This is a genomic window from Streptomyces sp. NPDC008086 (genome assembly GCF_042957325.1).
In the GTDB taxonomy this organism is placed as follows: domain Bacteria; phylum Actinomycetota; class Actinomycetes; order Streptomycetales; family Streptomycetaceae; genus Streptomyces.
Genome location: NZ_JBIBIA010000002.1, coordinates 1 through 55,658, shown reverse-complemented (window position 1 = coordinate 55,658; position 55,658 = coordinate 1). Strand labels below are relative to the sequence as shown.

The following is a 55,658-nucleotide window of genomic DNA, read 5'->3' as shown; positions in this document are numbered from 1 at the left end:
GCCTGGATGCGTTCCAGCCGGATGTGCGCGGTGCGGCGGAACACCAGCCCGGTGCGGATCCGCAGCTCGCTGTCGGTCACCGCGAAGTGCGTGAACCACCAGGTCAAAAAGCCGTACAGGGCGGCGGCGGGGATGAGTACGGCGAGGGCGATCAGGATCGTGGTGGTGGTCAGCCGGGTCAGCTGGCGCTGCGCCTGGTCGGGGTCGTGCACCGCCCACCCGATGAGCACGGCGACCGGCGCCCACGCCCGCCTGAGCGGCGTCACCGGGTGCAACCGCCGATCCGTCACAGGTCGCCCCTCGCCCACGGCGTCGTCGACGCCCGGCGCCGTCACAGGCCCGCCGATCGGGCCTCGCCCAGCTCGGTGAGCCGGTCGCGCAGCCGTTCCGCCTCCGCCGGGTCGAGGCCGGGGATCGTGGCGTCGGTCGCGGCGGCCGCCGTGTGCAACTGCACGCTGGCCAGCCCGAAGTGCCGCTCGACGGGCCCCGAGGTGACCTCGACCAGCTGCATCCGGCCGTACGGCACCACCGTCTCCTCGCGCCACAGCACGCCCCGGCTGATCAGCAGGTCGTCGGCGCGCTCGGCGTACCGCCACGAACGCCAGTTGCGCCCGAGCATCACCCAGCCCCAGGCGATCAGCGCCAGCGGCAGCAGCGCGAAGGCGGCCCAGCCCGGGCCGACGAGCAGACCGAGCAGCAGGCCGAGCCCCACCGCCAGCAGCCCCAGCCACACCACCAGCAGCAGTCGGCGCATCCGCAGCAGCCCCGGTGGCAGCCCGGTCCACCCCGGATCGTCCGCCGTCCGCTCGTCCCCCGTCGTCCCCGTGTTCTCCGGGCTCCCCGTCTCCATGAGGCCAGCGTACGTAGGAGAGACTGTGTCCATGACTCCTACGACGGAGACCATGGTCGGTATCGGCGGCGCCGCGGAGAGCACCGACATGGTGCTCAACATCGGCCCCCAGCACCCGTCCACGCACGGCGTGCTGCGCCTCAAGCTCGTCCTGGACGGCGAGCGCATCCAGCACGCGGAGCCGGTGATCGGCTATATGCACCGCGGCGCCGAGAAGCTCTTCGAGGCCCGCGACTACCGCCAGATCATCATGCTCGCCAACCGCCACGACTGGCTGTCGGCGTTCTCCAACGAGCTGGGCGTCGTCCTCGCCGTGGAGCGCATGCTCGGCATGGAGGTGCCCGAGCGGGCGGTGTGGACGCGGACGCTGCTCGCGGAGCTCAACCGGGTGCTCAACCACCTGATGTTCCTGGGCTCGTACCCGCTGGAGCTGGGCGGGATCACGCCGATCTTCTACGCCTTCACCGAGCGCGAGGAACTCCAGCACGTCATGGAGGAGGTCTCCGGCGGCCGGATGCACTACATGTTCAACCGGGTCGGCGGCCTGAAGGAGGACCTGCCGGCCGGGTGGACCACACGCGCGCGTACCGCCGTCGCCGACGTGCGCTCCCGCATGGACCGTTTCGACGACCTGGTCCTCGGCAACGAGATCTTCCGCGGGCGTACAAGGGGCGTGGGCGCCCTCACGCCGCAGGCCGTGCACGCGTACGGCGTGAGCGGGCCGATCGCGCGCGCCTCCGGCGTCGACTTCGACCTGCGCCGGGACGAGCCCTACCTCGCGTACGGCGAGCTCGGGGACGTCCTGAAGGTGGTGACCCGCGAGGAGGGCGACTGCCTCGCCCGGTTCGAGTGCCTCCTGGAACAGACCCACAACGCCCTCGACCTCGCCGACGCCTGCCTGGACCGGCTCGCCGAGCTGCCGCCCGGGCCGATCAACCAGCGGCTGCCCAAGGTGCTGAAGGCGCCCGAGGGCCACACCTACGCGTGGACCGAGAACCCGCTCGGCATCAACGGCTACTACCTCGTCAGCAAGGGCGAGAAGACGCCGTACCGGCTGAAGCTGCGCTCGGCGTCGTACAACAACATCCAGGCGCTGGTCGAGCTGCTGCCGGGGACGCTGGTCGCGGACATGGTGGCGATCCTGGGGTCGATGTTCTTCGTGGTGGGCGACATCGACAAGTAGGAGTCCGTTCGGAATTCCAACGGGCCCGGCCGCTCAGTTTGCCAGTACGTCCGGAATTCCAACCGGCTGCATCAGCCACCCGAAGTCGCCCAGTCCGCCCGTCGCGGTCAGCTCGGCGGCCTCGCCCGCGGTCGCCAGGGCTCGTACGTACTCGGCCGGGCGGGTCGAGGCCAGTGCGAGCGGGGGGCGTGCGCCCGTGACGCCCAGGGCGGCCAGGGCTTCGCGTTGGGACAGCAGGCGTGCGCCGGGCAGGGCGCACGCGTCCAGCGCCACATGCGCCGTGATGTCGCACGAGCCGTCCGGCACGGGTACCGTCCCGCGGCCCTCGCGGAAGCCGGTGAGGGTGCCGAAGGGCGGCCGCGCCGCCGCCGTGTGGGCGTAGTCCACGGCGACGGCCAGGCCCCGGTCGAGGGCCGCCACGGCGCCGGCCCAGGCCTCGTCCCGCGGCAGCCCGATCTCGGCCCGCGTGCCCTCGGAAGCGCTCGCCGCCGGCCACCACCGCGCGAGCCACTCCGCCTCCGCGCCGGCGACCGGCTCCCCGAGGCGCTCGGTCCCGTCCCGCCGTACCAGCACCAGGCGCCACACGCCCGCGGCGTCCACCTCCGCGACCTCCAGCGGAACGTTGTCCAGCCACTCGTTGGCGAACAGCAGGCCCGTGATCCCGCGCGGCGGCCCGGGCAGCCACTCGATCCGGTGATCGAGGGTTCCCGGCCGGTCGGCGAGCTCCACGGCGTACGCACGCGTGCGTGCCGCCACCTCGGCGGGCAGAACGGCCAGGACGCCGGTCACCAGCTCGCCGCGCCCCGCCGCCATGTCGACGAAGTCGAGCGAGCCGGGCCGGCCCAGCGCCTCGTCGACCCGGCACAGCAGCCGGGCCACGGCACCGGCGAAGAGCGGCGAGGTGTGGACGGACGTACGGAAGTGGCCGGCCGGTCCCTCGGGCCGACGGTAGAAGCCGTCCGGACCGTAGAGAGCGGCTTCCGCCGCCGCACGCCACCCGCGCCACTCACCCGTCGTCTCTGCTGTCACCGGCCCAGGCTAGACAGGGCGTAGGCGCACAGGGGAACGCAGCCTCCACCTTGCGGAGTACACGCGGCCGGTGCGGATCGGCCCTCCGGTTGACCCCTGCACGCATCTCGCTTCCCTACGCTGGGTTACGTGCAGCGCCTCTATGACTTCCTCCGCAGGCACCCGACAGGGGTCGACAGCTTCTGGGCCGTCTTCCTGTTCGGGATCTCTGTGTTGACCGTGGCCGTTCAGGAGGAGGGCGGGCAGGACCTTCCGGGCATCCGTTCCGAGGCGGTCATCGTCCCGGTCGTCCTCCTGCTGTGCCTGGTGATCGCGCTGCGCCGGCGCATGCCGGAGAAGATGCTGCTGCTGGCCATCGGGGTCGGGCTGGCCCAGCTGGCGCTGGACGTGGCGACGACGGCCGCCAACTTCGCCTTCCTGGTGATCGTCTACACCGTGGCCGCGACCGGCGCCCGCTGGGCCTCCCGGCTCGCACTGGCCGTCGGCCTGTGCGCGGCGCCCGTCGCGCAGTTGCGCTGGCCGGAGCAGGATTCCAGCGTCCTGGGCACGGTCGCCCTGATGATCTTCACGTCGGTGCCCTTCGCCCTCGCCTGGGTGCTCGGCGACTCGATCCGCACCCGCCGCGCCTACTACGAGCAGCTGGAGGAGCGCGCGACCCGGCTCGAGAAGGAGCGCGAGGCGCAGGCCAAGGTCGCGGTCGCCGCCGAACGCGCCCGGATCGCGCGCGAGCTGCACGATGTCGTCGCGCACAACGTCTCCGTGATGGTGGTGCAGGCCGACGGCGCCGCCTACGTCCTCGACTCCGCCCCCGACCAGGCCAAGAAGGCCCTGGAGACCATCTCCTCCACCGGCCGCCAGGCCCTCGCCGAGATGCGCCGCCTGCTCGGCGTGCTGCGCACCGGCGAGCACCAGGAGGGCGGCGAGTACGTCCCGCAGCCCGACGTCGAGCAGATCGACGACCTCGTCCAGCAGTGCCGCAGCTCCGGGCTGCCGGTCGACTTCAAGGTCGAGGGCACCCCGCGCCCGCTGCCCAGCGGCGTCGAACTCACGGCGTACCGCATCGTGCAGGAGGCGCTCACCAACACCCGCAAGCACGGCGGGCCGAACGCGGGCGCCAGTGTGCGCCTGGTCTACTTCGACGACGGGCTCGGCCTGCTCGTCGAGGACGACGGCAAGGGCGCCCCGCACGAGCTGTACGAGGACGGCGGCGCCGACGGCGAGGGGCACGGACTGATCGGGATGCGCGAGCGCGTCGGCATGGTCGGCGGCACCCTGGACGCGGGACCGCGCCCGGGCGGAGGATTCCGCATCAGTGCGCTGCTGCCGCTCAAACCAGCACACTGACGCCTGCGCAGGCCCCTCGTTGACACCTGTCAAGGCGTGCCAACGGCCCGGTGGAACAGCAGAACGGCCCTGTGGAAGCGGCCCGGTAGACGGATACGGAAGACACGGAAGAGGACCCGATGACGATCCGCGTGATGCTCGTCGATGACCAGGTGCTGCTGCGCACCGGGTTCCGGATGGTGCTCGCCGCCCAGCCGGACATGGAGGTCGTGGCGGAGGCGGGCGACGGCGTCGAGGCCCTCCAGGTGCTGCGCGAGACCCCCGTCGACGTCGTGCTGATGGATGTGCGCATGCCGAAGCTGGACGGTGTGGAGACCACCCGCCGCATCTGCTCCGAGCCAGAGCCCCCCAAGGTGCTGATCCTCACCACCTTCGACCTCGACGAGTACGCCTTCTCCGGGCTGAAGGGGGGCGCCTCCGGCTTCATGCTCAAGGACGTGCCGCCCGGCGAACTCCTCGCCGCCATCCGCTCCGTGCACAGTGGCGACGCCGTGGTGGCCCCCTCGACGACCCGGCGGCTGCTGGACCGGTTCGCGCCCATGCTGCCCTCCACCGGCACGGAGCCCCGGCACAAGGAGCTGGAGCGGCTCACCGACCGCGAGCGCGAGGTCATGGTGCTGGTCGCCCAGGGCCTGTCCAACGGCGAGATCGCGGCCCGGCTGGTCCTGTCCGAGGCCACGGTGAAGACCCACGTCGGCCGCATCCTGACCAAGCTGGGGCTGCGCGACCGGGTCCAGGTGGTGGTCCTGGCGTACGAGACCGGGCTGGTGCGGGCCGGCGGGCACGGCTGAAGCCGCGGTCGTCACACGCGTGTGACGGGAGGCCACTAGGGTCTGCGCATGCTCCTGTGGATCAACGGCCCCTTCGGGGGCGGCAAGACACAGACCGCACACGAGATCCAGCGGCGCCTGCCCGGCAGCGTCATCTGCGATCCCGAGCACGCCGGCTTCGGCCTGCGGCGCATGCTCCCGGCGGAGCTGCGTGGGGCCCGCGGCCGGAGGCCGCTGATAGATGATTTCCAGGATCTGAGGTCCTGGCGCGAGGGCGTCGTCGAGGTCCTCGACCTCGCCCTCGCCAAGCACGACGGCGTCGTGATCGCCCCCATGACGGTCACGAACTCGGGCTACTTCGCCGAGACCGTCGGCCGGCTGCGCGAACTCGGCCATGACGTACGGCACTTCACTCTCCTCGCCGAGCGCGAGACCGTCCTGAAGCGGTTGCGGGAGCGCGGCTTCGGGCATCTCGGGCAGTTCGTCGCCGGAAAGAACGCCGGGCTACGCCGGGAGAGCTGGGCCGTCCAGCAGCTCGACCACTGCCTGGAGCGGCTGAGCGAGCCGGAGTTCGCCGAGCATCTGTGGACCGACCACTCGACCGTGCCGAAGGCCGCGGACCGGATCGCCGTCCTGGCCGGACTGAAACTCCGGCCCAACAACGAGGGCGCGCTGCGGACGCGGCTGCGGCAGGTGGGCGTCGGGATCCGGCACATCCGGTTCGACTGACGGTCACCCCGTGAGCGCCGTCATCTCAGGAGCGCTTCGAGGAAGTCGCTGCCGAGCCGCGCCACCGAGGTGACGTCCAGCTGGTACAGGACGTACCGCCCCCGGCGCCGGGTGGTGATCAGGCCCGCCTTCTTGAGGACGCTCAGGTGCCGGGATATCTCCGGGGCGGTCATGCCGTGGATCTGTACGAGCTCGCTCGTGGTGTAGGTGCTGCGGGCGAGATTGCGGCACAGCTGCATTCGCACCGGGTGGGACAGGGCGGTCATGCGCAGGGTCAGCTGCTCGACGGAGGGCGGTGACGACAGCTCGGGGGAGCTGACGGGATAGTGCAGCACGGGCTGCCAGCCGTGCCGGTGCAGCACCATCAGATGCGGCCAGCCCAGGCTCGTCGGCACCAGCAGCAGACTGCCGTTCCTGATCAGGCTGTGGCCCTGGCGGAGTTTGTCGATGGTGATCCGTCCGGCGGCCTCGTCGAGCACCACCGCCGCGGAGATCGACGTCAGCGCCTCGGCCAGCCCCTTGTGCCGCAGGAGCTCGGTCCGGTGGCGGGCGTCCGCGGCGAGCTGGTGGCGCAGCCGGGACCAGGTGTCGGCGAAGAACGCCTCGTCGCAGTCCGCCAGGAACTGCCGCAGCCAGGCACGGATCCTCGGTGGGTCGTCGAGCAGCCGCTGACTGAACCGCAACTGCTGCGGCCCGCGCGCGGCGGCCAGGTCCAGGGCGCGGCGGCGCAGCTCCGCGTCGGCCAGCACGTCCCGGCTCGGCGTGGCGTAGGGCAGGGCGCAGGTGAACTCCAGGGCCGCGTCCACGAACTGCTCGTCCGTCAGCTTGTCCAGCAGGTCCAGCTCCTCGGCGAGCGTCGCGCCGGGCAGGGCGCCGCCCGGGACGCCCGCGTAGGGCAGGAACAGATCCGAGAACGTCGTCCGCCACAGGAAGTCGGCCTCGCACATCCGGTCGGCCAGGTGCGGATCGAGCCGGGCGGTGACACTCGTGGCCCAGCCTCGCAGCCCCGGATGGTGCCCCGACTCCGCCAACGCGTGCAGCGCGGTGCCGAGCTCGGCCAGGGGCGAGGGGACCACGACGACCCTCTCCGGCCGCAGCCCCGCGATGTCGATGCTCACGCTCATGCCCTCATGGTGCACCCCGCCACAGACAACGCGGCCGTCGATTGACGCCGGCCGTCAATCCACGCGACGCGACCGCGGGCCCGGACGCAGCCTGGGACCACCGGGGCAGCCGCGGAGCCCGATCCCTACGTCATGTCTCCAACGTCCCGAGAAGGCGATCCACCATGAGCGTCACGCAGCACCACCTCCTCGACGTCTACCGCGCCCGGCAGCTCGGCGAGCCCGCCCCTCCGGCGCCGGGCGCCCACGACTGGCAGGTCGTCCGCGAGTGGCGCGACCACCGGCAGTTCAGGGCGGCCGTCGTCGCCGGGCGGCCGGCCCGGGAGCGGATCCGGACGGGCCTGGGCCGCCTGCTGCGCGGGCGGCGGCGTTCTACCGGCTGACCAGCGGGGTCAGTCGGGCCACGAACTGTGTGACCGCCGCCTTCACGTCCTCCTCGCTCCACTCCAGGCCGGGGGCCCGTACATGGATCTCGGTGAAGGACAGGCCGGGCCCGTGCGGGTCCCAGGGGGAGGTGAACAGCATGGTGCCGGTCTCCTCGGCCTGGCGCACCGCCGCCTCGGTGAGCACGTCGGCCTCGTGCGGCAGCCAGACCTGGAAGTCGTGGGTGTGCGGCACCTCCGGGTACACGCGCGCCCATGGCAGGCCGGCCGCCGCGAAGCCCTCGCGGAACGCGGCGGCCACCACGCGCGCGTGTGCCACGTACTCCGGCAGTCGGGGCAGCTGCTTCTCCAGGCCGACCAGCGCCGACAGTACGGTGGGGAACTGCTGGAAGATCTGCCCGCCGTACCTGTGGCGCCAGGTCCTGGCCTCCTCGATCAGGGTCCTCGGGCCGGCCAGGGCCGCGCCCGCGAAAGCGTCGAGCGACTTGTAGAACGACACGTACACGCTGTCCGCAAGGCCCGCGATCTCCTCCAGCGGACGGCCGAGCTGGACAGTGGACTCCCACAGGCGGGCCCCGTCGAAGTGCACCACGGCGTCCCGCTCACGCGCCGCCTCCACGACCTCGGTGAGCTCGTCCCACGTGGGCAGCACGCAACCGGCGTCCCGCAAGGGGAGTTCGAGCATGAGCGTCCCGAAGGGCTCGGCGAGGTCACGCACCTCGGCGGCGGTCGGCATCCTGGGCTCGCTCGTCACCCGCACCGGACGCAGACCGCTCACCTGGCTGAACGCGTCGCGCTCGTGCACCTCGGGGTGGCTCAGCGCGTGCAGGGCGACCGTCGGGTTGCCGGTCCGGCCCGCCCAGCAGCGCAGGGCCACCTGCTGGGCCATCGTGCCGGTCGGGAAGAAGGCGGCCGCCTCCATGCCGAGCAGTGCGGCGACCTTCTTCTCCAGCACCTCGACGACGCCGTTGCCGTAGATGTCCGACGGCTCGTCCAGGTCGTACACGTCCTTGGCGTCGTCCAGCAGGGCCAGGCGCTCGCGCAGGGACTTCTGGAAACCGTGGCGGGCGAACACGCGCCGGGCGCTGCGCTGGGCGGCTATGCGCCGCTCGCGGAGCTGCCCGCGCCGTTCCTCGTCGGACGCCTGATCCTGCTGGTGGCCGCTCTGCGGCGCCGTGTCACTCATCCCCGGATGATGCCTCGCGTGGGCGTACGCGAGCACCCGCATTTCCGTGCGCCCGCCCGCCTCTTCTCCACAGTCCGGGGCGTGCGATGACCCACAGCCTGTGGACAACCGAACCCCCCCCGAACCAATCGCGTTAACATGACGAGAAATCGTCCGGTACCCAGAGCGGACTGGAACGGGAAGGCCGCCGTCGAGTGAGTACAAGCCAACAGCCAGACCCCAGGGACCGCCCCGCGCGCCTCACCGTCGGCGTCGTCGGCGCCGGCCGCGTGGGCCCCGCGCTCGCCGCGTCCCTCCAGCTCGCCGGGCACCGTCCGGTGGCCGTCTCCGGGGTCTCCGACACCTCCCGGCGGCGAGCCGCGCAGATGCTCCCCGACGTGCCGCTCGTGCCGCCCGCCGAAGTCCTCGCGCGCGCGGAACTGGTCCTGCTGACCGTCCCCGACGACACCCTCCCCGGACTGGTCGAGGGCCTCGCCGACACCGGGGCCGTCCGGCCGGGGCAGCTCCTGGTACACACCTCCGGGCGCTACGGCACGAAGGTGCTCGACCCCGCCCTGCGCGCGGGCGCGCTGCCGCTGGCCCTGCACCCGGCGATGACCTTCACCGGCACCCCGGTGGACGTCCAGCGCCTGGCCGGCTGCTCCTTCGGCGTCACCGCGCCCGAGGAACTGCGGCTGGCCGCCGAGGCCCTCGTCATCGAGATGGGCGGCGAACCGGAATGGGTCGCCGAGGACATGCGCCCGCTGTACCACGCGGCGCTCGCGCTGGGCGCCAACCACCTGGTCACGCTCGTCGCCCAGTCCATGGAGCTGCTGCGCGAGGCGGGCGTCACGGCCCCCGACCGGATGCTCGGCCCGCTGCTCGGCGCCGCCCTCGACAACGCCCTGCGCTCGGGTGACGCCGCCCTGACCGGCCCCGTCGCGCGCGGGGACGCCGGCACCGTCGCCGCGCACGTGACGGAGCTGCGCAGGCACGCCCCGCAGACCGTCGCCGGCTATCTCGCGATGGCCCGCGCGACCGCCGACCGTGCGCTCGCCCACGGGCTGCTGAAGCCGGAGCTCGCCGAGGACCTCCTCGGGGTACTCGCCCATGGATCCGACGGCGCCGAGGGAGGGGCCCGATGACGATCATCCTGCTGCGCACGGCCGACGAACTGCGCGCACGCGCGCGTACCGGCCGCCGCGCCGTGGTGATGACCATGGGCGCCCTGCACGAGGGCCACGCCACCCTGATCCGCACCGCGCGCACCATCGCCGGACCTCAGGGCGAGGTCGTCGTCACCGTCTTCGTGAACCCCTTGCAGTTCGGCAAGGGCGAGGACCTCGACCGCTACCCGCGCACCCTGGAGGCCGACCTCAAGATCGCCGAACAGGCGGGCGCGGACGCCGTGTTCGCCCCCTCGGCCGACGAGGTCTACCCGGGCGGCGAACCCCAGGTCCGCATCAGCGCAGGCCCCATGGGTGAGCGCCTGGAAGGCGGCTCCCGCCCCGGCCACTTCGACGGCATGCTCACCGTCGTCGCCAAGCTGCTCCACCTCACCCGCCCCGACGTCGCCCTGTACGGCCAGAAGGACGCCCAGCAGCTCGCCCTGATCCGCCGCATGGTCCGCGACCTGAACTTCGGCGTCGAGATCGTCGGTGTCCCCACCGTGCGCGAGGAGGACGGCCTCGCGCTGTCCAGCCGCAACCGCTACCTCGCGCCCAAGGAGCGGCGCACGGCACTGGCCCTGTCCCAGTCGCTGTTCGCAGGCCGCGACCGGCACGCGGCACAGGAGGCGCTGCGCGCCCGGGCCCGCGAAGTGCCCGCCACGCGTGCGCGTGCCGAGGCGCTCAGCGCCATAGGGGAGTCCCGCGCGGCGGCCGACGCGCACGCCGTCGCCAAGGCCGTCCCCGGCGGCCCGGCGGCCGTCCGCGCCGCCGCCCGCCTGGTCCTCGACGAGGCCGCCCGCCTCGATCCGCCGCTCGAACTGGACTACCTCGCGCTCGTGGACCCGTCCGACTTCACCGACATCGAGGACGACTTCACCGGCGAGGCCGTCCTCGCCGTCGCCGCCCGGGTCGGCACGACCCGGCTGATCGACAACATCCCCCTCACCTTCGGAGCCGCCTCGTGACCAGCACAGGCATACGACTGCACGCTCCCGCCCCCGGGTGGTCCATCTCCGCGGACGTCGTGGTCGTCGGCTCCGGCGTGGCCGGCCTCACCGCGGCCCTGCGCTGCGAGGCCGAGGGCCTGACGACGGTCGTCGTCACCAAGGCCCGCCTCGACGACGGCTCCACCCGCTGGGCGCAGGGCGGCATCGCCGCGGCCCTCGGCGAGGGCGACACCCCCGAACAGCACCTCGACGACACCCTGGTGGCGGGCGTGGGGCTGTGCGACGAGGAAGCGGTCCGCATCCTCGTCACCGAGGGCCCCGACGCCGTACGCCGCCTCATCGAGACCGGCGCCCACTTCGACGAGTCCGAGGAAGGCGGCCTGGAGCTCACCCGCGAGGGCGGCCACCACCGCCGCCGTATCGCCCACGCCGGCGGCGACGCGACCGGCGCGGAGATCTCCCGCGCCCTTGTCGAGGCGGTACGCGCGCGTGGCCTGCGCACGATCGAGAACGCGCTCGTCCTCGACCTCCTGACGGACGCCGAGGGCCGTACCGCGGGCGTCACCCTGCACGTCATGGGCGAGGGCCAGCACGACGGCGTAGGAGCGGTCCACGCGCCCGCGGTGGTCCTCGCGACCGGCGGCATGGGCCAGGTCTTCTCGGCGACGACGAACCCGTCCGTGTCCACGGGCGACGGAGTGGCCCTGGCCCTGCGCGCCGGCGCCGAGGTCAGCGACCTCGAATTCGTCCAGTTCCACCCCACCGTCCTGTTCCTCGGCCCCGACGCGGAGGGCCAGCAGCCCCTGGTCTCCGAGGCGGTACGCGGCGAAGGCGCCCACCTGGTCGACGCCGACGGCGTCCGCTTCATGCTGGGCCGGCACGAACTGGCCGAGCTCGCCCCCCGGGACATCGTCGCCAAGGGCATCATGCGCCGCATGCAGGAGCAGGACGCCGAGCACATGTTCCTCGACGCCCGCCACTTCGGCGCCGACATGTGGGAGCACCGCTTCCCCACGATCCTGGCCGCCTGCCGCGCCCACGGCATCGACCCGGTCACCGCCCCCATCCCGATCGCCCCGGCCGCCCACTACGCCTCCGGCGGCGTCCGCACCGACTCCCACGGCCGTACGACCGTCCCCGGGCTGTACGCGTGCGGCGAGGTCGCCTGCACGGGCGTGCACGGCGCCAACCGGCTGGCCTCCAACTCACTCCTCGAAGGCCTCGTCTACGCCGAGCGCATCGTGGCCGACATCGCGGCCGCCCGCGCCGCCGACGGCCTCCACGCGCGCGTGCCGCACCCGGTGCCGTACCCCGAGACCCCCGAGCACCCCCTGCTCGCCCCCGAGGCCCGTTTCGCGATCCAGCGGATCATGGCCGACGGCGCCGGAGTCCTGCGCTCGGCGAACTCCCTCGCCAAGGCCGCCGACCAGCTCCAGCGACTGCACACCGAGGCCCGGGACGCCCTCACGGAGAACGGCAAGACGGCCGAGCCCGGCGTCGACACCTGGGAGGCCACCAACCTCCTGTGCGTGGCCCGGGCTCTGGTCACCGCGGCACAGCTCCGCGAGGAGACGCGCGGCTGCCACTGGCGCGAGGACGAGCCCGACCGCGACGACGCGACCTGGCGTCGCCACATCGTCGTACGCCTGAACCCCGACCGCACACTGGCCGTGCACACCACCGACACCGCAGACTTCCCCCCGACCCGGCAGCCACAGCAGGAGCAGTGACAGAAGTGACCACCCCCGACCTTCCCCTCGCCCCCAGCGGCGGCTGCGGCGACGACTGCGCCTGCGGTGCCGGCGAGGAGTACCTGGAGTGCGGCCTTGACCCCGCGCTCGCCCAGCTCCTGGCCGAAGCCGGTCTCGACCCGGTCGAGGTCGAGGACATCGCCAACGTGGCCATCCAGGAGGACCTCGCCCACGGCGTGGACGTCACGACGGTCGCCACCATCCCCGAGGAGTCGACCGCGACCGCCGACTTCGTCGCGCGCGAGGCGGGCGTCGTGGCGGGCCTCAGGGTCGCCGAAGCGGTCGTCTCGATCGTCTGCGAGGACGAGTTCGAGGTGGAGCGCCACGTGGAGGACGGCGACAAGGTGGAGGCGGGCCAGAAGCTCCTCTCCGTCACCACCCGCACCCGCGACCTCCTGACCGCCGAACGCAGCGCCCTGAACATCCTGTGCCGCCTCTCCGGCATCGCGACGGCCACGCGCGCGTGGGCGGACGTGCTCGACGGCACCAAGGCGCGGGTCCGCGACACCCGCAAGACGACGCCGGGCCTGCGCTCCCTGGAGAAGTACGCGGTGCGCTGCGGAGGCGGCGTGAACCACCGCATGTCCCTGTCGGACGCGGCCCTGGTGAAGGACAACCACGTGGTGGCCGCCGGCGGCGTCGCGGCGGCCTTCAAGGCGGTCCGCGAGGCCTTCCCCGACCTGCCCATCGAGGTCGAGGTGGACACCCTCCACCAGCTCCGCGAGGTGGTGGACGCGGGCGCCGACCTGATCCTCCTGGACAACTTCACGCCGGGTGAGTGCGAGGAGGCGGTGGCGATCGTGCACGGCCGGGCAGCCCTCGAGGCGTCGGGCCGCCTGACCCTGACCAACGCCAAGGCGTACGCCGACACAGGCGTCGACTACCTTGCCGTCGGCGCCCTCACCCACTCCTCACCGATCCTGGACATCGGCCTGGACCTGCGAGCGGCGGAGTAGGAACGGGCATGCTCCTCACGATCGACGTAGGCAACACGCACACCGTCCTCGGCCTGTTCGACGGCGAGGACATCGTCGAACACTGGCGCATCTCCACGGACGCCCGTCGCACCGCCGACGAGCTCGCGGTCCTCCTCCAGGGCCTGATGGGCATGCACCCGCTCCTCGGCGACGAACTCGGCGACGGCATCGACGGCATCGCCATCTGCGCGACGGTCCCCTCGGTCCTCCACGAACTCCGTGAGGTCACCCGCCGCTACTACGGCGACGTCCCCGCCGTCCTCGTCGAACCCGGCGTGAAGACGGGCGTGCCGATCCTCACCGACAACCCCAAGGAGGTCGGCGCCGACCGCATCATCAACGCGGTGGCGGCCGTCGACCTCTACGGCGGTCCGGCGATCGTCGTCGACTTCGGTACGGCGACGACGTTCGACGCGGTGAGCGCGCGCGGTGAGTACATCGGCGGCGTCATCGCACCCGGCATCGAGATCTCCGTCGAGGCGCTCGGCGTCCGGGGCGCCCAACTCCGCAAGATCGAGGTGGCCCGGCCGCGTAGCGTCATCGGCAAGAACACGGTCGAGGCGATGCAGTCCGGCATCATCTACGGCTTCGCCGGCCAGGTCGACGGCGTGGTCAACCGCATGGCCCGTGAGCTGGCCGACGATCCTGAGGAGGTCACGGTCATCGCGACGGGTGGGCTCGCGCCCATGGTCCTCGGCGAGTCCTCCGTCATCGACGAACACGAGCCCTGGCTGACCCTCATCGGCCTCCGCCTCGTCTACGAACGCAACGTCTCCCGCATGTGACTCGCCCCCGCCGCCCCTACCCGTCCCATCCCCAGGGGCTGCGCCCCTTCGACCCCCTTGGGGCTGCCGCCCCAACCCCGCCATCGGCCCTTCGGGCCTGTCCTCAAACGCCGGACGGGCTGAAAGTGCCCGTGCGGGTGGGTGGGGGCTCGGGACGGCAAGTACTCGTCCTCGAACGCCGGACGGGCTGAGAGTGCCAGGGCCGGTGAAGCTGGCTGCGTGTAGGTGGGGCGTCGTGGACGCGGACGTGGTTTCGGGCAGGGGGACGTAGTCCCGGCAGGTCCCTGGCTGGCGTACCCCCACCGAGGCCGCGGTCGCCCGCGGCGGCAAGGGGACGTGTCGGGGGGTGTCCGCCCGCAGAGTCCGGTGTCAAGACACGGCACCTCTCGCGCAAGTCCGGCCACCGGACCGAGGACGGACACCCCCCGGCACGGCCCCGACCCAGCCACCCACCGAACCGCGCTACACGCACCCCCACCGGACACCAACAGGCCGCCGCAGGCATCCCGCCCCCACCCGAGTGGCTCCCCGCGCCACACCCACCCCCCTATGCCGCGTTTGTCTGATTAGCGCGTATCGTCGCCGCATGCCCACGCCCTACGGATCCCGCGGCGGCATGGCGTTCGGCGCGGAGGAGCTGCGTGTGCTCCGCCGCGCTCTCGCCCTCGCCCTCAACCCCAGCCCCGCCTCCCCCGAGGAGCTCCAGGCCTGTCTCCGTCTCGCCGAGTCCCTCGACGAGGCAATGCGCGAGGGCGCCCGGCTGCGTGCCTTCCTGGTGGCCGACCTCGCCCGCTACCGCGCCGCCCTCCCCGGCACCGCAGTCGGCTACCTCACCCTCCTCGAGGAGGCCCTCGGCGCCGGCTACCACCCCGACCCCGCCGACCTGACCGCCCTCCACGCCCTGCGCGGCAACCCCACCGCGGCCAGCCTCCTCGAGGACGTACGAGCCCGCCTCGCGCCAGTCGGCACCCGCCCGGCCATCCCCGCGTCCCGTGCGCACCTCCTGGCCCTCCCCGGAGGCCTCTCCGAACCGACCGCCGCCCCCCACCCCCCGGTCGACCTCCCCGCCCAGGCCGCAGGCAGTAGCCAGGACCCCGCCAAGGAGCCCCGCAAGAAGCCCGCCGAGCGCCCGGCCGCCCCCAAACCCGCACCCGCACCCGCACCCGCGCCGGGCCGCCAGCCCACCCCCAAGCCTCCCCGCCCCATCCCCACCCCCGGCGAGGTCTTCCCCCGCCGTAAACCGACCCCACCCTCCGAAACCCCGCCCCAGCAGCTGGCCGCAGGCTGAGCCCTGGCTACCCTGGACGCATGGACTACGTCTCCGCACTCCTCCCTCCGGTCGTCATGGCCGTGTTCTTCATCGGTGTGATCAGGGTGATCGTGAAGACCCAGGGCGGAGCCAACAAGGCCAAGGAGGACGCGGCCGTGGACGCCGCCCTCGCGCGCGTGGAGGCCCCCCGCCAGGCCGCCTCGCCGAACCCGGACGCCTGACGAGGGCGCGCCCGGCCCAGGGTGCCAGCCCGGCAACAGCCCAGGGCACCCAAACCCGGCGTACGACTCCAAGCCGCAACGCTTTCCGAGTCGTACGCCCTTTTTGTTCCTGTTTTCCAGAGAAAGTGCCCGTCCGGCACGCCAACACCCAGATCTCCCACTATTGTGCTGAGTTGTGCCTCGCCCATTGGGAGAACTCGAAGACGCGGTCATGACGCGGGTGTGGAAGTGGAACCGCCCGGTGACCGTTCGAGAAGTCCTGGAAGATCTCCAGCAGGAACGGTCCATCGCGTACACCACGGTGATGACCGTTTTGGACAATCTCCATCAGAAGGGCTGGGTACGCCGCGAAGCGGAAGGCCGGGCCTATCGATATGAGGCGGTCTCCACCCGAGCCGCCTACGCCGCGGCCCTGATGAACGACGCCTGGTCGCAGAGCGACAACCCCGCCGCCGCACTCGTCGCCTTCTTCGGCATGATGAGCGACGAACAGCGCCACGCCCTGCGGGACGCCGTACGCATCGTCCAGGGCCCGGAAACTCCCGAACCCACGGAACCGCCCGATACCCGAGGCGTTCCGAGTGCGGATACGAGCAGTACCGATACGGGCAGTACCGATACGGGCAGCGCGGATACGGGCAGGCCAGATACCCGCGGCGCCGATACCGACCCCGATACGGCCACCCCGCATACCCGCGCCGATACCGCCCCGGATACTCGCCCCGATACCGCCCAAGAGAACCCCGCCTCGGCGCAGGAGCCCGACGGGCGATAGCGTCCGCTCATGTCAGCAGAGAGTCACTCGGCCGAGAGCCCCGCGGCGGAGAGCCCGGAAGTCACCGCTAAAGCCATCACCGTCCGGCGGGCCCGTACCGGCGATGTCCCCGCGGTACGTCGTCTCCTTGACGAGTACGTCCGGCGTCGCATCCTGCTCGACAAAGCCACGGTGACGCTTTACGAGGACATCCAGGAGTTCTGGGTCGCGGAACGGGACGACAACGGCGAGGTCGTCGGCTGCGGCGCCCTGCACGTGATGTGGGAAGACCTCGCGGAAGTCCGCACTCTCGCGGTGAAGCCCGGCCTGAAGGGCGCCGGCGTCGGTCATCAGTTGCTGGAGAAGTTGCTGCACACTGCACGCTGGCTCGGCGTTCGACGGGTTTTCTGTCTGACCTTCGAAGTGGACTTCTTCGGCAAGCACGGCTTCGTCGAGATCGGTGAGACGCCGGTGGACACCGATGTCTACGCGGAGCTGCTGCGTTCCTATGACGAGGGCGTCGCGGAGTTCCTCGGTCTCGAACGAGTGAAACCGAACACCTTGGGCAACAGCCGCATGCTTCTGCATCTGTGATCGCCGAGGTTCCTCGGCCTTCCCCGGCGTTCCTCGCCGTCCGCAAGCTTCACCACCCCTTCGCCAAGCTTCGCCAAGCTTCGTCAAGGGTTCCGCAAGCTTCCGGAAGGCGTATTCCGCTCGGACCGCCCGTGCCCGGGTGCCCTATGTCCGAAACGCGCATGTTTCCGGACCGCACTCGGCCTGTGGGTCTCTCCCGGGGGTTTGTGTTTTTCCAGCAAAAGCGGTTTGCTTTCCGACGTACTGCAGTACTGCATATAACAGGGGACGGCGAAACGGCGGACGCCGCAGACCCCCGGCCCTCAAGTTATCGATGAAAGGAAATCCGGTGGCACAGAAGGTTCAGGTCCTTCTTGTCGACGACCTCGACGGCGGCGAGGCGGACGAGACCGTGACGTTCGCGCTGGACGGCAAGACGTACGAGATCGATCTCACGACTGCCAATGCGGACAAGCTCCGTGGCCTTCTCGACCCTTACGTGAAGGGCGGCCGTCGTACCGGAGGTCGCGCTTCGGGTGGGCGTGGAAAGGCGCGCGCCGCTTCCGGCGGCAGCCAGGACACCGCGCAGATCCGCGCGTGGGCGAAGGAGAACGGTTACGAGGTCAACGACCGCGGCCGCGTCCCGGCGACCATTCGCGAGGCGTACGAGAAGGCCAACGCCTGATCTACGGGCAGGTCGACGACTGGGCGCACGCGCGTCGCAGCCACAGTCGGTGGCACCGCGTTGCCACCGTGTCCAGAACCCGTACGAGATCGGGGGCGCCCCCAACGCCCCCCAGGGCCGACAGCGTCGGCAGCGAGGCCTCGACCTCGCCCCCAGGCTCGGGGGGTCGCAGCCACACGGCGGCCCCCTGTACTGAAGCGGAGCGGTCCAGGGGGAGCGGCCGCATCCCGCGGGGCCCCGGCAGGCCGGCCCGGCAATGCCGTACGGCCCCCCTCGGCGCCTGATCCGCGGGACGCCGTACGGCCGACAGCGGCCGCTGCTCGGGTGGCAGGGGCGCCTCCGTGAGATCGCCCTCGCCGAGCACCGTCAGGTCCAGGGGCAGCGCGCCCCACTCCAGCCACTCCAGCACCCCCGGCACCTCCTCCGCGCTGCCCGAGGCCAGGAGCAGCCGCATCCGGTCGCCCTGGACGGCCACCGGTGATCGCGCCGTCAGATGCCGCAGAGCCGCGCGGCCCGCCTCGGCGGGGACGTCCAGGACGTCGAAGCGCGGGCCCACGCGAAGCAGCACCGGTGATCCGGGCGCTGCGGGCACCACCGGCCAGCCCAGTTCGTTCTCGTACCACCGGCGGACCTGATCGCTCGGATCGAGCGGCCGACGGGGGAGGGGGATCGTGGCGGGGTCCGTGAGAGTCGCGGGGCGCATGCCAGCCATGCCAAGTGAAACCACCGAAAAGGCGTACGGGTTACGCTGGGTGTTCTGTCGTATGCGAAGAGTGCTGAAAGAGGGGGCGCGCGGGGGTGTGGGGTGGCGCAAGGTTGTTCGCCCGTAGCGGAGGGAACCGGGGGGCGCGGCATGGAGTGTCAGTCCCAGCGGGTAAGACATCCCTAGTGGGAGGGGGCGACACGCAGGACAGTGGGTCTCACGTTCGCCATCGGCGTACTGATGGTGAGGGTAACCACCTGGCCTGCGGGAACATCGTCTCGCACCATCGGGTTGGAGCAGATGTCGGCGTCACGGGTCAGGAGGCCATCGACGGTGTCGGCAGTTGGAATGAGCGGTCCCCGCTTGCGGGACTAAGCTGCGGAAGGACAGGGAGGGGAAGTTCCCCCCACTGCCTGACCGCTCTGAGGAGCGATTAACGATGTTCGAGAGGTTCACCGACCGCGCGCGGCGGGTTGTCGTCCTGGCTCAGGAAGAAGCCCGGATGCTCAACCACAACTACATCGGCACCGAGCACATCCTCCTGGGCCTGATCCACGAGGGTGAGGGTGTCGCCGCCAAGGCCCTTGAGAGCCTCGGGATTTCGCTCGAGGCGGTCCGCCAGCAGGTGGAGGAGATCATCGGCCAGGGCCAGCAGGCCCCGTCCGGGCACATCCCCTTCACCCCCCGTGCCAAGAAGGTCCTGGAGCTGTCGCTCCGCGAGGCCCTTCAGCTGGGCCACAACTACATCGGCACGGAGCACATCCTGCTCGGCCTGATCCGCGAGGGCGAGGGCGTCGCCGCCCAGGTCCTGGTCAAGCTGGGCGCAGATCTCAACCGGGTGCGGCAGCAGGTCATCCAGCTGCTCTCCGGCTACCAGGGCAAGGAGACCGCCACCGCCGGCGGGCCTGCCGAGGGCACCCCCTCGACGTCCCTGGTCCTCGACCAGTTCGGCCGGAACCTCACCCAGGCCGCTCGTGAGTCCAAGCTCGACCCGGTCATCGGGCGCGAGAAGGAGATCGAGCGGGTCATGCAGGTGCTGTCCCGCCGTACCAAGAACAACCCGGTCCTGATCGGTGAGCCCGGCGTCGGCAAGACCGCCGTCGTCGAGGGTCTCGCCCAGGCCATCGTCAAGGGCGAGGTGCCCGAGACCCTCAAGGACAAGCACCTCTACACCCTGGACCTCGGCGCCCTGGTCGCCGGCTCCCGCTACCGCGGTGACTTCGAGGAGCGCCTGAAGAAGGTCCTCAAGGAGATCCGCACCCGCGGCGACATCATCCTGTTCATCGACGAGCTGCACACGCTGGTCGGTGCGGGTGCCGCCGAGGGCGCCATCGACGCGGCCTCCATCCTGAAGCCGATGCTGGCCCGCGGTGAGCTGCAGACCATCGGTGCGACCACGCTGGACGAGTACCGCAAGCACCTGGAGAAGGACGCGGCCCTCGAGCGCCGCTTCCAGCCCATCCAGGTCGCGGAGCCGTCGCTGCCGCACACGATCGAGATCCTCAAGGGTCTGCGCGACCGTTACGAGGCCCACCACCGGGTCTCCATCACCGACGAGGCGCTGGTCCAGGCCGCCACCCTGGCCGACCGGTACATCTCGGACCGCTTCCTGCCGGACAAGGCGATCGACCTGATCGACGAGGCCGGTTCCCGGATGCGCATCCGCCGGATGACCGCGCCGCCGGACCTGCGCGAGTTCGACGAGAAGATCGCGGGCGTGCGCCGCGACAAGGAGTCCGCGATCGACTCGCAGGACTTCGAGAAGGCCGCCTCCCTGCGCGACAAGGAGAAGCAGCTCCTCGCCGCCAAGGCCAAGCGCGAGAAGGAGTGGAAGGCCGGCGACATGGACGTCGTCGCCGAGGTCGACGGCGAGCTGATCGCCGAGGTCCTCGCGACCGCCACCGGCATCCCGGTCTTCAAGCTGACCGAGGAGGAGTCCAGCCGTCTGCTCCGCATGGAGGACGAGCTCCACAAGCGGGTCATCGGCCAGGACGACGCCGTCAAGGCGCTGTCGAAGGCGATCCGTCGTACGCGTGCCGGTCTGAAGGACCCGAAGCGTCCCGGTGGTTCGTTCATCTTCGCCGGTCCGTCCGGTGTCGGTAAGACGGAGCTGTCCAAGGCGCTCGCCGAGTTCCTCTTCGGCGACGAGGACGCGCTGATCTCCCTCGACATGTCGGAGTTCAGCGAGAAGCACACCGTCTCGCGGCTGTTCGGTTCGCCCCCCGGCTACGTCGGCTACGAAGAGGGCGGCCAGCTGACCGAGAAGGTCCGCCGCAAGCCGTTCTCCGTGGTCCTCTTCGACGAGGTCGAGAAGGCCCACCCGGACATCTTCAACTCGTTGCTGCAGATCCTGGAGGACGGTCGTCTGACCGACTCCCAGGGCCGGGTCGTGGACTTCAAGAACACGGTCATCATCATGACGACCAACCTCGGCACCCGGGACATCTCCAAGGGCTTCAACCTGGGCTTCGCGGCCTCGGGTGACACGAAGACCAACTACGAGCGCATGAAGAACAAGGTGTCGGACGAGCTCAAGCAGCACTTCCGCCCTGAGTTCCTCAACCGCGTCGACGACGTGGTCGTCTTCCCGCAGCTGACCCAGAACGACATCCTCCGGATCGTCGACCTGATGATCGGCAAGGTGGACGAGCGCCTGAAGGACCGGGACATGGGCATCGAGCTCTCCCAGTCCGCCAAGGAGCTGCTGTCCAAGAAGGGTTACGACCCCGTGCTGGGCGCCCGGCCGCTGCGCCGGACCATCCAGCGCGAGATCGAGGACTCCCTGTCGGAGAAGATCCTCTTCGGCGAGCTGCGCCCCGGCCACATCGTGGTCGTGGACACCGAGGGCGAGGGCGAGACCAAGACCTTCACCTTCCGCGGTGAGGAGAAGGCAGCCCTGCCGGACGTCCCGCCGATCGAGCAGGCGGCCGGTCCCTCGGGCGGTCCGAACCTGAGCAAGGACGCCTGACCCTCCGGGGGTTGAGCCGAAGAAAGGGGCCGGTGCTCACCGCACCGGCCCCTTTCGCATGCCCAAGGGGGCCTACGACAACTGCCCGTCGTAGTCCGGCAGCTTGTACGTCTTCTCGGCGTGGCCGCCCGACAGGTCGGTGGCGCTGTTGCCGATGTTCGCGATGATCGTGTAGCCCTTGTTCTCGATAGCGACGCGCTGTGCCGTCTTGTACTCGGCGACGTTCTTGAACAGGTCGAGGAAGTTGCGCACGTGCAGGCCGGAGACCTGGTAACCGACGTGCTTGAGGTTGTAGTCGGTCACCGCGGCGATGATGCCCGGGCGGGCGGTCACGAAGAACAGGGAGACGCCGTGCGCCTGGGCGTACTTGGCGACGTCCAGGACCGGGCCGTTGGCCGGCTGCGGGTAGCTGAAGCCGAAGTCCGTCTCCAGGGTGGTGTTGTCGATGTCGAAGACGATCGCCTGCTTCTCACCCGGCCTGGTGTTCGCGATCCGCTGCTTCAGATAGGGCAGTGCCTGGTCCATCACCGCCTGGCAGTCCTTCTGCCAGGTGCCGTAGTCGACGTCCTCGGCTGCGGCGGTGGAGGTGCTCGTCGCGATGGCGGGCGTCGCAGCCTCGGCGGGAACCGCCAGGGCCACGAGGGCGGCCGCGGAGACGGTGCCGACGGCTATCCGGCGCGCCCAGGGGCGGCGAAGCGTCATGTGGGGGGGTCCTCTCACGTCACGTGCGCTGTTTTGTTGTCGCGTGCATGTTCGTGGGTGGGGATGGCGTGAGGGGAAAGATAGAGTTACCGAGCGGTAAGTCGCTAGAGGTGTGCGTCACATGACGCGGTTGAACTTGCCGAGCGCGGCACTCCGGGAGCACTCGCGGAGCCGCTTTGCCGACGTAGCGCCCGTCACATTCCGGGGTCCCGTGATTGCGCTCAGCGGTGACATGCCGCACAGGCGATTTGTCCGTTACTAGTGGGAATAGTGGAAACGGGCGCTGGGAGAAAACGGACTTTTCGCGCCGAAGTCATCCGTAGGTTTCGGTATCGGTGCTGGTTCGTCCGGAATGGCCGCTCTGTCAAGATGCGGTGATTTTCATGGGGAAGTACTAGCTTCCGTCGTAGATAGAGGGTTTTGGCCAGCGGCGGGGTTGGGGTTACCAAGGGATGGCCATCCGGCGAATGCCTGTGCGTCGGGTGGTTTCCCTTGTCGTCTTCCCCATGAGGTTTCGCATGTCCCCGCGCTTCTCCTTCCGTTCGTCCCGTACGTCCACCTTCCGCACCCGTGCCGCTGTGCTGGCCGCCGGCCTGGGGGCCTCGGTCGTGCTGGGCGCCGGAGGCGCGGTCGCCGCCGAGATGAGCTCCGCCCCCGGTGCCGCCACCGCTGTGCAGGCGCAGAGCGCCGCCGCGAAGAAGGCCGCGTCCTGGGTCAGCCCGGTGAAGAAGTACACGAAGTCCGCCAGCTTCGCGCAGGCCGGCGGTATGTGGCAGTCCACCCACAGCGGCCAGGACTTCGCCGTCCCGAGCGGCACCGACGTCATGGCCGCGCACGGCGGCACGGTCGCCAAGGCCGGCGGCAACGGTGCCGGTGACGGCCCCGCGTACGGCAACGCCATCGTCATCAAGCACGGCAACGGCACGTACTCCCAGTACGCCCACCTGTCGCGCATCGACGTGAAGGTCGGCCAGGTCGTCAAGACCGGCCAGCACATAGCCCGCTCCGGCAACACCGGAAACTCCAGCGGCCCGCACCTGCACTTCGAGATCCGTAAGACCGCGAACTACGGCTCCGCCATCGACCCGGTGGCCTTCCTGCGGGCCAAGGGTCTGAAGATCTGAGACCCGGAGTCGGTCAGGCGCCGTTGTGCGCCTGGGTGATCAGATCGATGGCGACCTCGAGGACGGCCTTGCGCTTCTCCTCGGGGTCGCCTTCGACGTCCTTCATCACGAACATCCCGGCGTGCATCGTGAACAGGGCGCTGATGCAGCGCACCTGGTCGACCAGGTCGGCGTCCGGGTCGATGACGATGTCGCGCATGCCGATCATGCGGTTCTTGAACATCTCTCCGATGCTCAGTTCGCGGACGGTCGCCTGGTTCTCCTGCATGAACCGGAACAGCGGTTCCGCGTCGATCAGGGCCTGGTGGTAGCGCCGTACGATCTCCTGCTTGGTCTCCAGGGAGTGCGGCTGGCGCCTGCCCCACTCGATCAGGTCCTCGATCGGCTTCGTCAGGTCCTCGAAGAGGCTGACGATGATCTCTTCCTTGGTCTTGAAGTGGTAGTACAGGGCCGCTTTCGTGACGTCCAGGCGCTCGGCGATCTCGCGCAGGGAGGTCTTCTCGTAGCCCTGCTCGGCGAAGAGTTCGAGGGCTACGTCCTGGATGCGCTGGCGGGTGTTCCCGCGGCGCCGCTGCTTGGTGCCGTCCATGGTGCCGCCCATCCTCGTACCTCTTGACTTTCCACAAAACTTACTTGACGCCCGGCTAGTTACGCATCTACCTTCCCTGAGTGTAGACAACTAGCCGGGCGGCAAGTAAGTGCAAGCAAGTGGCCGGGGAGTGGCCGGGGGAGTGGGAACGATGGCGGAGACAAAGACAGTTGGACCGGGGGCCGAAGAGCCCGTCGGCGCGAAGCAGCCGAAGAACGTACGGGTCGTCCTGCTCGCGCTGATGATCACGATGATGCTCGCCATGCTCGACAACATGATCGTGGGCACCGCGATGCCGACGATCGTGGGTGAGCTGGGCGGCCTGGAGCATCTGTCGTGGGTCGTGACGGCCTACACCCTGGCCACGGCGGCCTCCACTCCGCTGTGGGGCAAGCTCGGTGACATGTACGGCCGCAAGGGCGTCTTCATGGCGTCCATCGTGCTGTTCCTGATCGGGTCCGCGCTCAGTGGCATGGCCCAGGACATGGGGCAGCTGATCGCGTTCCGGGCCGTGCAGGGACTGGGCGCGGGCGGTCTGATGGTCGGTGTCATGGCGATCATCGGCGATCTGATTCCGCCGCGGGAGCGCGGCAAGTACCAGGGCATGATGGCCGGCGTGATGGCGCTCGCGATGATCGCCGGGCCGCTGGTCGGTGGCACGATCACCGACCACTGGGGCTGGCGCTGGGCGTTCTACATCAACCTGCCGCTCGGTGTCGTGGCGCTCGCCGCGATCAGCGTCGTACTGCATCTGCCGAAGAAGCGGGCGCAGGCGCGGATCGACTATCTCGGGGCGGCGCTGCTGACCGTGGGCATCACGGCGATCGTGCTGGTCACCACGTGGGGCGGTACGGAGTACGCGTGGACCTCCGCGCGGATCATGGAGCTCATCGGGATCGGGGTCGCGGCGCTCGTCGGGTTCGTGTTCTGGCAGACCAAGGCCGCGGAGCCGGTGGTGCCGCTGCACATCTTCCGCAGCCGGAACTTCACGCTGATGTCCGTGATCGGGTTCATCACCGGGTTCGTGATGTTCGGGGCGACGCTGTTCCTGCCGCTGTACCAGCAGTCGGTGCAGGGGGCGTCCGCCACGAATTCGGGGCTGCTGTTGCTGCCGATGCTCGGGGCGATGCTCGTCACCTCGATGGTCGCGGGGCGGGTGACCACGAACACCGGGCGGTACAAGGCGTTCCCCGTCGTCGGCAGTGTGCTGATGGTCGTCGGGCTGTATCTGCTGTCGCTGATGGACACCGACACGAGCCGGGTCACGTCCGGGGTGTACATGGCCGTGGTCGGGTTCGGCATGGGCTGTCTGATGCAGATCACCATGCTGGTCGCGCAGAACAGCGTCGAGATGAGGGACATGGGGGTCGCGTCGTCGTCCACCACGCTCTTCCGTACGCTCGGGTCCTCGTTCGGGGTCGCGATCATGGGGGCGTTGTTCAACAGCCGGGTGCAGGACGTGATGGCCGAGCGGGGCGGTGAGCTGGGGGCGAAGGTGACGGAGCAGTCGGCGCAGTTGGATGCGGCGAGCTTGGCTCAGTTGCCGGTGGCTGTGCGGGAGGCGTACCAGCACGCGGTGTCCGCGGGGACGCATTCGGCGTTTCTGCTGGGGGCCGTGGTGGCGGTGGTGGCGTTGGTCGCGGCGGTGTTCGTGAAGGAGGTGCCGCTGAGGGGGGCGGGGCCCAAGGGGGACGATGCCGGGGCCGCGGCCAAGGTCTCGGTGGTGGAGGCCGTCTGAGGCGGTGGTTCGGGCGGGGTCTTCGGGTGGGGTTCCGCCCGGGGGCCCCGCCTTTTTCCGCCCCCGCCGCCCCTACCCGTCCCATCCCTTGAAGGGGCTCCGCCCCTTCGACCCCGCTGGGGCTGCCGCCCCAGACCCCGCCATCGGCCCTTCGGGCCTCGTCCTCAAACGCCGGACGGGCTGACATATGCGGCTCGTCCTTCAGACGCCGGACGGGCTGACATATGCGGCTTGTCCTCAGACGCCGGACGGGCTGGGGTGCCTGGCACAGCGGCTGTTGTCAGTGGCCCGTGTCACCATCGGAGTCATGGGCAAGGTGCGGCAGTTGAGGTTGGCGAAGGATGCCATGGATCGGGAGTGGGCCGATTCGGGGCTGGATCTGGATGCCGTTGCCGGGCGGGCCGGGTATTCGCGTTATCACTTCGTGCGGGCGTTCAAGTCGGTGTACGGAGAGACGCCGGGGCAGTACCTGACGCATCGGCGGATCGAGCGGGCCGAGGAGTATCTGCGGGGAGCCGATCTGAATGTCACGGAGATATGTCATCTGGTGGGGTTCAGCAGCGTCGGGACGTTCTCGGCGAAGTTCAAGGCGCGGACCGGGCTGTCGCCGACGGAGTACCGGGAGAAGCACGTCGGACGTGGGGCGGCGTTGATACCGGGGTGCTACGCGATGTTGTGGGCCGGGGGATTCCGGCGGCGGGAGAGCAACTCTGGAGAAGCGCGCTGAGAGCGCCTCTGCCTACCTTGGCGGCAGGAAGCGACCGCACGAGGCGGCAGGCGGCGGAGCAGGGAGAGCAGGGTCATGATCAAGGGTCTGGGCATCACCACCGTATGGACGTTCGACCAGCAGCGCACCAAGGCGTTCTTCACGGAGAAGATCGGCTTCGAGGTGCGCAACGATCTTTCGATGGGCGACATGCGGTGGGTCACCGTGGGCGCCAAGGACCAGCCGGACGTCGAGCTCGCGTTGATGAGCCTGGACGGGCCCGGGCTCGATCCGGAGTCGTCCGAGGCGTTGAAGACGCTGGTCGGGAAGGGGGTCATCGGGGCCGGGGCGTTCCGGACCGATGACTGCCGGGGGGACTACGAGACCTTCAGGGCGCGCGGCGTGGAGTTCATCCAGGAGCCGCAGGAGCGGCCGTACGGTATCGAGGCGATCTTCCGCGACGACAACGGCAACTGGTACTCGCTGACCGAGCGCAGCGCGGAGCTCGACTTCTCCAAGTCCTTCGGATGAGCCCGCCCCGGCGCCGCTACGGCAGCATCGGGTAGCTGCCCGTGTTCGTCGGCGCGTGCTCCGGGAGCCAGAGGACGGCCACCGCGCCCTCCGCCGGGACGTGGTCGGCGGCGCCCGCCGGACGGACGTTGCGGAAGGTGAGGCGGGCCCCGAGGACCCGGGCCTGACCTGCGGCGATGGTCAGGCCGAGGCCGTGGCCGCGGCCCGAGCGGTCGCTGCTGCCTGTGCGGAAGCGGCTCGGGCCCTCGGCGAGCAGTGCCTCCGGGAAGCCGGGGCCGTGGTCGCGGACCCGGATGACCCGGCCCTCGACGGTGACCTCGATCGGCGGCCTGCCGTGCCGCGCGGCGTTCGCCAGCAGGTTGAACAGCACTCGCTCCAGCCGCCGCGGGTCGGTGGTGACCGCCGACTCGTGGACGACCCGCACCTCGATGGCGGAATCCTTCGCCGCGACCCGCCGGCTGACGAACTCGCCCAGCATGATGTCCTGCAACTCGGCCCGCTCCGAAGCGCTGTCCAGGCGGGCCACCTCCAGGACGTCCTCGACGAGCGTGCGCATGGCCTTGGCCCGGTCCAGCACCAGTTCCGTGGGCCGGCCGGGCGGAAGGAGTTCCGCCGCCGTCAGCAGACCCGTCACCGGCGTCCGCAGTTCGTGCGCGATGTCCGCCGTCACCCGGCGCTCCGCCTCCAGCCGCTGCTGGAGCGCGTCGGCCATGGCGTCCACCGCCCTCGCCAGATCGTCGGTCTCGTCCCGTACGACACCCCCGATGGCGTCCCGCACCCGGACGTCCGGCTCCCCGCTCGCCACCTGGTGCGCCGCGGCCGCCGCCTTGCGCAGCCGGCGCGACAGCTGCCCGCCGACGAGCACGCCGAGCGCGCTGCCGCCGAAGACCACCGCGATGGATCCGATGACCAGGGCCTGGTCGAGGTCCTTGAGGATGTCCTCGCTGCGGTCGGTGAACCCGGTGTGCAGCGACATCACCTGCCCGTTGGTGAGCGGCACAGCCGCCCAGATGTCGGGTGTGCCGTTCGGCGAGTCCGTCACATAGGTGGCCCGCCGGCCCTCCTCGACCTTCGCCCGCAGCGCCTGAGGCAGCTCCGGGTCGTCGATCGTGGCGTTCGGGAAGTTCAGCCGCTTGGACTGCTCGAAGTTGCGCTGGGCGATCTGGATCCGCTCGTCGGCGAGGTCGCGCGCGTTGTCCAGCATCGAGACCCGGGCCGCGTTGTGCACCACCAGGCTCAGCACGACCGCCACCAGCGCGCCGACCAGCGCGATGGCCGCGCTCAGCTTCCACCGCAGCCCCGTGCGGATAGCGACCCGGCCGCCCTTGCGCCGGCGTACCCGCAGGCCCGTACGGCCACCCGTGCCGAGGCGGATCCCCGCCCGTGGTCCCGCGACAGCGGCGCCGGCCGTGGCATCGCTCACGTCGGTCGCGTCCGTCAGGCCCGCCGCGGGCGTCATCCCGGACGGAGCCGCGCGTCTGAACATCCCCCTCATGCCGCCCCGCTCAGGCCTTCAACTTGTAGCCGAAGCCACGGACCGTCTCGATCCGGTCCTGGCCGATCTTCTGCCGCAGCCGCTGCACATGGACGTCGACGACCCGGGTGTCCCCGCCCCAGCCGTAGTCCCACACGCGCTCCAGCAGCTTGTCCCGCGACAGCACCGTGCCCGGAGCCGAGGAGAACTCCAACAGCAGCCGCATCTCGGTCGGCGTGAGACCGACCGGCTGCCCGCCCCGGCGCACCTCCATGCCCTCGGTGTCGACCTCCAGGTCCCCGAAGGCCAGCACCCCGCCGCCGGTGGCCGCGCCGGCCTCGTCCACGCCCCGGTCGCCGCCGCTCGCGTGCCCGAACCGGCGCAGCACCGCCCGGATCCGCGCGACCAGCACGGCACCGTCGAACGGCTTGGTCACGTAGTCGTCCGCGCCCGCTTCCAGGCCGAGCACCACGTCGATCGAGTCCGCGCGCGCCGACAGCATGATCACCGGCACGGTCGACTCGTCGCGGATACGGCGGCACAGGCTGACGCCGTCCATGCCGGGGACCATGACGTCGAGCAGCGCGATGTCCGGCCGGTTCGTCCGGAACGCCTCCAGGCCCGACACCCCGTCGGGCATGGCGGTGACCGCGAAGCCGTCCCGCTCCAGGGCGAGCTGGGTCGCCTCGCGGATGACGTCGTCGTCCTCGACGAACAGGACGTGGGTCTGGTCTGCCATCCCGGTGCTCTCAGTCCTCGTGTTCTGCTGGGGGTGCGTCGGACATGTCCTCGGAGGGGGCGTCCCCTTGGGGGACGCGTGGACCGGGCGAAGCGTTCACCGCCGTCCCGGCCGGTCCTCAGCCGTCGGGCGCCGCCGACTCCTCGTCGCCGCCGAGCGTGCCGTAGTCGGTGCGGGTGTTGTACCGCTGCAGGAAGCGGCCGGAGACCCACTGGTACGTCAGCACGTTCTCGCTGGACGGGTTCGACAGCGCGTCATCCTTGGCGTACACCTGCTTCGTCACCACCAGGTAGCCGCGGTCGATCTCCGCGTAGACCGGCGGCTCCTCGGTCTTGAACACATTGTGGTACGTGCCGCCCTGCTCCCGGTACACATACGAGGCGACACTCACCGCGTCGCCGCAGGACAGCACGTTGACCACGATGTCGTCCACCGGCCCGCCGGTCAGATCGCCGTAGGTGACGTCGACGGGATAGTCGTCCGACACGCACGGCTTCAGGGCGCGCTTGACCTCCGCCGAGACCGCGGGGTCCGCCTTGACCAGCCGGACGGCCTCCGTGCGGTCCGGGACCTTCGAGGCCGACGCGGAGGCGGCGGGCGTGGGGGCGAACGACGCCGAGGCGTCCGCGCCGCTCACCGCGTCGGCGTGGGCCGGCCCCTCGTCGCGGGCGCCGGTGCCGCCGGTGGCGCAGGCGGAGGCGAAAAGGGCGACGGCGACGACCACGGCCACCGCCGTGAACGCCGCCTGCAAGCTCCCCCGGACCCGCGTGGGTCCGGGCGGGGCGAAGCCCGTGTCCGCGGACCCGGAGTCCGCGTCCGCGTCCCTGTCACTCCTGTCCGTGTGCCCGGTGCCGCCCGTCGTCGTGCCTAGGCCGCGCAACGCTCCCGCTCCTCACGCTCCAGCGCGCGTGCGTCCAGATCGCGGCTCTCCAGCTCCTCGCGGAGCCGGGCGAGCGCCCGGTGCAGCGTGCTCTTGACCGTTCCGGCCGACATGCCGAGGGCGGCGGCCGTCTCCTCCGTGGACATCTGCTCCCAGTGTCGCAGCACCACGACGCTGCGCTGCTTCGGTGCCAGAACCTTCATGATGTCCATCAGCAGGGCGCGGTCCGCGTGCTGCTCGGTGGAGTCGTCGACCGACGCGTCCGGGAGCTGCTCGGTCGGCACCTCCTCCAGCTTCCGCGCCCGCCACCACTCGGTCCGCGTGTTGATCATCACGCGGCGCAGGTAGGCGTCGGCGAGCCGCTTGTCCGCTATGCCGTCCCAGCGGTGGTACGTCCGGACCAGCGCCGTCTGCAGCAGGTCCTGGGCGTCCACCGGGTCCGGGACCAACCGGCGGGCGCTGCGCAGCAGCGCGTCCTGCCGGGTGCGGACGTACTCCTCGAACTCGAGCACCTCTCCCTGCGCCATGTTGACCGCCTCCCGCTTCCCCGTTCCCGGCCGGCTCGTTCGCCGTCGGTGTCACTGCCTGTGGTTCGTAGTCGTCCCCGCCTGTCGGGTACGGAAATGAAGCTACGGAGGCGTTGTCACGGGGCTGTCCGAAGCAGCCTGCGGCTAGCGCTCGGCTGTCCGTCGGTTGTGTAACGGAAGAAGGAAAGGGGTAAAACGACAAGGAAGTTGAGTGGGGTATGTAAGGGTTTGTCCGAGTTGTTCCCGTGGGGCGGCTGTGCGTCGGATGTTGCGGAGGCCCTCCGGCTGTGATGTGTCCGAGCGTCAGCTCAGCGGCAGTCGGTACATCCCGCCCGGCAGCGGCTCCACCAGACCGTCCGCCACCAGGCCGTCCAACGCCCGGGCCCGCTGCACCGGCTCGTGCCACACCCGGTCCAGGGCCGCCTGCGGCACCGGCACATGAGCCTCGCGCAGGACGGCGAGCAGCTTGCCGCGCACCTGGCGGTCGGTGCCGGCGTACGTCTGACCGCGCCGCGGCGGGCCCTCGTGCTCCGGCTTGCCCGCGAGCCGCCAGGCGCACTGCGCGGTGATCGGGCAGCGGTGGCAGGACTCGTTCTTCGCCGTGCACACCAGCGCGCCGAGCTCCATGGAGGCCGCGGCCCAGCGCGCGGCGGTGCGCTCGTCCTCGGGCAGCAGGGCGCGGGCGAGCTTGCGTTCGGCGGCGGTGGTGGCGTTCGGCGGGTACTGCGTGCCGCTGACGGCACGGGCCAGCACCCGGCGGACGTTGGTGTCCAGGACGGGGTGGCGCTGACCGTAGGCGAAGGAGGCGACCGCCGCGGCCGTGTACTCGCCGATGCCGGGCAGCGCGAGCAGCTGGCCGTGGTCGGTCGGTACGTCCCCGCCGTGCCGTTCCGCTATGGCGACGGCGGCGCCGTGCAGCCGCAGCGCGCGGCGCGGGTAGCCGAGCCGGCCCCAGGCCCGGACGGCCTCGCCGGGGGCCTCCTTGGCCAGGTCGGCGGGGCGGGGCCAGCGGGCGAGCCACTGCTCGTAGACGGGCAGGACCCGGTTCACCGGCGTCTGCTGAAGCATGAACTCGCTGACCATCACGCCCCAGGGGCCCGCCTCGGGGCGCCGCCAGGGCAGGTCGCGGGCGTTTTCGTCGAACCAGTCGATCACGGGGCCGTGCAGGTTCTCTCCGAGGGGGGAGCCGGAGAGGCCGTTGGCGGGGCTGTCGGGTGAGGGCTTTGTGGGCGCAGTCATGGCCTTTCCGATCCTGCCATGTTGGGGGCGGCCGGGTCGGTAGGTGGTGGTGCCGGTGCGTTGTGCGGCTGAGGGTTGCGGTCGGCTGCGGTCCCTGGGGGCCCGCGGCCCCCGGACGCCCGCTTCGGCCCTGAAAGGGCCTTGTCCTCAAACGCCGGACGGGCTGATTCGGCTGACCTGCCGCAAGGGCGCCCCGCACCTGACGATCGGCAGCAGCGGCATCCCGCCCCTGGCTTGTAGCGTCGGGCGGATGGAACGTCCTCGCACCTGGCGGGCCTGTCTGCTCTTTGCCGCCCTGGTGCTGCCCGCGCTCACGGCCGACCGCCTCGGGATGAACGAGCCGCGCGCCGGGTGGCAGCAGGCGGCCGGGCTCGCCGTACTCGCCGCCGCGGTCGCCGTGTCCCGCCGGCACCCGTTGGTGGCGTTCGCACTGACGGCCGTACTGGGTCTGGTCGCCGCCCCCGCTCTGTTCACCGTCTCCTACGGCCCCGTGCTCGGCGTCTTCGCACTGCTGCTGGGCCTGCGCGCGGACGGCGTGCGAGCGGCGGCGGCCGTCTTCGCGGGCGTCGGCTGCCTCGGCACGGCGCGGATCGCGCTCCTCGGGGTCGACCCGGCGCCGGAATGGGCCGTGCTGACGGGCACGTTGCTGTTCGGGTGCGTCTTCCCGTGGCTCGCCGGACGCTACTGGCGGCAGAGCCGGCGACTGACCGAGGCCGGCTGGAGCCGGGCCGCGCGGCTGGAGGGTGAGCAGCGCATCGCCGAGGAGCGGGCCCGGCTTCGCGAGCGGGCCAGGATCGCCCAGGACATGCACGACTCCCTGGGCCACGAGCTGAGCCTCATCGCGCTGCGCGCGGGCGCCCTCCAGGTCGCCCCCGACCTCCCGGACCACCACCGCGCCGCTGCCGCCGACCTGCGCGCGGCCGCCTCCGACGCCACCGACCGGCTGCACCGCATCATCGGTGTCCTGCGGGAGGAGGACGAACCGGCGTCCCTGACCCCACCGGGGGAGACCGTCGAGCAACTCGTCGCCCGCGCCGCCGAGTCGGGCCTGCCCGTGCGCTGGGACGAGCCGGCCGGCGCCGTGCCGGAGCCGGGCGGCGTCGCCGAACGGGTCCTGTACCGGGTGGTCCGCGAGGCGCTCACCAACGCCGCCCGGCACGCCCCGGGCGCCTCGGTCACCGTGGCGGCGGTCCGGGAGGCCGACGGTACGACGGTCACGGTGACCAGCGGGCACGGCGACGCCCCCTCGCCGTCCTCCGGCGGCACCGGCCTGCAGGCCCTGCGCGCCGCAGTCACCTCGGTCGGCGGCGACTTCGAGGCCGGCCCGCACCCGGACGGCTTCCGTGTCCGGGCGTACGTCCCCGACCAGCCCGCCACCCCGGCCGTACGGCCTTCCCCGGCGCCGTACGCCCCCTTCACCCACGCCCGTCGCCGCGTCGCCCTCGCCGCCGCGGCCGCCGTGGGCGCGGGCATGGTGCTCGTCGGCGGAGCCTTCGCCTGGTACGCGTACACGGAGACCCACTCGGTGCTGTCGCCCGCCGCCTACGCCGAGCTGCGGCTCGGGATGTCGGACGCGGACATCGCCGGCGCCCTGCCGGACCGCACCGTCCGTGACGCGCCCGTGGAGCGCGCCCCCGCGCCGCCCCCGCCGGGCAGCGACTGCCGCTACTACCGCGCCAGTGGCGAACTCCTCGTCTCCGTGGACCACTTCAGGCTGTGCTTCGACGACGAGGGACGGCTCGTCGCCAAGGACGTGGTCCCCGGGGCGGGCCGGTCCCAACATCCCGCCGTACATGAGGAGTTCGCACAGTGATCCGCGTACTGCTGGCCGACGACGAGGCGATGGTGCGGGCCGGTGTGCGCGCGATCCTGACGAGCGGCGGGGAGACCGAGGTGGTCGCCGAGGCGGGTGACGGGCGCGAGGCGGTCGAACTGGCCCGGGCCCACCGCCCGGACGTGGCCCTGCTGGACATCCGCATGCCCCGCCTGGACGGGCTCACCGCCGCCGAGGAGATCGTACGGACCGTCCCCGGCACCGCCGTGGCGATGCTCACCACCTTCTCCGAACAGGCGTACGTGGCCCGCGCTCTCGGCGGCGGTGCCACCGGCTTCCTGCTGAAGTCCGGGGACCCGTACGAACTGATCGCGGGGGTACGGGCGGTGGCGGGCGGCGCCGCCTTCCTGTCGCCGAGGGTGGCCCGGTACGTCATCGACGGGCTGGGCGGCAGCGACGGCCGCCTCGGCCGTGAGGCCGCCGCACGCGCGCGCGTGGCCGAGCTCAGTCCGCGCGAGCGCGAGGTGCTCGGCCTGGTCGGCACCGGCCTGTCCAACCCGGAGATCGCCGCCCGGCTGCATCTCGTCGAGGGCACCGTGAAGGCGTATGTGAGCGCGGTGCTCGACCGGTTGGGTGTACGCAACCGGGTGCAGGCGGCGATCGTGGCGTACGAGGCGGGGCTGGTGGGGTAGGCGCGGCCGGCGTCCGTGCCGGTCAGCGGCGATACGCCGGCCGGGACTCGTCCGGCGCCGTCACCTCCGGCCCCGTCACCCACCGCGCGAACGCCGGTGCCGACGCCGACCGCATCGCCTCGGCCAGCCGGGTCGCGGGGCGCGCGGCCAGGCGTACGGCCGCCGCCGCGACCAGCGCGCCGAACGCGAGGCCCGCGGCGACGTCGTGCGGGTAGTGGACGCCGACGAACACGCGGGAGAAGGCCATCAGCAGGGCCAGGGGAGCCGTCAGCCACAGGAGGGTGCGCCTGGCCAGGGCCAGGGTGAGCGCCGCGGCGCCCGCGATGGTGGCGTGGTTGCTGGGGAACGACCAGTCGCCGGGCGGCGGACAGGCGACGAGCGAGGCGGTCGCTCCCGGTACCGCCCGGCACGGGCGCTCCTGTGCGACAACCGACTTGAGGAGCTCACTGCACACGTACGCCACAGCCGTGGCCAGAGGTGCAAGGGCCGCTATCGCGAATGCCCGGGGTGTGCCCTGCCTGGCCCGCCACCAGGTCATGACGAACAGCGCGCCGAACAGCAGCAGTCCGGCCTCCGTCCATATCTCGGCGGCGTGCTGTACCCACGTTGGGGTGTCGCGGGCGAAGTCGGTGATGTCGCGGTAGCGCTCGGCGTCCTCGAAGTCCATGGTCACGGACCGTAGGCGGCGGGCCGATCCCGTCACATCCTGCGATCGGCAGGGGCCGCACCTGACGGAAGACAGGGGTGACGCGGGGCTCGCGGGGCGGTTTCCGGGATGATGATCCGGAAAAGTTGCGGCCCAGGGCGGCGGGTGGAGCCTGTTGGCGCACCGATCTCTCGTACAGTTTGCGCCGTGGGATCTCTGCGCAATCCGGTCGGGCCGCTTCCCTCCACCATCTACTGGCGACGGAGGGCCGTACTGCTGTCTGTGGTCGCCCTGTTGGCGCTACTGGTCACCTGGGTACTCACCTCGGGCGACGGTGGCGGAAAGAACAACGCGGGCGGGTCCGACGGCAAGAATCCCGCGCCCTCGACGATCACCCCCGGACCCTCGGGTTCGGGTCCGGCGATCAGTCAGGCGCCGGGCGGGCGCGACGAGTCGCCCGGCGCGGACTCCGGCGGCTCGGGGTCCGGTGACGGCTCCGGTTCGGACTCCGGGTCCGGTGACGACGGCGGTTCCGGGGACTCCGGCGGTTCGGACGGCTCGGGCGGCGGATCCGCGGGTGGCGGCTCGGGCAGCGGCGTCGGGGTCGACGACACGGTCGACGCCGGTTCCGCGCTGCCCGACTGTGTCGCGGGCGCGGTGAAGGTGACGGTGAAGAGCCTCCACAACGCGTACGAACCCGGTGAGAAGCCCGCCCTGCTGCTGACCGCGACGAACTCCTCCAGCTACGACTGCAAGGTCGATCTCGGCCCGAAGAACACGGTGGTGACGGTCACTCAGGCGGGATCCGAGGACGACTTCTGGTCCTCCGCCGACTGCCCCGAGGTGGCCGGCAGCCTGAAGTTCCGGGTGCCCGCGGGCGAGAGCATCACCTACACCGTGAAGTGGGACCGCAAGGCCAGCGCCCCGCAGTGCGCGACCCCGCCCGCGGGGTCCGCCGCCGCGGGCACCTATCTGGTGGAGGCGAAGGCACCTGGGTTCGGCACCGCACAGACGTCGTTCGTGCTGGAGAACGACTAGTGACTGGCGACCAGTAGCTGGCGCGGCCTGTGGGCAGTCGCCGCGGCGCCGACGCCGCTGCCTCGCAGACGTACCGCTCAGACGTACCGTTCAGACGTTTCAGACATACCGTTCCAGAATCGAGCTCTCCGCCAGCCGCGACAGCCCCTCCCGCACGCTGCGCGCCCGCGCCTCGCCGACGCCGTCCACCGTCTGGAGGTCGTCCACGCTGGCGGCGAGCAGCTTCTGCAGGCCGCCGAAGTGCTCCACCAGACGGTCGATGATCGCGCCTGGCAGCCTCGGCACCTTGGCCAGCAGACGGAAGCCGCGCGGGGAGACCGCCGAGTCCAGCGCCTCCGGGGAGCCGGTGTAGCCCAACGCCCGTGCCACCGTGGGGAGTTCAAGAAGCTCCGCGTGCGTGAGGGCGTCCAGCTCGTACAGCGCCTCGTCGACCGTGCGGGAGCGCTTGGCGGTGGGCTCGGGGACGTAGTCACGCACCACGAGCTCGCGCTCGGGTTCCACGCCCGCGATCAACTCGTCCAGCTGAAGCGCCAGGAGGCGGCCGTCGGTGCCCAGCTCCACCACGTACTCGGCGATCTCGGTCGCGATGCGCCGGACCATCTCCAGGCGCTGGGCCACCGCCGAGACGTCGCGGACCGTCACCAGGTCCTCGATCTCCAGCGCCGACAGCGTGCCCGCGACCTCGTCGAGGCGGAGCTTGTAGCGCTCCAGGGTCGCCAGGGCCTGGTTGGCGCGGGAGAGGATCGCCGCCGAGTCCTCCAGGACGCGGCGGTTGCCGTCGACGTAGAGCGCGATGAGCCGCATCGACTGGGAGACGGACACCACGGGGAAGCCGACCTGCTTGCTGACCCGGTCCGCCGTGCGGTGCCGGGTGCCGGTCTCCTCGGTGGGGATCGTCGGGTCCGGGACCAGCTGGACGCCGGCGCGAAGGATCTTCGACAGGTCCGACGACAGCACGATGCCGCCGTCGAGCTTGCACAGCTCCCGCAGCCGCGTCGCCGTGAACTCGACATCCAGGACGAAACCGCCCGTACACATCGCCTCGACGGTCTTGTCGGAGCCGAGGACGATGAGTCCGCCGGTGTTGCCCCGGAGGATCCGCTCCAAGCCGTCGCGCAGGGCCGTGCCGGGTGCCACGGCGCTCAGTGAGGCGCGCATCAGGCCATCGGCACCGGAGCTCCCACCGGACTTTCCGGGAGCTGCTGCCCGGTCGTTGGCTGCCACTGCACTCCTCCGGTCGCAGGTTCTGGGGCGCTCCCGTTTCGCACACTTGGTTCGTACGGACGGGCGAGACCAGGGCAAAGTCTACCGGCGGTCCTCCTCGTCCCGTGGGGCCTCTCGCCGACGCGACCGCGGAAGGACCCGGAGCGCGTCCCCTATGTCCGCCACTTCCAGCACCTTCATGCCCGCGGGGATCTTGCCCGGGTCGCCCGGGACCAGGGCGTGGGTGAAGCCCAGACGGTGCGCTTCGGCCAGTCTGCGCTGCACGCCCGTGACCCGTCTGACCTCGCCCGCGAGGCCGACCTCGCCGATCGCGACGAGGTTCTTGGGGAGAGGTGTGTCACTCGCGGCGGAGGCCAGCGCGAGGGCGACGGCGAGGTCCGCGGCGGGCTCCGAGAGCTTCACGCCGCCGACCGTCGCGGAGTAGATGTCGCGCTTGCCGAGCGCGCTGATCCGGCCGCGCTGTTCGAGCACGGCCAGCATCATCGAGACGCGTGAGGTCTCCAGGCCGGACGTCGTGCGGCGCGGCGAGGGGATCTGCGAGTCGACGGTGAGCGCCTGCACTTCGGCGACCAGAGGGCGGCGGCCCTCCAGGGTGACCGTCAGGCAGGTGCCGGGGACCGGTTCGTCACGACGGGTCAGGAAAAGTCCGCTTGGGTCGGCCAGGCCCGTGATGCCCTCGTCGTGCAGTTCGAAGCAGCCGACCTCGTCCGTCGCGCCGTAGCGGTTCTTCACGCCCCGGACGAGCCGCAGGCGGGCGTGCCGGTCGCCCTCGAAGCTGAGCACCACGTCGACGAGGTGCTCCAGGAGCCGGGGGCCGGCGATGGCGCCGTCCTTCGTGACGTGTCCCACAAGGAGTGTGGACATGCCGCGCTCCTTCGACGCCCGGATCAGGGCACCGGCGACTTCGCGGACCTGTGCCATGCCGCCGGGGGCGCCATCGATCTCGGGGGAGGCCACGGTCTGTACGGAGTCGAGGATGAGCAGCGACGGCTTCACCGCGTCCAAGTGGCCGAGGACGGCCGCCAGATCGGTCTCAGCGGCGAGATAGAGGTGGTCGTCGAGGGCGCCGATGCGGTCGGCGCGCAGCCGGACCTGGCTCGCCGACTCCTCACCGGTGACATAGAGGGTGCGGTGCTCGTCGCTCGCCGACTTGGCCGCCACGTCCAGCAGCAGCGTGGACTTGCCGACGCCGGGCTCGCCCGCGAGGAGGACCACGGCGCCGGGCACCAGGCCGCCGCCCAGCACCCGGTCCAGCTCGGGCACGCCGGTGGGCCGCGCGGTGGCCTGCCGCCCGTCGACCTGCCCGATCGGCAGCGCGGAGTTCGTCACCCGGCCCGGTGTCGTCGTACGGACCGCGGGCGCGCCGTACTCCTCGACCGTCCCCCAGGCCTGGCACTCGGGGCAGCGGCCGAGCCACTTGGCCGTCTGCCAGCCGCACTCCGTGCAGCGGTAGGACGGGCGGTCCTTCGTGGTCTTGGTACGGGCAGCCATGCGAAGAACCGTAGCCGAGCCCACTGACAACGCCGTACGGCCGCGCACACGGCGTCTCTCCGGCCCGGTGCGGGGGGCGGTCAGTGGGCTTCCGCGGGGGCCGTTCGTCATGCACAAGCCATGGAATGCCGGGTTCCCGTACCCCATTGAGGGATCGTTTCACCCGTACGGATTAAAACTGCTCAAGCGGGCAGAAGGCGCCACGCCGGGCCGCCTACGGTCCACGAATGACCAGCAGCAGTCCGGAGACCTCGACCCGCACCGCCGGCGCGCATCGGGCGCATCGGGAGGCGCGTGATCGTGCGGCGGCGCGCACCTTGGCGCAGCGGCCGCCCGCGCGCTACGAGCCGTATCTGGACGGGCTGTTCACCTACTGCCTGTCCGTGCTGTGCGACCACGACACCGCGACCGCCGCCCTGGGCGACGTCCTCGCGCTCGCCGAGCGGCGCGGACAGCGGGTGCCGGAGACCGCGGCGGACCGCAGGCCCTGGCTGTACGCGCTGGCCCGCTGGGCGTGTCTGCGCAAGCTGGCCGAGGCCAAGCAGAAACGTCAGGGCAGCCATGCGGCGGGCCGCCCCGGCGCCCATCGGCAGACGGGGGCGCGGTCCGCCCGGCCGGGTGTCTCCGAGGAGGTCCAGGAGCAGCGGCGCCGCGAACTCGCCCTGCTGGCCTGGCCCGAGGCCGCCGGGACCACCCCGGAGCAGCGCGAGGCCCTGGAACTCGCCGTACGCCACCACCTGGCCACCCACGAGGTCGCCGCCGTCCTCGGCCTCGACCTCGCCGCCGCCCGAGAGCTGCTCGCCTCCGCCGCTTGCGAGGTCGAGCGCACGCGCGCGGCCCTCGCCGTCGTCGAGACCGGCGCCTGTCCGAGCGTCGCCCGCCTCACCGGCGACAACCAGGTCGTCCTCGGCAGCGCCCTGCGCCGCGAGCTCGTCCGGCACGTCGACGACTGCCCGCGCTGCCGCCGCACCGCCGAGCGCGCCGTACCCGGCCGGTGGCCCGGCGCCGCCGTCACCCCCGCCGAACTGCCCGTTCTACAGGCCCCCCGCGCGGCCCTCCACATGGCCCTCGCGCACGCTCCACGCGCGCGTGGCGTGGCCGTACCGCGCTTCGACCGGCGCGGCTTCCCGATGGACCCCAAGGACCGCGCCGCCCGCAGGGACCGGCTGCGCGCGCGTGCCGTCACCACGACCGTCGTCGCCACCGTCGTCGCCGCCCCGGTCATCGCCCTGTGGGCCGCCTACCGGGGCACCGCGACCGGCGAGGGCGTCGACGGCCACTCGGCCAGCGCGAGCGAGGCCCACGGCCCGGGCGCCCTCGACGGCGACGCGGCGGGGGACGGCTACGAGAACGCCGGGAACGCGAGCGCCAGGCGGGGCGACCGGCTCGGCGAGCGCGGCACACCGGACGTCTCCGTGGAGGTCGTCAGCGTCAGCGGCGCGCACGGGGCGGGGGCCGGGCAGCTGGAGGTCTCGGCCGGTCACAGCGGTGACACGACGTTCGTCACCCTCACGGCGACGGGGCGTGCGCCGGTGCGCTGGTCCGCGAGCACCGGCGCGCACTGGCTCTATCTGAGCCGGTCGGCGGGAACGCTGGCGCCCGGCGAGTCGTTGACGATCAAGGTGTATGTCGACCATCTGCGCGAGCCGTCCGGGCACTGGAGCGCGCGCGTGGCGATCTCACCGGCCGGCGCCCTCGTCTCCATCGAGGGCTACGGCACCGCCCCGAGCCCCTCCGACCCGGGCCACGGACCCGGCCCGGACCCGTACCCCACGGATCCGACCGGTCCCGGTACGCCCGGCGAGCCGCCGCCCTCGTCCTCCGGACCCGACCCGACGACACCGGCCCCGACCGACCCCGGGACGCCGAGCGACCCGCCGCCGTCGTCTCCCGACCCCGACCCGTCGCCCACGGACGACGACCCTTCACCGTCCGATCCGACCGGCCCGTCGGATCCCTCGGGTCCGCCCCAGCCGGGGGACTCGACGCCGCCGCCCAGCGGGAGCGGCGACCCGAGCCCGTCGGGGTCGTAGGGGGCAGGTCGCCCGGTGGCCGGGGTGGCTAGGGGGTGTTGCACAACGGCGATCACGACGGGATCCGGCCACTCGGGGCAAGGTCAACTGCCCAGTTGTGGGTCGATTTCCACCGTCCTGACAGCGTCTTCGAAGACTCCTTTGGAAGATCGTTTCGCGTTGTGCAACAGCCTTTAGTCGACGGGATCAGCCGGGTGCGGGGCCACCATCGGCAGCTGCGAGGCCAGCCGCTGTTCGCACAGCTCGACCAGGCGGTCGTATCCCGCCTTGCCCATCAGCTCCGTCAGCTCCGGCCGGTAGGACACGTACACCGGATCGCCCGCGCCGTGCGCCGAGGTCGCCGACGTGCACCACCAGTGCAGGTCGTGGCCGCCCGGGCCCCAGCCGCGGCGGTCGTACTCACCGATCGACACCTGGAGCACCCGGGTGTCGTCCGGCCGGTCGATCCAGTCGTACGTCCGGCGGACCGGCAGCTGCCAGCAGACGTCCGGCTTGGTCTCCAGCGGCTCGCGGCCCTCCTTCAGGGCGAGGATGTGCAGCGAGCAGCCCGCGCCGCCGGCGAAGCCGGGCCGGTTCTGGAAGATGCACGAGCCGTTGAAGGGGCGGGTCTGGCGGTCGCCGTCCTCGTCCTCCGAGATCCAGCCGTGCTCCATGCCCTCGTCATGGTGCTGCCAGATCTCCGGCGTGAGCCTCGCCACATGCTCCGCGACCCGCTTCTCGTCGTCCTCGTCGGAGAAGTGCGCGCCCAGCGTGCAGCAGCCGTCGTCCGCGCGGCCCGCCTGGATGCCCTGGCAGCCGCTGCCGAAGATGCAGTTCCAACGGGAGGTCAGCCATGTCAGATCGCAGCGGAAGACCTGCTCGTCGTCCGCCGGATCAGGGAACTCCACCCATGCGCGTGCGAAGTCGAGGCCCTTCTCGTCCGGTTCCGGGGAGTCCTTCTTGGGCTTCTTCGACTTCGTGGCCGCCTTCGCCTGCGAAGAACCCTTGGCTGGTTTGGCCGTCTTGTCGGTCTTCGCCTTTTTCGTCTTTGGCACGGGTCCAGGGTACGGCGTCCGTACCTGCGGCTTCGAGGACCTTGACGGTCGGGGGAACGGCCGGTGGCAGTAGCGTTCCGTACATGAGACTCGGTGTCCTCGACGTGGGATCGAACACGGTGCATCTGCTGGTGGTGGATGCGCACCCGGGCGCGCGCCCGTTGCCCGCGCACTCGCACAAGGTGGAGCTGCGCCTCGCCCAACTCCTCGACGACAGCGGAGCCATCGGTCCCGAGGGGGTCGACAAGCTGATCGGCGTCGTCCACGAGGCGCTGCAGGCGGCCGAGGACAAGGGCGTCGAGGAAGTGCTGCCGTTCGCCACGTCCGCGGTGCGGGAGGCCAGCAACGCCGATGACGTGCTCGCGCGCGTGAAGGCTGAAACCGGTGTTGAGCTGCAGGTTCTCTCCGGGTCCGAGGAGGCTCGGCTGACCTTCCTCGCCGCGCGGCGGTGGTTCGGGTGGTCGGCCGGGAAGCTGCTCGTGCTGGACATCGGGGGCGGGTCGCTGGAGATCGCCTACGGCATCGACGAGGAGCCGGACGCGGCGGTGTCGCTGCCGCTCGGGGCGGGGCGGCTGACGGCGGGATGGCTGCCGGGGGATCCGCCGGAGGCCGAGGACATACGTGGGCTGCGGCGGCATGTGCGGGCGCAGATCGCTCGTACGGTCGGCGAGTTCAGCCGCTTCGGTGCGCCGGACCATGTCGTCGCGACGTCCAAGACCTTCAAACAACTGGCCCGCATCGCCGGCGCCGCCCGCTCCGCGGAGGGCCTGTACACCCAGCGCGAACTGAAGCGGGAGTCCCTGGAGGCCTGGGTCCCCCGCCTCGCCGGCATGACGGTGGCCCAGCGCGCGGAACTCTCCGGGGTCTCGGAGGGCCGGGCGGGGCAGCTGCTGGCGGGGGCGCTGGTCGCCGAGGGGGCCATGGATCTGTTCGGGGTGGAGACGCTGGAGGTCTGTCCCTGGGCGCTGCGGGAGGGCGTGATCCTGCGGAAGCTGGACCACTTGTCGGTGGACTGACGCCTGCGGCGGCCTGTTGGTGTCCGGTGGGGGTGCGTGTAGCGCGGTTCGGTGGGGTGGCTGGGTCGGGGCCGTGCCGGGGGGTGTCCGTCCTCGGTCCGGTGGCCGGACTTGCGCGAGAGGTGCCGTGTCTTGACACCGGACTCTGCGGGCGGACACCCCCCGACACGTCCCCTTGCCGCCGTGGGCGACCGCGGCCTCGGTGGGGGTACGCCAGCCAGGGACCTGCCGGGCCTGCGGCCCCTGCCCGGAACCACGTCCGCGTCCACGACGCACCCGAGGGGACTCCGCCCTCAACCTCGCCCACCCGAAGACACCCCGCCTCCACCCGCGCAGGCACCCCCTGCCCGTCCGGCGTTCGAGGACGAGTACTTGCCGTCCCGAGCCCCCACCCACCCGCACGGGCATTTTCAGCCCGTCCGGCGTTTGAGGACGAGGCCCGGAGGGCCGATGGCGGGGTCTGGGGCGGCAGCCCCATGGGGGTCGAAGGGGCGCAGCCCCTGGGGATGGGACGGGTAGGGGCGGCGGGGGCGAGGAAAGTGGGGGCGCGTGAGGCCTGCCACACAACCGATCGCACCGCCCCACCCCAACCCCGACATAACCCCAGTTCGCACCCCTGGCCGATTACACCCCCTCCCCCCACCCACAAACCCATCGGTTCCCCCGCCCCCACCCCCGCCCCGTACGCTGTCCCCGTGGCAGAACCAGTGGTGCGCATCCCGGATGCGAAGGTCGCCCTGTCGACGGCCTCCGTCTATCCGGAGTCGACGGCGACGGCCTTCGAGATCGCGGCGCGCCTCGGCTACGACGGCGTCGAGGTCATGGTCTGGACCGATCCGGTCAGCCAGGACATGGAGGCCCTGCGGAGGCTCAGCGACTACCACCGCATCCCTGTCCTCGCCGTCCACGCCCCATGCCTGCTGATCACCCAGCGCGTATGGTCCACCGACCCCTGGACCAAGCTCCAGCGCGCCCAGGCGGCCGCCGAGAAGCTCGGCGCCGGCACGGTCGTCGTGCACCCCCCGTTCCGCTGGCAGCGCCAGTACGCCCGCGACTTCGTCGAGGGAATCTGGCGGATGGCGAACGAAACGGATGTGCGGTTCGCCGTAGAGAACATGTACCCCTGGCGCTACCGCGACCGCGAGATGCTCGCGTACGCCCCCGACTGGGACGTCACCAACGACGACTACCGTCACTTCACGATCGACCTCAGCCACACCGCGACCGCCCGCAGCGACGCCCTCCAGATGGTCGACCGCATGGGCGACCGGCTCGGACACGTCCACCTCGCCGACGGCAGGGGGTCGGCCAAGGACGAGCACCTCGTCCCCGGCCGCGGCACCCAGCCCTGCGCCGAGGTGCTGGAGCGGCTCGCCTTGACCGGGTTCGACGGGCACGTCGTCATCGAGGTCAACACCCGCCGCGCGATGTCCAGCGCCGAACGCGAGGCCGACCTCGCCGAGGCCCTCGCCTTCACGCGGCTGCATCTGGCCTCCGCGGTGAAGGTGCCCCGGCCGTGACTGACACCGCCTCGGGACCGGGCGGGGTGAGCTCCCGCCGCCGCGGCCGACCCCCGCGTACGGAATCCGCCGACACCCGCGACCGCATCCTGGCCGCCGCCCGCGAGGAGTTCTCCGAACGGGGCTACGAGAAGACGTCGGTGCGTGGGATCGCCAAGGCGGCCGGGGTCGACTCGGCGCTCGTGCACCACTACTTCGGCACCAAGGAACAGGTCTTCGAGGCGTCCGTGGAGGTCGCCTTCGCGCCCGCCCTGAAGGTGCGGGACGTGGTGCTGGAAGGACCCCTCGACGATGTCGGGGAGCGTATGACCCGCGTCATCTTCGGGCTCTGGGAGAACCCCGTCACCCGTAAGCCGCTGCTCGCGATCGTGCGGTCCGCCGTCAACAACGACGCCGCGGCCGCCGTCTTCCGGCGGCTCGTCTCCGCCCAGCTGCTGCGCCGTATCGCCGGTGAGATCGACGCCCCGGACGCCGAGCTGCGCGCAGAGCTGGCGGCCGCGCAGCTGGTGGGCGTGGCGATGATGCGGTACGTCATCAAGATCGAGCCGATCGCCTCGGCGGACGTGGAGCAGATCATCGGACGGGTGGCGCCGGTGGTGCAGGGGCATCTCACCGGGCGGTGACGCCGCGGACGGGTTGTCGCGGCGGCAGGTGGCCGGGCCCTTCGCGCGTCGGTCGACCGCGCGGCGGCCGGTGACCGGGGCTTCCGCCCGTGGGGCGACCCTCTGTGGCTGTTCCGCGAGACATTCGTCCCGCATTCCGGACACCTCGTCCCGCCCTCTGGATGACCGGCGTACGCTCGTTAGCAGTCAGAAGTCTCTGATCGCAGTCTGTGAAGTCCCAGACAGTCCCTGAAGGAGCGAGCGACGATGCCCGAGCTGAGGTCCCGCACAGTCACCCACGGCCGCAACATGGCGGGCGCCCGCGCCCTTATGCGCGCCTCCGGTGTACCCGGCGCGGACATCGGCCGGAAGCCGATCATCGCGGTGGCGAACTCGTTCACCGAGTTCGTGCCCGGCCACACCCACCTCCAGCCCGTCGGGCGGATCGTCAGCGAGGCGATCAGGGAGGCCGGCGGCATCCCGCGCGAGTTCAACACCATCGCCGTCGACGACGGCATCGCCATGGGGCACGGCGGCATGCTGTACTCCCTGCCGTCCCGCGACCTCATCGCGGACAGCGTGGAGTACATGGTCGAGGCCCACTGCGCCGACGCCCTGATCTGCATCTCCAACTGCGACAAGATCACCCCGGGCATGCTGAACGCCGCTCTGCGGCTCAACATCCCGACCGTCTTCGTCTCCGGCGGCCCCATGGAGTCCGGCCGCGCCACGCTGGTCGACGGCACGGTCCGCACCCTCGACCTGGTCGACGCGATCTCCGACGCCGTGAACGACAAGATCTCGGACGAGGACATCCTCCGTATCGAGGAGAACGCCTGTCCGACCTGCGGCTCCTGTTCCGGCATGTTCACCGCCAACTCGATGAACTGCCTGACCGAGGCCATCGGCCTCTCCCTGCCCGGCAACGGCTCGGTCCTCGCCACGCACACGGCCCGCAAGGCCCTGTACGAGGACGCCGCCCGCACGGTCATGGACATCACCCGCCGCTACTACGAGCAGGACGACGACACCGTCCTGCCGCGCAACGTCGCCACCTTCGCGGCGTTCGAGAACGCCATGGCCCTCGACATCGCCATGGGCGGCTCCACCAACACGATCCTGCACCTGCTGGCCGCGGCCCAGGAGGCGGGCGTCCCCTTCGGCCTGAACGAGATCGACGCGGTCTCCCGCCGGGTCCCCTGCCTGGCCAAGGTCGCCCCGAACGTCGCCAAGGACCGCACGTACTACATGGAGGACGTGCACCGTGCCGGCGGCATCCCCGCCCTGCTGGGCGAGCTGCACCGCGCCGGGCTGCTGAACGAGGACGTGCACGCCGTGCACAGCCCCTCCCTGGCGGACTGGCTGAAGACCTGGGACGTGCGCGGCGGCTCGCCCTCCCCGAAGGCCGTCGAGCTGTGGCACGCCGCCCCCGGCTGCGTCCGGTCCGCGGAGGCCTTCTCGCAGTCCGAGCGCTGGGAGGCCCTCGACGAGGACGCCGAGGGCGGCTGCATCCGCAGCGCCGAGCACGCGTACTCCAAGGACGGCGGCCTCGCGGTCCTCAAGGGGAACCTCGCCGTTGACGGGTGCGTCGTGAAGACGGCCGGCGTCGACGAGTCCATCTGGACCTTCGAGGGTCCCGCGGTCGTCTGCGAGTCGCAGGAAGAGGCCGTCGAGAAGATCCTCAACAAGCAGGTGACGGACGGCGACGTCGTCGTCATCCGCTACGAGGGCCCCAAGGGCGGCCCCGGCATGCAGGAGATGCTCTACCCGACGTCCTTCCTCAAGGGCCGCGGCCTCGGCAAGACCTGCGCCCTGATCACCGACGGCCGCTTCTCCGGCGGCACCTCCGGTCTGTCCATCGGCCACGCCTCCCCGGAGGCCGCGTCCGGCGGCACGATCGCCCTCGTCGAGGCCGGCGACCGGATCCGCATCGACATCCCGAATCGCTCGATCGAGCTGCTCGTCGACGACGCGGAACTCGCCCGCCGTGAGCAGGCGTTGAACGGGGAGTACGCCCCGAAGGGCCGCGAGCGCAAGGTGTCCGCGGCGCTGCGGGCCTACGCCGCCATGGCGACCAGTGCGGACAAGGGCGCGGTCCGGGATGTGAGCAAGCTGGGCTGACGCCGGGCTGGGCTGACGCCCGGCTCGTCCGACGCACGCGCACGCATCGCAGGGGCCCGTCTCCTCAGGCGGCCCCTGCGGCTGTCACCAGGCCGACGGGTCCCGGGCGTCGACGGCGAACACGGTGCCGTCGGGGGCGGTGGCGTAGACGCGGCCGGCGACGAGGACGGGCTCGGGCAGATCGGCCGCCACCTGATCCGAGCTCGCGCCGAGCCGCGGAGGCGTCTGGCCCACGAGCCGGCCGTCGTCGGCGTCCACGGCGAGCAGCCGGCCGTCGGGGGCACTGACGTACACATGACGGCCGTCACTGACGGGCGACGACGTACGCAGCACAGCCGTCTCCAGACTCCAGAGCTGCTTGCGCGCCTCCATGTCGACGGCGCTCACCTTCCCGTCGCCGCCCACGAGATAGACGACGTCCCCGCGCACGGTGCCGTGCGCACGCGAGAGCGGGAGGGGCAGCGGCACGCGGCGCGAGGTCCGGTCGGCGGGGGAGTAGCGGACCAGGGCCCGCGCATCGCTGTAGACGCCCTCGACGGAGACGAAGCAGACCGAGCCGTCCGACGCGCCGACGGGCTTCAGCGTCCCCTCCAGACGGGCGTCCCAACGCACGTCACCCGTAGCCGGATCGAGCGCGACGACCCGCGTGCCCGAACCGTCGACGGACGTGCTCGTCGCGTACGCCAGAGGGTCTCCGGCGAACGAGACGAAGTCCGGCGCCTGAAGTCCCGGCACGCGCCGGCTCCACTTCGTGTCCCCCGACCCGGCGTCCACGCCGGTGACCGTGCCGTCGATCCCGGTGAGCAGCAGCATGTCTCCGACAGCCACCGAAGCGCCGTACTCGGGCACGTCCCGCTGCCAACGCACCTCGCCCGTGGCCGGATCGAGCGCCTCCAGCCGCCGGCCCTCCTCGGACCACGGGTGGACGAGACCGCCCACCACGGTCGGCGGCCCGCCCACCCGCGACGTCGCGACGGGATGCCGCCACAGCAGCCGGCCGTCCAGCGGGTCGAGCGCGAAGACGAGCCCCTCCTGCGCGCACACCACCTTTCCCACCCCGTGGGAGCACAACGGCGTGTCCTTCTCGGGCCCAGGCGTCGCCCACCCGCTGAACCCGGCCGACGTGGTCCGTGCACTCCTGGGCTCCGGCGTCGGCTCCAGACCGTCGAGCAGGCGTACGGAGACCAGCGCGGCGACCGCGACGAGCGCGACGCTTCCGGCCCCGAGCGCCAGCAGCTTGCTCCGGGGGCGGCGTCGGCGCTGGCCGGACAGCCGTTCGGCCTTCTCCTCAAGAGGCGGATTCCCCTCGACACGCGGCTTCCGCCTGGCCTCCGCCCCGGCCCTCGACTCGACCTCCGACCCCGCCCCCGGTCCGACTCCCGGGTCGGCCGGCTCCTCGGTGCCGCGCTGCGCCGGTATGAACGCCTGGGTGTCGTACGACGCCGCCACCGACCGCAGTTCCCGCATCAACTCGTCGGGAGTGGGCCGGTCCTCGGGCTCCTTCGCCAGACAGCGCGCGATGAGCGGGGCGAGATTCGCCGGTACGTCGGTCAGATCCGGCTCGTCATGAACGACCTGGTAGGCCACGACATAGGGGCTGTCGGAGTCGAACGGCCCCCGCCCCGTCGCCGCGTGCACCATCACGGACCCGAGCGCGAAGACATCGGCGGCGGGCCCGACCTCGCGTGGCCGTCGGAACTGCTCGGGCGCCATGAACGGCGGCGTACCGATCAGCTTCCCGGTCTCGGTCCGCAGTTCGCTGTCCTTTGGCCGAGAGATGCCGAAGTCGATGACCTTCGGCCCGTCGTCGGCCAGCAGCACATTGCTGGGCTTCAGGTCCCGGTGCACGACACCGACCCGGTGGATGTCGCGCAGCGCCTCCGCCAGTCCGGCCATCAGCCGCCGCAGTTGCGCGGGCTCCATCGGCCCGTTCCGCTTCACATGGTCGGAGAGCGTCGGGCCGGGGATGAACAGCGTGGCCATCCAGGGCCGTTCGTCCTCGGGATCGGCGTCCACGACCGGCGCGGTGAAGGCCCCGCTGACCTTCCTGGCCGCCCCCACCTCCTGCCGAAAACGCCCCCTGAACTCGGGATCCCTGGCGAACTCGGCATGTACGACCTTCACCGCGAGCTGCATGCCCGACGTGCTCCGGGCCAGATGGACGATGCCCATGCCGCCGGACCCCAGGCGCGACTCCAGGCGGTAGTGACCGGCGTACTCGGGAAGTTCCGCTTCCGTGCCCGCTCCGGCGTTCTGCTGTGGCGCCATGGGACCACCCCCGTGCTGTTCGTCCGCTCGCGCGACGCACGGAGCCTAGTCGATGACTCGTACGAGACAGAGGCGACTTGCTAGCCTCCGTGTTCCCAACACGCACATGTGTGCGTGGCGTGATTTAGGGGAATCAACGGGACCCCATGGCAGTCATGGGGATCAACGGGGGAGGGTTTGCCATGTCCGCAGATCGCGTCGAAGGTGTCGAAAGAACCGAAGAAGTCGGGGGCGTCGGCGCCGAAGAGGCCGTGGCGACGATGACGGCCACCGCAAGCGCCTCGGCGCTGCGCTACTACTCGGTCGCCCCGGGCGTCCGCCTGAACGTCCGCCGGGGGCCCGGCACCAACTACTCCGTCGTCCGCGTCCTGCCCGAGGGCGCCCAGATCCAGATCTTCTGCCAGACGCCGGGCACCAACGTGACCGGTCCGTACGGCACCTCGAACATCTGGGACAACATCGACGACGGTGAGTTCGTCTCGGACGCCTACGTCCACACCGGCAGCGACGGCTACGTCCGCCCGCGCTGCTCCTTCTGGTCGGCTCGGATCAGCTCTGATCTGCCCCCGGATCGCCGGACCCAGTAGCAACACGTACGGATCCCGCGAGGAGCCCGCGGTCACGCCGGAGCCATAATCGACGCGTGAGCGAGAAGAACGGCACCCCGGCCACCCCCGCGGGCTCCACCGGCCCCCGCCCCGAGCCCATCCGCTTCTTCGGCACGACCTGGCTCGACCACGACAACGGCTACGCCGCCCGCCGTATCGCGGTGTCCGTCGGCTCCCTCGCCACCGCCGCCGTCTCCTGTCTGGTCCTGCGCTTCGCCTACGAAGGGCTCCAGCTGTCCGACATCGGCGGCTTCGTCACCGTCCTGATGGTCGTGATGTTCGCGGTCTGCAGCGCGCTCGCCTACCGCCACACCTGGGACGGCTTCAGCAAGCGCCCCGACCCCGACCGTCAGGCCTCCCTCCGCGGCCTGCTGGCCATCGGCTTCGTCGGCTCCCTCCTCGCCTATTTCTTCCGCTCCCTCACCGAGGCCCCCGGCGAGAAGCTCCACCGCGAGGAATACGAGACGGCCCGCGAACAACACGAGAGCCGCACCACCCGCCGCACAGGAAACCCCGCGAAGAAGCGCCGCCGCAGCTAGGGGATGTTTCGAACGTCCCGCAGCACCCACGGCGCCCGGCTCGCACCCTCGCCGCACCGGCCAAAGGCCCAGGTACGTCCAGTACGAGGGTCTTCGTCCGGCGCGCTGAGGGCACGCACCGGCTGCGACACCAGCCGCTGCCGCGGCGGGCGCGGGCACCGCACGGGACGTTCGAAACACCCCCTAGCACCGGCAAGAGCCACACCCCTCCCTGTCTCGGCCACGAGACACACCACGGCCACCACCGAACCCCCTCTCCCGAACTCGGTGCACCCAGCACCAACCAGCGCCACCATGGCCCTATGACGGCCCCTTCCCACACCGACCGCGCCCGCTCCTTCAACGCCGCAGCAGCCCAGTACGCGGCGAACCGTCCCTCCTACCCACCCGCCCTCTTCGACGCGATCGAGGAACTCGCCGGCCGCTCCCTCACCGGCGCGCGGGTCGTCGACGTCGGCGCGGGAACCGGCATCGGCACCGCCCTCCTGCGCGGACGCGGCGCCGACGTACTCGCCGTGGAACCCGGCGACGGCATGGCGGCTCAGTTCCGCCTCAACCACCCCGACATACCGATCGTCCGCGGCAACGGCAACGCCCTCCCCCTGGCCACCGCCTCCGTCGACTTCGTCACCTACGCCCAGGCCTGGCACTGGACCGACCCCACCCACTCGGCGCCGGAGGCCCTACGCGTCCTACGCCCCGGCGGCGCACTGGCCCTGTGGTGGAACACCACCCCGCTCGACATCCCCTGGCACATCGCGCAGGCGCAGCGCATCGCACGCCGCTTCGGCAACCACCCCGTCGTCGAACAGAACGGCAGCGGCGCCCGAGCCGCCCTGGCCGACCCCACCGGCCGCCTCGACTTCACCCGCCGCAAGGTCCGCTGGAGCCGCCGCGTCCCCCTGGACACGCACCTGGCGAACATCGGCAGCCACTCGATCTTCCTCGTCCACGGCACCGAGGCGAGCACCGCCTTCCTCGCCGAGGAGAAACGACACCTCCTCGCCGCCTTCCCCGACGGAATCATCGAAGAGACCTACGACGTCGACCTCCTGGTAGCCACCACCCCCTGACCCTCCCGACCATCGACACCGACCCTCGCCGTCACCCCTCTCCCTCCCTCTCCCCCCTCCCGCCCGCCCCGCCACACCTCGGCGAGGGCGGGCGAGCCATGCCCCGCCCTACCGCAGCCGCAGCCGTCCAGCCGCTTGACGGCACACCCTCACCGGAGGATTATTCATCGCATGATGAATTACTCGTCCGTCCGCTCCGACCCTCCGGACGACGCCGCCATCCGAGCCGAGACCCTGAACGTCGTACGCGGCACCCGCCAGGTCCTCCGCGCCCTCGACTTCACCGTCCCCCGCGGCCAGATCACCGGCCTCCTCGGCCCCTCGGGCTGCGGCAAGACGACCCTCATGCGAGCCGTCGTCGGCACCCAGGCCAAGGTCACCGGCACCCTCGACGTCCTCGGCCGCCCCGCCGGCCACCCCACTCTGCGCACCCGCATCGGCTACGTCACCCAAGCCCCCTCCGTCTACGACGACCTGACGATCCGCCAGAACCTCGCCTACTTCGCCGCGATCCTCGACCCCGGCCGCGCCGCAGCCGACCGGCGCCACGAGAACGTCACCCGCGCCATCGCCGACGTCGACCTCACCAGCCACGCCGACGCCCTGGCCGGCAATCTCTCCGGCGGCCAGCGCAGCCGCGTCTCCCTCGCGGTCGCCCTCCTCGGCACCCCCGAACTCCTCGTCCTCGACGAACCCACGGTCGGTCTGGACCCGGTCCTGCGCCGAGACCTGTGGAGCCTCTTCCACGAGATCGCCGCCTCCCGCAGCGCCACCCTCCTCATCTCCTCCCACGTCATGGACGAGGCCGAGCGCTGCCACCGCCTCCTCCTCATGCGCGAGGGCCGGATCCTCGCCGACGACACCCCGGACGCCCTCCGCACCCGTACGGACTCCGAGACGGTCGAAGCGGCCTTCCTGCACCTGGTCGACGAGGCCACCGCGGCCGCCCGCGCGAAGGAGACCACGCGATGACCACGACGACGAGCCCGACCACCACGCCCCGACCCGCACCCACCGGCGCCCTGAACCCGGCCCGCACCACCGCCACCGCAGCCCGCGTCCTGCGCCAGCTCCGCCACGACCCGCGCACCATCGCGCTGATGCTCCTCGTCCCCTGCCTGATGCTGTTCCTGCTGCGCTACGTCTTCGACGGCAGCCCGCGCACCTTCGACAACATCGGCGCCTCCCTCCTCGGGATCTTCCCGCTGATCACGATGTTCCTGGTCACCTCCATCGCCACCCTGCGCGAACGCACCTCCGGCACCCTCGAACGCCTCCTCGCCATGCCCCTGGGCAAGGGCGACCTGATCGCCGGCTACGCCCTCGCCTTCGGCACCCTCGCGATCATCCAGTCCGCCCTGGCGACCGGACTCGCCCTCTGGTTCCTCGGCCTGGACGTCAGCGGCAGCCCCTGGCTGCTCCTGCTCGTGGCCCTGCTCGACGCCCTGCTCGGCACCGCGCTCGGTCTCTTCGTCTCGGCGTTCGCCGCCTCCGAGTTCCAGGCCGTCCAGTTCATGCCGGCCGTGATCTTCCCTCAGCTCCTCCTCTGCGGCCTTTTCACACCCCGCGACAACATGCACCCCGCCCTCGAGGCCATCTCCAACGTCCTCCCCATGTCCTACGCGGTCGACGGCATGAACGAAGTCCTCAAGCACACCGACATGACCGCCAACTTCGTCCGCGACGCCCTGATCGTGGCCGGCTGCGCCCTGCTGGTCCTCGGCCTCGGCGCGGCGACCCTGAGGCGCAGGACGACATGACCGCTCCGGTGGCGCGCTCGTCCCGCCCAGCGGACACGCCCCCTCCGAAGCCGCCCCCGATGCGAGGATGAACCCGGACGACGCAACCCCCGGAGGGCACCCCAGCCATGACCCAGAAAGTCGCAGTCCTCGGCACCGGCAAGATCGGCGAAGCCCTGCTCAGCGGAATGATCCGCGGCGGCTGGGCCCCGGCCGACCTCCTGGTCACGGCCCGCCGCGCGGAACGAGCCGAAGAACTCCGCACCCGCTACGGAGTCACCCCGGTCACCAACGCGGAAGCCGCCAAGACCGCCGACACCCTGATCCTCACGGTCAAGCCGCAGGACATGGGCACCCTCCTCGACGAACTCGCTCCGCACGTCCCCGCCGACCGCCTGGTCATCAGCGGAGCCGCAGGCATCCCCACCTCCTTCTTCGAGTCCCGCCTCGCCGCCGGCACCCCCGTCGTCCGCGTCATGACGAACACCCCCGCCCTCGTCGACGAGGCCATGTCCGTCATCTCCGCCGGCAGCCACGCCAGCGAAGCCGACCTCGCCCACGCCGAGGAGATCTTCGGCGCCGTGGGCAAGACACTCCGAGTCCCCGAGGGACAGCAGGACGCCTGCACCGCTCTCTCCGGCTCCGGCCCGGCGTACTTCTTCTACCTGGTCGAAGCCATGACCGACGCCGGCATCCTGCTCGGCCTGCCCCGCGACAAGGCCCACGACCTGATCGTCCAGTCCGCGATCGGCGCCGCGACGATGCTCCGCGACAGCGGCGAACACCCCGTCAAACTCCGCGAGAACGTCACGTCCCCCGCCGGCACCACCATCAACGCCATCCGCGAACTCGAGAACCACGGCGTACGGGCAGCCCTCATCGCAGCCCTCGAAGCCGCCCGCGACCGCAGCCGCGAACTGGCCTCCGGCAGCAACACCAAGTGACGCCCAGGGCCGCCCCAGCCCAGGGGCGGCCCCGGCACACCCCTAGACGGTCACCTCGATATCGGCAGTCGCGGCCGCGCCCTCACCGGCCGCTGCCGCCGGCAGCAAACCGATCGCCCGATATGCGGCATCCACGGTCGGCCGGGCCATCGCCCGAGCTCGCTCCGCACCATCCCGCAGCACCCCCTCCACATAGCCAGGATCCGCGCACAGCTCCCTGTGCCTCTCCTGCACGGGCCTGAGAACCTCGACCACGGCCTCCGCGGTGGCCGACTTCAAAGAGCCGTACGACTCATATACACCGCTCAGCTCCGATGGGTTCCCACCTGTACAGGCAGCCAGGATCTCCAGCAGATTCGCCACCCCAGGCTGCGCGGCACGGTCGTACACGACCTCCCGCCCACTGTCGGTCACCGCCCGCATGACCTTCTTCCGCACCACGTCCGGCTCATCGAGCAGATAGACGATCCCCGGCCCGGAGTCATCGCTCTTACCCATCTTCGAAGCCGGATCCTGCAGATTCATCACCCGAGCCGCGACCTGCGGTGCCGTCGCCCGAGGCACCACGAACGTGTGCCCGTACCGCTGGTTGAACCGCACCGCCAGATCCCGTGCGAGCTCCACATGCTGCGTCTGGTCGTCCCCGACCGGCACCTCGTCGGTCCCGTACGCCAGGATGTCCGCCGCCATCAGCACCGGATACGTCAGCAGCGACAGCCGCACACTGCCCCCGCGCTCCCGCTCGCGCACGGCTTTCTCCTTGTACTGGATCATCCGCCGCATCTCACCGTCCGTGGCCACGCACTCCAGCACATACGACAGCCGCGCGTGCTCATCCACATGACTCTGTACGAACACGGTGCACAGCTCCGGATTCAGCCCCGACGCAAGCAACAAGGTCGCCGCCTGCCGACTGAGCCTGCGCACCCGCGCCGGATCGTGGTCCACGGTCAGCGCGTGCAGATCGACGATGCAGAACAGCGCGTCGGCCTGGTGCTGATCGACGGTCGCCCACCGCCGCATGGCCCCCAGGTAGTTCCCCAGCGTCAGATGCCCGGTCGGCTTGACCCCACTGAAAACCCGCTTCATCTCACTCCACCTCCTGGTCGAGACCGCCGACCTCGGCCGGCCGGCCCTCAGAACCTCTGGAGGGAGAAACGAGAACGGCCGCCGAAGCGGCGGCCGTTGAGTGCATACGTGACTACGGCCGCCGTCAGGCGGCCCACCACAGCTGGGTGCACGTACGCGTCGTCATGCGTCCCAGAGTACGCCCCGAGGGTGCCGTCCGGCGTGAAGTTGACACGCCCAGACCCGGTCCGTAGTGTTCTCCGAGTTGTCCGACGTGAGCGCCGACTCCGGTCGGTCCCCGGACAGCCACTCCGCAAGTACCAACCATCATTCGACGACAGTCGATCTGTCTGCCGTCGTTTCATTGGCATGCGTATTTAAGGAATGAGGAATCTGCGTTCGATAGAACGCCGCTCCCGATTAGCTCGGGAGCAGGGAATCCGCTAAAGTCTCACTCGTCGGAACGGCCCAACGGCCGCGAAGACAAGCCCCGCTGACTGGGGGTCAGGCCCGAAAGGATCTGATAGAGTCGGAATCGCCGGAAAGGGAAACGCGGAAGCGGGAACCTGGAAAGCACCGAGGAAATCGGATCGGAAAAG

General features: G+C 71.2%; 53 protein-coding genes (1 of these 53 running past the window's edge). 34 read left to right on the top strand and 19 right to left on the bottom strand.

The genetic code is table 11. The features are described from left to right. A protein-coding gene (locus ACFZBP_RS06200; protein WP_383449522.1) for a PH domain-containing protein crosses the window boundary here: on the bottom strand, nt 1–335 show its start. It extends 1,000 nt beyond the left edge of the window; 335 of the gene's 1,335 nt are visible here — the first part of the coding sequence; the start codon lies at nt 333–335; its stop codon lies beyond the left edge, outside the window. Then, nucleotides 332–850 carry a PH domain-containing protein gene (locus ACFZBP_RS06195; RefSeq protein WP_383449523.1) on the bottom strand — a complete coding sequence of 173 codons (519 nt, stop codon included), beginning with the start codon at nt 848–850 and terminating at the stop codon, nt 332–334. The genes ACFZBP_RS06200 and ACFZBP_RS06195 overlap by 4 nt, the downstream gene beginning before the upstream one ends. 31 nt (nt 851–881) lie before the next feature. On the opposite strand from ACFZBP_RS06195, the gene ACFZBP_RS06190 reads away from it, so the two are divergent. Further along, a complete protein-coding gene (locus ACFZBP_RS06190; protein ID WP_062723379.1) occupies nt 882–2,033 on the top strand; it encodes an NADH-quinone oxidoreductase subunit D in 1,152 nt (383 codons plus the stop codon). Between the two features lie 33 nt (nt 2,034–2,066). On the opposite strand, the gene ACFZBP_RS06185 is transcribed toward ACFZBP_RS06190, so the two are convergent. Further along, nucleotides 2,067–3,062, bottom strand: coding sequence for an SAM-dependent methyltransferase (locus ACFZBP_RS06185; RefSeq protein ID WP_391410482.1), 996 nt, complete (start codon nt 3,060–3,062; stop codon nt 2,067–2,069). A gap of 129 nt (nt 3,063–3,191) precedes the next feature. Here ACFZBP_RS06185 and ACFZBP_RS06180 point away from each other — a divergent pair, with 129 nt between their 5' ends. From ACFZBP_RS06180 to ACFZBP_RS06170, 3 genes are all read left to right on the top strand, one after another. After that, the gene (locus ACFZBP_RS06180; RefSeq protein ID WP_383449525.1) at nt 3,192–4,406 is read left to right on the top strand and encodes a sensor histidine kinase; all 1,215 of its coding nucleotides are present in this window, start codon (nt 3,192–3,194) and stop codon (nt 4,404–4,406) included. A gap of 119 nt (nt 4,407–4,525) precedes the next feature. Then, nucleotides 4,526–5,197, top strand: coding sequence for a response regulator (locus ACFZBP_RS06175; RefSeq protein WP_391410479.1), 672 nt, complete (start codon nt 4,526–4,528; stop codon nt 5,195–5,197). Between the two features lie 48 nt (nt 5,198–5,245). Further along, nucleotides 5,246–5,905, top strand: coding sequence for an AAA family ATPase (locus ACFZBP_RS06170; protein WP_383449527.1), 660 nt, complete (start codon nt 5,246–5,248; stop codon nt 5,903–5,905). A gap of 20 nt (nt 5,906–5,925) precedes the next feature. On the opposite strand, the gene ACFZBP_RS06165 is transcribed toward ACFZBP_RS06170, so the two are convergent. Beyond that, complete coding sequence (locus ACFZBP_RS06165) at nt 5,926–7,029, bottom strand: DUF5937 family protein (protein WP_391410476.1); 1,104 nt, start codon at nt 7,027–7,029, stop codon at nt 5,926–5,928. A gap of 164 nt (nt 7,030–7,193) precedes the next feature. Between ACFZBP_RS06165 and ACFZBP_RS06160 the strand changes: the two genes are divergently transcribed. Next, complete coding sequence (locus tag ACFZBP_RS06160; RefSeq protein ID WP_383449529.1) at nt 7,194–7,412, top strand: hypothetical protein; 219 nt, start codon at nt 7,194–7,196, stop codon at nt 7,410–7,412. On the opposite strand, the gene ACFZBP_RS06155 is transcribed toward ACFZBP_RS06160, so the two are convergent. Then, nucleotides 7,402–8,598 carry a beta-eliminating lyase-related protein gene (locus tag ACFZBP_RS06155; RefSeq protein WP_391410474.1) on the bottom strand — a complete coding sequence of 399 codons (1,197 nt, stop codon included), beginning with the start codon at nt 8,596–8,598 and terminating at the stop codon, nt 7,402–7,404. The two genes, ACFZBP_RS06160 and ACFZBP_RS06155, sit on opposite strands and share 11 nt — an antisense overlap. A gap of 194 nt (nt 8,599–8,792) precedes the next feature. On the opposite strand from ACFZBP_RS06155, the gene ACFZBP_RS06150 reads away from it, so the two are divergent. The 10 genes from ACFZBP_RS06150 (at nt 8,793) to ACFZBP_RS06105 (ending at nt 17,709) form a co-directional block, all read left to right on the top strand. Then, nucleotides 8,793–9,722 carry a Rossmann-like and DUF2520 domain-containing protein gene (locus ACFZBP_RS06150; protein WP_383449531.1) on the top strand — a complete coding sequence of 310 codons (930 nt, stop codon included), beginning with the start codon at nt 8,793–8,795 and terminating at the stop codon, nt 9,720–9,722. Continuing rightward, complete coding sequence (gene panC / locus ACFZBP_RS06145) at nt 9,719–10,711, top strand: pantoate--beta-alanine ligase (RefSeq protein ID WP_391410471.1); 993 nt, start codon at nt 9,719–9,721, stop codon at nt 10,709–10,711. Before ACFZBP_RS06150 ends, panC begins: the two co-directional genes overlap by 4 nt. Then, a complete protein-coding gene (locus ACFZBP_RS06140; RefSeq protein WP_391410469.1) occupies nt 10,708–12,423 on the top strand; it encodes an L-aspartate oxidase in 1,716 nt (571 codons plus the stop codon). The genes panC and ACFZBP_RS06140 overlap by 4 nt, the downstream gene beginning before the upstream one ends. Nucleotides 12,424–12,428: 5 nt before the next feature. Next, entirely contained in the window at nt 12,429–13,400 is a 972-nt protein-coding gene (gene nadC, locus ACFZBP_RS06135) for a carboxylating nicotinate-nucleotide diphosphorylase (protein WP_391410467.1), read from the top strand. A gap of 8 nt (nt 13,401–13,408) precedes the next feature. Then, a complete protein-coding gene (locus ACFZBP_RS06130; RefSeq protein ID WP_048586150.1) occupies nt 13,409–14,206 on the top strand; it encodes a type III pantothenate kinase in 798 nt (265 codons plus the stop codon). A 616-nt stretch (nt 14,207–14,822) separates the two neighbouring features. Then, nucleotides 14,823–15,494 (top strand): hypothetical protein, encoded by a 672-nt coding sequence (locus ACFZBP_RS06125; RefSeq protein ID WP_391411572.1) that lies wholly within the window; start codon nt 14,823–14,825, stop codon nt 15,492–15,494. Nucleotides 15,495–15,514: 20 nt separating this feature from the next. Further along, nucleotides 15,515–15,697 (top strand): hypothetical protein, encoded by a 183-nt coding sequence (locus tag ACFZBP_RS06120; protein ID WP_383451982.1) that lies wholly within the window; start codon nt 15,515–15,517, stop codon nt 15,695–15,697. Between the two features lie 211 nt (nt 15,698–15,908). Beyond that, on the top strand, nt 15,909–16,472 hold the full coding sequence (locus ACFZBP_RS06115; protein ID WP_383452053.1) for a BlaI/MecI/CopY family transcriptional regulator: 564 nt from the start codon (nt 15,909–15,911) through the stop codon (nt 16,470–16,472). Between the two features lie 9 nt (nt 16,473–16,481). Further along, nucleotides 16,482–17,045, top strand: coding sequence for an amino-acid N-acetyltransferase (locus ACFZBP_RS06110; protein WP_217211945.1), 564 nt, complete (start codon nt 16,482–16,484; stop codon nt 17,043–17,045). A 328-nt stretch (nt 17,046–17,373) separates the two neighbouring features. After that, complete coding sequence (locus ACFZBP_RS06105) at nt 17,374–17,709, top strand: Lsr2 family protein (RefSeq protein WP_062725607.1); 336 nt, start codon at nt 17,374–17,376, stop codon at nt 17,707–17,709. Between the two features lies 1 nt (nt 17,710). Here the strand turns inward: ACFZBP_RS06105 and ACFZBP_RS06100 are convergent, their stop codons facing one another. Then, nucleotides 17,711–18,421, bottom strand: a complete 711-nt coding sequence (locus ACFZBP_RS06100) for an SCO3374 family protein (RefSeq protein WP_391410463.1) — start codon at nt 18,419–18,421, stop codon at nt 17,711–17,713. 430 nt (nt 18,422–18,851) lie between these two features. On the opposite strand from ACFZBP_RS06100, the gene ACFZBP_RS06095 reads away from it, so the two are divergent. Then, nucleotides 18,852–21,380 carry an ATP-dependent Clp protease ATP-binding subunit gene (locus ACFZBP_RS06095; RefSeq protein ID WP_383451986.1) on the top strand — a complete coding sequence of 843 codons (2,529 nt, stop codon included), beginning with the start codon at nt 18,852–18,854 and terminating at the stop codon, nt 21,378–21,380. A 72-nt stretch (nt 21,381–21,452) separates the two neighbouring features. Here ACFZBP_RS06095 and ACFZBP_RS06090 read toward each other — a convergent pair whose 3' ends face one another. Continuing rightward, nucleotides 21,453–22,082 carry an HAD family acid phosphatase gene (locus ACFZBP_RS06090; RefSeq protein WP_391410460.1) on the bottom strand — a complete coding sequence of 210 codons (630 nt, stop codon included), beginning with the start codon at nt 22,080–22,082 and terminating at the stop codon, nt 21,453–21,455. 518 nt (nt 22,083–22,600) lie between these two features. Here ACFZBP_RS06090 and ACFZBP_RS06085 point away from each other — a divergent pair. Further along, nucleotides 22,601–23,206, top strand: coding sequence for a M23 family metallopeptidase (locus ACFZBP_RS06085; RefSeq protein ID WP_383452055.1), 606 nt, complete (start codon nt 22,601–22,603; stop codon nt 23,204–23,206). Nucleotides 23,207–23,219: 13 nt separating this feature from the next. On the opposite strand, the gene ACFZBP_RS06080 is transcribed toward ACFZBP_RS06085, so the two are convergent. Continuing rightward, nucleotides 23,220–23,807: a TetR/AcrR family transcriptional regulator gene (locus ACFZBP_RS06080; RefSeq protein WP_383451990.1), complete on the bottom strand. Its 588-nt coding sequence runs from the start codon at nt 23,805–23,807 to the stop codon at nt 23,220–23,222. A gap of 139 nt (nt 23,808–23,946) precedes the next feature. Here ACFZBP_RS06080 and ACFZBP_RS06075 point away from each other — a divergent pair, with 139 nt between their 5' ends. The 3 genes from ACFZBP_RS06075 (at nt 23,947) to ACFZBP_RS06065 (ending at nt 26,770) form a co-directional block, all read left to right on the top strand. Continuing rightward, on the top strand, nt 23,947–25,533 hold the full coding sequence (locus ACFZBP_RS06075; RefSeq protein ID WP_391410458.1) for a DHA2 family efflux MFS transporter permease subunit: 1,587 nt from the start codon (nt 23,947–23,949) through the stop codon (nt 25,531–25,533). A gap of 307 nt (nt 25,534–25,840) precedes the next feature. Continuing rightward, entirely contained in the window at nt 25,841–26,260 is a 420-nt protein-coding gene (locus ACFZBP_RS06070) for a helix-turn-helix domain-containing protein (RefSeq protein WP_391410455.1), read from the top strand. Nucleotides 26,261–26,335: 75 nt separating this feature from the next. Continuing rightward, nucleotides 26,336–26,770, top strand: a complete 435-nt coding sequence (locus ACFZBP_RS06065; protein WP_391410453.1) for a VOC family protein — start codon at nt 26,336–26,338, stop codon at nt 26,768–26,770. A 16-nt stretch (nt 26,771–26,786) separates the two neighbouring features. Here the strand turns inward: ACFZBP_RS06065 and cseC are convergent, their stop codons facing one another. The 5 genes from cseC to ACFZBP_RS06040 all read right to left on the bottom strand — a co-directional run bounded on the left by cseC (nt 26,787) and on the right by ACFZBP_RS06040 (nt 31,629). Continuing rightward, entirely contained in the window at nt 26,787–28,265 is a 1,479-nt protein-coding gene (cseC, locus tag ACFZBP_RS06060; RefSeq protein ID WP_391410451.1) for a two-component system sensor histidine kinase CseC, read from the bottom strand. Nucleotides 28,266–28,275: 10 nt separating this feature from the next. Then, the gene (cseB, locus tag ACFZBP_RS06055) at nt 28,276–28,983 is read right to left on the bottom strand and encodes a two-component system response regulator CseB (protein WP_383451996.1); all 708 of its coding nucleotides are present in this window, start codon (nt 28,981–28,983) and stop codon (nt 28,276–28,278) included. Nucleotides 28,984–29,101: 118 nt separating this feature from the next. Continuing rightward, complete coding sequence (locus ACFZBP_RS06050; protein ID WP_391411569.1) at nt 29,102–29,734, bottom strand: hypothetical protein; 633 nt, start codon at nt 29,732–29,734, stop codon at nt 29,102–29,104. A gap of 116 nt (nt 29,735–29,850) precedes the next feature. Beyond that, the gene (locus ACFZBP_RS06045; RefSeq protein ID WP_003999062.1) at nt 29,851–30,390 is read right to left on the bottom strand and encodes a SigE family RNA polymerase sigma factor; all 540 of its coding nucleotides are present in this window, start codon (nt 30,388–30,390) and stop codon (nt 29,851–29,853) included. Between the two features lie 303 nt (nt 30,391–30,693). Further along, a complete protein-coding gene (locus ACFZBP_RS06040; protein ID WP_383452001.1) occupies nt 30,694–31,629 on the bottom strand; it encodes an A/G-specific adenine glycosylase in 936 nt (311 codons plus the stop codon). Nucleotides 31,630–31,879: 250 nt separating this feature from the next. On the opposite strand from ACFZBP_RS06040, the gene ACFZBP_RS06035 reads away from it, so the two are divergent. After that, complete coding sequence (locus ACFZBP_RS06035) at nt 31,880–33,442, top strand: histidine kinase (protein WP_391410448.1); 1,563 nt, start codon at nt 31,880–31,882, stop codon at nt 33,440–33,442. Further along, nucleotides 33,439–34,095: a response regulator gene (locus ACFZBP_RS06030; RefSeq protein WP_391410446.1), complete on the top strand. Its 657-nt coding sequence runs from the start codon at nt 33,439–33,441 to the stop codon at nt 34,093–34,095. Before ACFZBP_RS06035 ends, ACFZBP_RS06030 begins: the two co-directional genes overlap by 4 nt. 22 nt (nt 34,096–34,117) lie before the next feature. Here ACFZBP_RS06030 and ACFZBP_RS06025 read toward each other — a convergent pair whose 3' ends face one another. After that, nucleotides 34,118–34,762, bottom strand: coding sequence for a phosphatase PAP2 family protein (locus ACFZBP_RS06025; RefSeq protein WP_383452007.1), 645 nt, complete (start codon nt 34,760–34,762; stop codon nt 34,118–34,120). A gap of 186 nt (nt 34,763–34,948) precedes the next feature. Here ACFZBP_RS06025 and ACFZBP_RS06020 point away from each other — a divergent pair, with 186 nt between their 5' ends. Next, the gene (locus tag ACFZBP_RS06020) at nt 34,949–35,779 is read left to right on the top strand and encodes a hypothetical protein (protein ID WP_391410443.1); all 831 of its coding nucleotides are present in this window, start codon (nt 34,949–34,951) and stop codon (nt 35,777–35,779) included. Nucleotides 35,780–35,878: 99 nt separating this feature from the next. Here the strand turns inward: ACFZBP_RS06020 and disA are convergent, their stop codons facing one another. Together disA and radA are read right to left on the bottom strand one after the other, a co-directional pair. Next, on the bottom strand, nt 35,879–37,003 hold the full coding sequence (gene disA, locus ACFZBP_RS06015) for a DNA integrity scanning diadenylate cyclase DisA (protein WP_383452011.1): 1,125 nt from the start codon (nt 37,001–37,003) through the stop codon (nt 35,879–35,881). An 81-nt stretch (nt 37,004–37,084) separates the two neighbouring features. After that, entirely contained in the window at nt 37,085–38,494 is a 1,410-nt protein-coding gene (radA, locus tag ACFZBP_RS06010) for a DNA repair protein RadA (protein WP_383452013.1), read from the bottom strand. Nucleotides 38,495–38,721: 227 nt separating this feature from the next. Between radA and ACFZBP_RS06005 the strand changes: the two genes are divergently transcribed. Further along, a complete protein-coding gene (locus ACFZBP_RS06005) occupies nt 38,722–40,527 on the top strand; it encodes a hypothetical protein (RefSeq protein ID WP_391410440.1) in 1,806 nt (601 codons plus the stop codon). Nucleotides 40,528–40,700: 173 nt separating this feature from the next. Here ACFZBP_RS06005 and ACFZBP_RS06000 read toward each other — a convergent pair whose 3' ends face one another. Next, nucleotides 40,701–41,561 (bottom strand): hypothetical protein, encoded by an 861-nt coding sequence (locus ACFZBP_RS06000; protein WP_383452017.1) that lies wholly within the window; start codon nt 41,559–41,561, stop codon nt 40,701–40,703. Nucleotides 41,562–41,644: 83 nt separating this feature from the next. Between ACFZBP_RS06000 and ACFZBP_RS05995 the strand changes: the two genes are divergently transcribed. The 4 genes from ACFZBP_RS05995 to ilvD all read left to right on the top strand — a co-directional run bounded on the left by ACFZBP_RS05995 (nt 41,645) and on the right by ilvD (nt 46,820). Beyond that, the gene (locus ACFZBP_RS05995) at nt 41,645–42,577 is read left to right on the top strand and encodes a Ppx/GppA family phosphatase (RefSeq protein ID WP_391410438.1); all 933 of its coding nucleotides are present in this window, start codon (nt 41,645–41,647) and stop codon (nt 42,575–42,577) included. Nucleotides 42,578–43,272: 695 nt separating this feature from the next. Continuing rightward, nucleotides 43,273–44,097 (top strand): sugar phosphate isomerase/epimerase family protein, encoded by an 825-nt coding sequence (locus ACFZBP_RS05990; RefSeq protein WP_383452020.1) that lies wholly within the window; start codon nt 43,273–43,275, stop codon nt 44,095–44,097. Then, the gene (locus ACFZBP_RS05985; RefSeq protein ID WP_383452021.1) at nt 44,094–44,720 is read left to right on the top strand and encodes a TetR family transcriptional regulator; all 627 of its coding nucleotides are present in this window, start codon (nt 44,094–44,096) and stop codon (nt 44,718–44,720) included. The genes ACFZBP_RS05990 and ACFZBP_RS05985 overlap by 4 nt, the downstream gene beginning before the upstream one ends. A gap of 246 nt (nt 44,721–44,966) precedes the next feature. Beyond that, nucleotides 44,967–46,820, top strand: a complete 1,854-nt coding sequence (gene ilvD, locus ACFZBP_RS05980) for a dihydroxy-acid dehydratase (RefSeq protein ID WP_383452023.1) — start codon at nt 44,967–44,969, stop codon at nt 46,818–46,820. A gap of 84 nt (nt 46,821–46,904) precedes the next feature. Here ilvD and ACFZBP_RS05975 read toward each other — a convergent pair whose 3' ends face one another. Then, the gene (locus ACFZBP_RS05975) at nt 46,905–49,088 is read right to left on the bottom strand and encodes a PQQ-binding-like beta-propeller repeat protein (RefSeq protein ID WP_391410435.1); all 2,184 of its coding nucleotides are present in this window, start codon (nt 49,086–49,088) and stop codon (nt 46,905–46,907) included. 182 nt (nt 49,089–49,270) lie between these two features. Between ACFZBP_RS05975 and ACFZBP_RS05970 the strand changes: the two genes are divergently transcribed. From ACFZBP_RS05970 to proC, 6 genes are all read left to right on the top strand, one after another. Continuing rightward, nucleotides 49,271–49,675 (top strand): SH3 domain-containing protein, encoded by a 405-nt coding sequence (locus ACFZBP_RS05970; RefSeq protein WP_391410433.1) that lies wholly within the window; start codon nt 49,271–49,273, stop codon nt 49,673–49,675. 56 nt (nt 49,676–49,731) lie between these two features. Next, nucleotides 49,732–50,235 (top strand): EamA/RhaT family transporter, encoded by a 504-nt coding sequence (locus ACFZBP_RS05965; RefSeq protein ID WP_391410431.1) that lies wholly within the window; start codon nt 49,732–49,734, stop codon nt 50,233–50,235. Between the two features lie 302 nt (nt 50,236–50,537). Beyond that, a complete protein-coding gene (locus tag ACFZBP_RS05960) occupies nt 50,538–51,308 on the top strand; it encodes a methyltransferase domain-containing protein (protein ID WP_391410429.1) in 771 nt (256 codons plus the stop codon). A gap of 171 nt (nt 51,309–51,479) precedes the next feature. Next, the gene (locus ACFZBP_RS05955) at nt 51,480–52,280 is read left to right on the top strand and encodes an ATP-binding cassette domain-containing protein (protein ID WP_391410427.1); all 801 of its coding nucleotides are present in this window, start codon (nt 51,480–51,482) and stop codon (nt 52,278–52,280) included. Beyond that, nucleotides 52,277–53,068 carry an ABC transporter permease gene (locus ACFZBP_RS05950; RefSeq protein WP_391410425.1) on the top strand — a complete coding sequence of 264 codons (792 nt, stop codon included), beginning with the start codon at nt 52,277–52,279 and terminating at the stop codon, nt 53,066–53,068. Before ACFZBP_RS05955 ends, ACFZBP_RS05950 begins: the two co-directional genes overlap by 4 nt. A gap of 107 nt (nt 53,069–53,175) precedes the next feature. Continuing rightward, nucleotides 53,176–53,991, top strand: coding sequence for a pyrroline-5-carboxylate reductase (gene proC / locus ACFZBP_RS05945; RefSeq protein ID WP_383452034.1), 816 nt, complete (start codon nt 53,176–53,178; stop codon nt 53,989–53,991). A 42-nt stretch (nt 53,992–54,033) separates the two neighbouring features. On the opposite strand, the gene trpS is transcribed toward proC, so the two are convergent. Beyond that, a complete protein-coding gene (gene trpS / locus ACFZBP_RS05940; RefSeq protein ID WP_391410422.1) occupies nt 54,034–55,080 on the bottom strand; it encodes a tryptophan--tRNA ligase in 1,047 nt (348 codons plus the stop codon). Between the last annotated feature and the right edge of the window lie 578 nt (nt 55,081–55,658).

Excerpts from the sequence above, each read along its gene's own strand:
- ACFZBP_RS05950 (WP_391410425.1), top strand. The coding sequence starts at position 52,277 with ATGACCACGACGACGAGCCCGACCACCACGCCCCGACCCGCACCCACC.
- ACFZBP_RS06040 (WP_383452001.1), bottom strand. The coding sequence starts at position 31,629 with ATGACTGCGCCCACAAAGCCCTCACCCGACAGCCCCGCCAACGGCCTC.
- ACFZBP_RS06045 (WP_003999062.1), bottom strand. The coding sequence starts at position 30,390 with ATGGCGCAGGGAGAGGTGCTCGAGTTCGAGGAGTACGTCCGCACCCGG.
- ACFZBP_RS06170 (WP_383449527.1), top strand. The coding sequence starts at position 5,246 with ATGCTCCTGTGGATCAACGGCCCCTTCGGGGGCGGCAAGACACAGACC.
- cseB (WP_383451996.1), bottom strand. The coding sequence starts at position 28,983 with ATGGCAGACCAGACCCACGTCCTGTTCGTCGAGGACGACGACGTCATC.
- ACFZBP_RS06090 (WP_391410460.1), bottom strand. The coding sequence starts at position 22,082 with ATGACGCTTCGCCGCCCCTGGGCGCGCCGGATAGCCGTCGGCACCGTC.
- ACFZBP_RS06085 (WP_383452055.1), top strand. The coding sequence starts at position 22,601 with ATGTCCCCGCGCTTCTCCTTCCGTTCGTCCCGTACGTCCACCTTCCGC.
- ACFZBP_RS06070 (WP_391410455.1), top strand. The coding sequence starts at position 25,841 with ATGGGCAAGGTGCGGCAGTTGAGGTTGGCGAAGGATGCCATGGATCGG.
- ACFZBP_RS06130 (WP_048586150.1), top strand. The coding sequence starts at position 13,409 with ATGCTCCTCACGATCGACGTAGGCAACACGCACACCGTCCTCGGCCTG.
- ACFZBP_RS06065 (WP_391410453.1), top strand. The coding sequence starts at position 26,336 with ATGATCAAGGGTCTGGGCATCACCACCGTATGGACGTTCGACCAGCAG.
- ACFZBP_RS06110 (WP_217211945.1), top strand. The coding sequence starts at position 16,482 with ATGTCAGCAGAGAGTCACTCGGCCGAGAGCCCCGCGGCGGAGAGCCCG.
- ACFZBP_RS06005 (WP_391410440.1), top strand. The coding sequence starts at position 38,722 with ATGACCAGCAGCAGTCCGGAGACCTCGACCCGCACCGCCGGCGCGCAT.
- trpS (WP_391410422.1), bottom strand. The coding sequence starts at position 55,080 with ATGAAGCGGGTTTTCAGTGGGGTCAAGCCGACCGGGCATCTGACGCTG.
- ACFZBP_RS06075 (WP_391410458.1), top strand. The coding sequence starts at position 23,947 with ATGGCGGAGACAAAGACAGTTGGACCGGGGGCCGAAGAGCCCGTCGGC.
- radA (WP_383452013.1), bottom strand. The coding sequence starts at position 38,494 with ATGGCTGCCCGTACCAAGACCACGAAGGACCGCCCGTCCTACCGCTGC.
- ACFZBP_RS06165 (WP_391410476.1), bottom strand. The coding sequence starts at position 7,029 with ATGAGCGTGAGCATCGACATCGCGGGGCTGCGGCCGGAGAGGGTCGTC.
- ACFZBP_RS06155 (WP_391410474.1), bottom strand. The coding sequence starts at position 8,598 with ATGAGTGACACGGCGCCGCAGAGCGGCCACCAGCAGGATCAGGCGTCC.
- ACFZBP_RS05955 (WP_391410427.1), top strand. The coding sequence starts at position 51,480 with ATGATGAATTACTCGTCCGTCCGCTCCGACCCTCCGGACGACGCCGCC.
- ACFZBP_RS06195 (WP_383449523.1), bottom strand. The coding sequence starts at position 850 with ATGGAGACGGGGAGCCCGGAGAACACGGGGACGACGGGGGACGAGCGG.
- ACFZBP_RS06120 (WP_383451982.1), top strand. The coding sequence starts at position 15,515 with ATGGACTACGTCTCCGCACTCCTCCCTCCGGTCGTCATGGCCGTGTTC.
- ilvD (WP_383452023.1), top strand. The coding sequence starts at position 44,967 with ATGCCCGAGCTGAGGTCCCGCACAGTCACCCACGGCCGCAACATGGCG.
- ACFZBP_RS06190 (WP_062723379.1), top strand. The coding sequence starts at position 882 with ATGACTCCTACGACGGAGACCATGGTCGGTATCGGCGGCGCCGCGGAG.
- ACFZBP_RS06035 (WP_391410448.1), top strand. The coding sequence starts at position 31,880 with ATGGAACGTCCTCGCACCTGGCGGGCCTGTCTGCTCTTTGCCGCCCTG.
- ACFZBP_RS05960 (WP_391410429.1), top strand. The coding sequence starts at position 50,538 with ATGACGGCCCCTTCCCACACCGACCGCGCCCGCTCCTTCAACGCCGCA.
- proC (WP_383452034.1), top strand. The coding sequence starts at position 53,176 with ATGACCCAGAAAGTCGCAGTCCTCGGCACCGGCAAGATCGGCGAAGCC.
- ACFZBP_RS05970 (WP_391410433.1), top strand. The coding sequence starts at position 49,271 with ATGTCCGCAGATCGCGTCGAAGGTGTCGAAAGAACCGAAGAAGTCGGG.
- ACFZBP_RS06125 (WP_391411572.1), top strand. The coding sequence starts at position 14,823 with ATGGCGTTCGGCGCGGAGGAGCTGCGTGTGCTCCGCCGCGCTCTCGCC.
- ACFZBP_RS06160 (WP_383449529.1), top strand. The coding sequence starts at position 7,194 with ATGAGCGTCACGCAGCACCACCTCCTCGACGTCTACCGCGCCCGGCAG.
- panC (WP_391410471.1), top strand. The coding sequence starts at position 9,719 with ATGACGATCATCCTGCTGCGCACGGCCGACGAACTGCGCGCACGCGCG.
- ACFZBP_RS06080 (WP_383451990.1), bottom strand. The coding sequence starts at position 23,807 with ATGGGCGGCACCATGGACGGCACCAAGCAGCGGCGCCGCGGGAACACC.
- ACFZBP_RS06025 (WP_383452007.1), bottom strand. The coding sequence starts at position 34,762 with ATGGACTTCGAGGACGCCGAGCGCTACCGCGACATCACCGACTTCGCC.
- ACFZBP_RS05975 (WP_391410435.1), bottom strand. The coding sequence starts at position 49,088 with ATGGCGCCACAGCAGAACGCCGGAGCGGGCACGGAAGCGGAACTTCCC.
- ACFZBP_RS06095 (WP_383451986.1), top strand. The coding sequence starts at position 18,852 with ATGTTCGAGAGGTTCACCGACCGCGCGCGGCGGGTTGTCGTCCTGGCT.
- cseC (WP_391410451.1), bottom strand. The coding sequence starts at position 28,265 with ATGAGGGGGATGTTCAGACGCGCGGCTCCGTCCGGGATGACGCCCGCG.
- ACFZBP_RS05995 (WP_391410438.1), top strand. The coding sequence starts at position 41,645 with ATGAGACTCGGTGTCCTCGACGTGGGATCGAACACGGTGCATCTGCTG.
- ACFZBP_RS06100 (WP_391410463.1), bottom strand. The coding sequence starts at position 18,421 with ATGGCTGGCATGCGCCCCGCGACTCTCACGGACCCCGCCACGATCCCC.
- ACFZBP_RS06115 (WP_383452053.1), top strand. The coding sequence starts at position 15,909 with ATGACGCGGGTGTGGAAGTGGAACCGCCCGGTGACCGTTCGAGAAGTC.
- ACFZBP_RS06175 (WP_391410479.1), top strand. The coding sequence starts at position 4,526 with ATGACGATCCGCGTGATGCTCGTCGATGACCAGGTGCTGCTGCGCACC.